At 54.0% G+C, this 57,671-nt stretch carries 55 protein-coding genes and 1 other RNA gene (1 of these 56 only partly in view); 34 read left to right on the forward strand and 22 right to left on the reverse strand.

Going from position 1 to position 57,671, the window contains the following annotated elements; translation table 11 throughout:
- Window positions 1-68 precede the first annotated feature (68 nt).
- Window positions 69-3,797, forward strand: coding sequence for a X2-like carbohydrate binding domain-containing protein (locus tag FE783_RS20115; protein ID WP_158301928.1), 3,729 nt, complete (start codon window positions 69-71; stop codon window positions 3,795-3,797).
- Between the two features lie 88 nt (window positions 3,798-3,885).
- Here FE783_RS20115 and FE783_RS20120 read toward each other — a convergent pair whose 3' ends face one another.
- Window positions 3,886-4,848, reverse strand: a complete 963-nt coding sequence (locus FE783_RS20120; protein ID WP_138881191.1) for a DMT family transporter — start codon at window positions 4,846-4,848, stop codon at window positions 3,886-3,888.
- 150 nt (window positions 4,849-4,998) lie between these two features.
- Between FE783_RS20120 and FE783_RS20125 the strand changes: the two genes are divergently transcribed.
- Complete coding sequence (locus FE783_RS20125) at window positions 4,999-6,351, forward strand: aminotransferase-like domain-containing protein (RefSeq protein ID WP_138881338.1); 1,353 nt, start codon at window positions 4,999-5,001, stop codon at window positions 6,349-6,351.
- A gap of 32 nt (window positions 6,352-6,383) precedes the next feature.
- Here the strand turns inward: FE783_RS20125 and FE783_RS20130 are convergent, their stop codons facing one another.
- The 3 genes from FE783_RS20130 to FE783_RS20140 are packed head-to-tail and all read right to left on the reverse strand — an operon-like array spanning window position 6,384 to window position 10,277.
- Entirely contained in the window at window positions 6,384-7,637 is a 1,254-nt protein-coding gene (locus FE783_RS20130) for an MFS transporter (RefSeq protein ID WP_138881192.1), read from the reverse strand.
- Window positions 7,638-7,660: 23 nt separating this feature from the next.
- Complete coding sequence (locus FE783_RS20135; protein ID WP_238403171.1) at window positions 7,661-8,935, reverse strand: MFS transporter; 1,275 nt, start codon at window positions 8,933-8,935, stop codon at window positions 7,661-7,663.
- Window positions 8,936-8,951: 16 nt separating this feature from the next.
- Window positions 8,952-10,277, reverse strand: coding sequence for a multi antimicrobial extrusion protein MatE (locus FE783_RS20140; RefSeq protein ID WP_138881193.1), 1,326 nt, complete (start codon window positions 10,275-10,277; stop codon window positions 8,952-8,954).
- 222 nt (window positions 10,278-10,499) lie between these two features.
- Here FE783_RS20140 and FE783_RS20145 point away from each other — a divergent pair, with 222 nt between their 5' ends.
- From FE783_RS20145 to FE783_RS20160, 4 genes are all read left to right on the forward strand, one after another.
- A complete protein-coding gene (locus tag FE783_RS20145; RefSeq protein ID WP_138881194.1) occupies window positions 10,500-10,814 on the forward strand; it encodes a hypothetical protein in 315 nt (104 codons plus the stop codon).
- A 65-nt stretch (window positions 10,815-10,879) separates the two neighbouring features.
- Window positions 10,880-11,956, forward strand: a complete 1,077-nt coding sequence (locus FE783_RS20150) for a tetraprenyl-beta-curcumene synthase family protein (protein WP_238403178.1) — start codon at window positions 10,880-10,882, stop codon at window positions 11,954-11,956.
- A gap of 50 nt (window positions 11,957-12,006) precedes the next feature.
- On the forward strand, window positions 12,007-12,972 hold the full coding sequence (pfkA, locus tag FE783_RS20155; protein ID WP_138881195.1) for a 6-phosphofructokinase: 966 nt from the start codon (window positions 12,007-12,009) through the stop codon (window positions 12,970-12,972).
- A 178-nt stretch (window positions 12,973-13,150) separates the two neighbouring features.
- A complete protein-coding gene (locus FE783_RS20160; protein WP_138881196.1) occupies window positions 13,151-14,140 on the forward strand; it encodes an aldose 1-epimerase in 990 nt (329 codons plus the stop codon).
- A 75-nt stretch (window positions 14,141-14,215) separates the two neighbouring features.
- Here FE783_RS20160 and FE783_RS20165 read toward each other — a convergent pair whose 3' ends face one another.
- Window positions 14,216-14,662 (reverse strand): peroxiredoxin, encoded by a 447-nt coding sequence (locus FE783_RS20165; RefSeq protein WP_138881197.1) that lies wholly within the window; start codon window positions 14,660-14,662, stop codon window positions 14,216-14,218.
- A gap of 181 nt (window positions 14,663-14,843) precedes the next feature.
- On the opposite strand from FE783_RS20165, the gene FE783_RS20170 reads away from it, so the two are divergent.
- Both FE783_RS20170 and FE783_RS20175 read left to right on the forward strand, forming a co-directional pair.
- Window positions 14,844-15,056: a DUF3906 family protein gene (locus tag FE783_RS20170; protein WP_138881198.1), complete on the forward strand. Its 213-nt coding sequence runs from the start codon at window positions 14,844-14,846 to the stop codon at window positions 15,054-15,056.
- Between the two features lie 76 nt (window positions 15,057-15,132).
- Complete coding sequence (locus FE783_RS20175; RefSeq protein ID WP_238403172.1) at window positions 15,133-15,675, forward strand: NADPH-dependent FMN reductase; 543 nt, start codon at window positions 15,133-15,135, stop codon at window positions 15,673-15,675.
- A gap of 69 nt (window positions 15,676-15,744) precedes the next feature.
- Here the strand turns inward: FE783_RS20175 and FE783_RS20180 are convergent, their stop codons facing one another.
- From FE783_RS20180 to FE783_RS20200, 5 genes are all read right to left on the reverse strand, one after another.
- Window positions 15,745-16,332, reverse strand: a complete 588-nt coding sequence (locus FE783_RS20180) for a hypothetical protein (protein WP_138881199.1) — start codon at window positions 16,330-16,332, stop codon at window positions 15,745-15,747.
- A gap of 165 nt (window positions 16,333-16,497) precedes the next feature.
- Window positions 16,498-16,686 carry a hypothetical protein gene (locus FE783_RS20185; RefSeq protein ID WP_420799753.1) on the reverse strand — a complete coding sequence of 63 codons (189 nt, stop codon included), beginning with the start codon at window positions 16,684-16,686 and terminating at the stop codon, window positions 16,498-16,500.
- 203 nt (window positions 16,687-16,889) lie between these two features.
- Window positions 16,890-17,717 carry a YitT family protein gene (locus tag FE783_RS20190; protein ID WP_138881201.1) on the reverse strand — a complete coding sequence of 276 codons (828 nt, stop codon included), beginning with the start codon at window positions 17,715-17,717 and terminating at the stop codon, window positions 16,890-16,892.
- Between the two features lie 105 nt (window positions 17,718-17,822).
- Entirely contained in the window at window positions 17,823-18,686 is an 864-nt protein-coding gene (locus FE783_RS20195) for a DUF4247 domain-containing protein (RefSeq protein ID WP_138881202.1), read from the reverse strand.
- A 16-nt stretch (window positions 18,687-18,702) separates the two neighbouring features.
- Window positions 18,703-19,242, reverse strand: a complete 540-nt coding sequence (locus FE783_RS20200) for a DUF4178 domain-containing protein (protein ID WP_138881203.1) — start codon at window positions 19,240-19,242, stop codon at window positions 18,703-18,705.
- Window positions 19,243-19,735: 493 nt separating this feature from the next.
- Between FE783_RS20200 and cshA the strand changes: the two genes are divergently transcribed.
- From cshA to ssrS, 3 genes are all read left to right on the forward strand, one after another.
- On the forward strand, window positions 19,736-21,325 hold the full coding sequence (gene cshA, locus FE783_RS20205; protein ID WP_138881204.1) for a degradosome RNA helicase CshA: 1,590 nt from the start codon (window positions 19,736-19,738) through the stop codon (window positions 21,323-21,325).
- A gap of 165 nt (window positions 21,326-21,490) precedes the next feature.
- Complete coding sequence (locus tag FE783_RS20210; protein WP_138881205.1) at window positions 21,491-22,324, forward strand: YesL family protein; 834 nt, start codon at window positions 21,491-21,493, stop codon at window positions 22,322-22,324.
- 108 nt (window positions 22,325-22,432) lie between these two features.
- Window positions 22,433-22,615: non-coding RNA, 6S RNA (gene ssrS / locus FE783_RS20215), on the forward strand.
- Between the two features lie 88 nt (window positions 22,616-22,703).
- Here the strand turns inward: ssrS and FE783_RS20220 are convergent.
- On the reverse strand, window positions 22,704-23,591 hold the full coding sequence (locus FE783_RS20220) for an AraC family transcriptional regulator (RefSeq protein ID WP_138881206.1): 888 nt from the start codon (window positions 23,589-23,591) through the stop codon (window positions 22,704-22,706).
- A 147-nt stretch (window positions 23,592-23,738) separates the two neighbouring features.
- On the opposite strand from FE783_RS20220, the gene FE783_RS20225 reads away from it, so the two are divergent.
- From FE783_RS20225 to glpX, 6 genes are all read left to right on the forward strand, one after another.
- Complete coding sequence (locus FE783_RS20225; RefSeq protein ID WP_338015883.1) at window positions 23,739-24,641, forward strand: sugar phosphate isomerase/epimerase family protein; 903 nt, start codon at window positions 23,739-23,741, stop codon at window positions 24,639-24,641.
- The gene (locus tag FE783_RS20230; protein WP_138881207.1) at window positions 24,638-25,648 is read left to right on the forward strand and encodes a Gfo/Idh/MocA family protein; all 1,011 of its coding nucleotides are present in this window, start codon (window positions 24,638-24,640) and stop codon (window positions 25,646-25,648) included. Before FE783_RS20225 ends, FE783_RS20230 begins: the two co-directional genes overlap by 4 nt.
- 19 nt (window positions 25,649-25,667) lie before the next feature.
- The gene (locus tag FE783_RS20235; RefSeq protein ID WP_158301929.1) at window positions 25,668-26,378 is read left to right on the forward strand and encodes a PIG-L deacetylase family protein; all 711 of its coding nucleotides are present in this window, start codon (window positions 25,668-25,670) and stop codon (window positions 26,376-26,378) included.
- 304 nt (window positions 26,379-26,682) lie between these two features.
- Window positions 26,683-27,633 carry a sugar phosphate isomerase family gene (locus FE783_RS20240; RefSeq protein WP_138881209.1) on the forward strand — a complete coding sequence of 317 codons (951 nt, stop codon included), beginning with the start codon at window positions 26,683-26,685 and terminating at the stop codon, window positions 27,631-27,633.
- 169 nt (window positions 27,634-27,802) lie between these two features.
- Window positions 27,803-28,510 (forward strand): spore cortex-lytic enzyme, encoded by a 708-nt coding sequence (gene sleB, locus FE783_RS20245; RefSeq protein ID WP_238403179.1) that lies wholly within the window; start codon window positions 27,803-27,805, stop codon window positions 28,508-28,510.
- 121 nt (window positions 28,511-28,631) lie between these two features.
- Window positions 28,632-29,612: a class II fructose-bisphosphatase gene (gene glpX, locus FE783_RS20250; protein ID WP_138881210.1), complete on the forward strand. Its 981-nt coding sequence runs from the start codon at window positions 28,632-28,634 to the stop codon at window positions 29,610-29,612.
- Between the two features lie 103 nt (window positions 29,613-29,715).
- Here glpX and FE783_RS20255 read toward each other — a convergent pair whose 3' ends face one another.
- The 3 genes from FE783_RS20255 to FE783_RS20265 are packed head-to-tail and all read right to left on the reverse strand — an operon-like array spanning window position 29,716 to window position 32,683.
- A complete protein-coding gene (locus tag FE783_RS20255) occupies window positions 29,716-30,645 on the reverse strand; it encodes a glycine betaine ABC transporter substrate-binding protein (RefSeq protein ID WP_138881211.1) in 930 nt (309 codons plus the stop codon).
- Between the two features lie 15 nt (window positions 30,646-30,660).
- Window positions 30,661-31,488: an ABC transporter permease gene (locus FE783_RS20260; RefSeq protein ID WP_138881212.1), complete on the reverse strand. Its 828-nt coding sequence runs from the start codon at window positions 31,486-31,488 to the stop codon at window positions 30,661-30,663.
- Entirely contained in the window at window positions 31,466-32,683 is a 1,218-nt protein-coding gene (locus FE783_RS20265; RefSeq protein ID WP_138881213.1) for a quaternary amine ABC transporter ATP-binding protein, read from the reverse strand. Before FE783_RS20265 ends, FE783_RS20260 begins: the two co-directional genes overlap by 23 nt.
- 243 nt (window positions 32,684-32,926) lie before the next feature.
- On the opposite strand from FE783_RS20265, the gene FE783_RS20270 reads away from it, so the two are divergent.
- The 5 genes from FE783_RS20270 (at window position 32,927) to FE783_RS20290 (ending at window position 37,093) form a co-directional block, all read left to right on the forward strand.
- Window positions 32,927-33,487 carry a GbsR/MarR family transcriptional regulator gene (locus FE783_RS20270; protein ID WP_138881214.1) on the forward strand — a complete coding sequence of 187 codons (561 nt, stop codon included), beginning with the start codon at window positions 32,927-32,929 and terminating at the stop codon, window positions 33,485-33,487.
- 185 nt (window positions 33,488-33,672) lie between these two features.
- Window positions 33,673-34,446 (forward strand): DeoR/GlpR family DNA-binding transcription regulator, encoded by a 774-nt coding sequence (locus tag FE783_RS20275; protein WP_138881215.1) that lies wholly within the window; start codon window positions 33,673-33,675, stop codon window positions 34,444-34,446.
- Between the two features lie 119 nt (window positions 34,447-34,565).
- A complete protein-coding gene (gene fba / locus FE783_RS20280) occupies window positions 34,566-35,432 on the forward strand; it encodes a class II fructose-1,6-bisphosphate aldolase (RefSeq protein ID WP_138881216.1) in 867 nt (288 codons plus the stop codon).
- A 37-nt stretch (window positions 35,433-35,469) separates the two neighbouring features.
- Complete coding sequence (gene pfkB / locus FE783_RS20285) at window positions 35,470-36,408, forward strand: 1-phosphofructokinase (protein WP_138881217.1); 939 nt, start codon at window positions 35,470-35,472, stop codon at window positions 36,406-36,408.
- A gap of 295 nt (window positions 36,409-36,703) precedes the next feature.
- A complete protein-coding gene (locus FE783_RS20290; RefSeq protein WP_138881218.1) occupies window positions 36,704-37,093 on the forward strand; it encodes a DUF1499 domain-containing protein in 390 nt (129 codons plus the stop codon).
- A 70-nt stretch (window positions 37,094-37,163) separates the two neighbouring features.
- Here FE783_RS20290 and tpx read toward each other — a convergent pair whose 3' ends face one another.
- The 3 genes from tpx to FE783_RS20305 form a co-directional block, all read right to left on the reverse strand.
- Window positions 37,164-37,682: a thiol peroxidase gene (gene tpx / locus FE783_RS20295; RefSeq protein WP_138881219.1), complete on the reverse strand. Its 519-nt coding sequence runs from the start codon at window positions 37,680-37,682 to the stop codon at window positions 37,164-37,166.
- A 148-nt stretch (window positions 37,683-37,830) separates the two neighbouring features.
- The gene (locus FE783_RS38360) at window positions 37,831-38,265 is read right to left on the reverse strand and encodes a WGxxGxxG-CTERM domain-containing protein (RefSeq protein ID WP_138881220.1); all 435 of its coding nucleotides are present in this window, start codon (window positions 38,263-38,265) and stop codon (window positions 37,831-37,833) included.
- A gap of 115 nt (window positions 38,266-38,380) precedes the next feature.
- Window positions 38,381-38,581: a YozQ family protein gene (locus FE783_RS20305; RefSeq protein WP_138881221.1), complete on the reverse strand. Its 201-nt coding sequence runs from the start codon at window positions 38,579-38,581 to the stop codon at window positions 38,381-38,383.
- Window positions 38,582-38,729: 148 nt separating this feature from the next.
- On the opposite strand from FE783_RS20305, the gene FE783_RS20310 reads away from it, so the two are divergent.
- Window positions 38,730-39,329 carry a rhomboid family intramembrane serine protease gene (locus tag FE783_RS20310; RefSeq protein ID WP_138881222.1) on the forward strand — a complete coding sequence of 200 codons (600 nt, stop codon included), beginning with the start codon at window positions 38,730-38,732 and terminating at the stop codon, window positions 39,327-39,329.
- A gap of 17 nt (window positions 39,330-39,346) precedes the next feature.
- Window positions 39,347-40,237 (forward strand): glutamate biosynthesis transcriptional regulator GltC, encoded by an 891-nt coding sequence (gltC, locus tag FE783_RS20315; protein ID WP_138881223.1) that lies wholly within the window; start codon window positions 39,347-39,349, stop codon window positions 40,235-40,237.
- 71 nt (window positions 40,238-40,308) lie between these two features.
- On the opposite strand, the gene FE783_RS20320 is transcribed toward gltC, so the two are convergent.
- Both FE783_RS20320 and FE783_RS20325 read right to left on the reverse strand, forming a co-directional pair.
- On the reverse strand, window positions 40,309-40,992 hold the full coding sequence (locus FE783_RS20320; RefSeq protein WP_138881224.1) for a zinc metallopeptidase: 684 nt from the start codon (window positions 40,990-40,992) through the stop codon (window positions 40,309-40,311).
- Between the two features lie 37 nt (window positions 40,993-41,029).
- Window positions 41,030-41,461, reverse strand: coding sequence for a MerR family transcriptional regulator (locus tag FE783_RS20325; protein WP_138881225.1), 432 nt, complete (start codon window positions 41,459-41,461; stop codon window positions 41,030-41,032).
- A gap of 336 nt (window positions 41,462-41,797) precedes the next feature.
- Between FE783_RS20325 and FE783_RS20330 the strand changes: the two genes are divergently transcribed.
- Genes FE783_RS20330 through FE783_RS20340 form a run of 3 tightly spaced genes read left to right on the forward strand, consistent with a single transcriptional unit; the run spans window position 41,798 to window position 45,040 of the window.
- Entirely contained in the window at window positions 41,798-43,189 is a 1,392-nt protein-coding gene (locus FE783_RS20330) for an ammonium transporter (protein WP_138881226.1), read from the forward strand.
- A 34-nt stretch (window positions 43,190-43,223) separates the two neighbouring features.
- Window positions 43,224-44,321 carry a DUF294 nucleotidyltransferase-like domain-containing protein gene (locus FE783_RS20335; protein WP_138881227.1) on the forward strand — a complete coding sequence of 366 codons (1,098 nt, stop codon included), beginning with the start codon at window positions 43,224-43,226 and terminating at the stop codon, window positions 44,319-44,321.
- Window positions 44,318-45,040, forward strand: a complete 723-nt coding sequence (locus FE783_RS20340; RefSeq protein ID WP_138881228.1) for an exonuclease domain-containing protein — start codon at window positions 44,318-44,320, stop codon at window positions 45,038-45,040. Before FE783_RS20335 ends, FE783_RS20340 begins: the two co-directional genes overlap by 4 nt.
- Here the strand turns inward: FE783_RS20340 and FE783_RS20345 are convergent.
- Entirely contained in the window at window positions 45,037-45,468 is a 432-nt protein-coding gene (locus FE783_RS20345) for a M67 family metallopeptidase (RefSeq protein ID WP_138881229.1), read from the reverse strand. The genes FE783_RS20340 and FE783_RS20345 overlap by 4 nt on opposite strands.
- A 104-nt stretch (window positions 45,469-45,572) precedes the next feature.
- Window positions 45,573-46,877, reverse strand: coding sequence for an MFS transporter (locus FE783_RS20350; protein WP_138881230.1), 1,305 nt, complete (start codon window positions 46,875-46,877; stop codon window positions 45,573-45,575).
- Between the two features lie 178 nt (window positions 46,878-47,055).
- On the opposite strand from FE783_RS20350, the gene FE783_RS20355 reads away from it, so the two are divergent.
- Complete coding sequence (locus FE783_RS20355; RefSeq protein ID WP_138881231.1) at window positions 47,056-47,604, forward strand: TlpA family protein disulfide reductase; 549 nt, start codon at window positions 47,056-47,058, stop codon at window positions 47,602-47,604.
- 97 nt (window positions 47,605-47,701) lie between these two features.
- Here FE783_RS20355 and cimA read toward each other — a convergent pair whose 3' ends face one another.
- Window positions 47,702-49,318 carry a citramalate synthase gene (cimA, locus tag FE783_RS20360; RefSeq protein ID WP_138881232.1) on the reverse strand — a complete coding sequence of 539 codons (1,617 nt, stop codon included), beginning with the start codon at window positions 49,316-49,318 and terminating at the stop codon, window positions 47,702-47,704.
- A gap of 174 nt (window positions 49,319-49,492) precedes the next feature.
- Between cimA and FE783_RS20365 the strand changes: the two genes are divergently transcribed.
- The 6 genes from FE783_RS20365 to FE783_RS20390 all read left to right on the forward strand — a co-directional run.
- On the forward strand, window positions 49,493-50,791 hold the full coding sequence (locus FE783_RS20365; protein WP_138881233.1) for a DNA polymerase IV: 1,299 nt from the start codon (window positions 49,493-49,495) through the stop codon (window positions 50,789-50,791).
- Entirely contained in the window at window positions 50,791-51,318 is a 528-nt protein-coding gene (mobB, locus tag FE783_RS20370) for a molybdopterin-guanine dinucleotide biosynthesis protein B (RefSeq protein ID WP_238403180.1), read from the forward strand. Before FE783_RS20365 ends, mobB begins: the two co-directional genes overlap by 1 nt.
- A gap of 158 nt (window positions 51,319-51,476) precedes the next feature.
- On the forward strand, window positions 51,477-51,710 hold the full coding sequence (locus tag FE783_RS20375) for a ferredoxin (protein ID WP_138881235.1): 234 nt from the start codon (window positions 51,477-51,479) through the stop codon (window positions 51,708-51,710).
- 224 nt (window positions 51,711-51,934) lie between these two features.
- On the forward strand, window positions 51,935-53,794 hold the full coding sequence (locus FE783_RS20380) for an adenylate/guanylate cyclase domain-containing protein (RefSeq protein WP_138881236.1): 1,860 nt from the start codon (window positions 51,935-51,937) through the stop codon (window positions 53,792-53,794).
- 41 nt (window positions 53,795-53,835) lie between these two features.
- Entirely contained in the window at window positions 53,836-57,597 is a 3,762-nt protein-coding gene (locus FE783_RS20385) for an Ig-like domain-containing protein (protein ID WP_158301930.1), read from the forward strand.
- Between the two features lie 5 nt (window positions 57,598-57,602).
- Window positions 57,603-57,671 carry the 5' portion of a hypothetical protein gene (locus FE783_RS20390; RefSeq protein WP_138881238.1) on the forward strand. It continues 1,326 nt past the right edge of the window, so 69 of the gene's 1,395 nt are visible here — the first part of the coding sequence; it begins with the start codon at window positions 57,603-57,605; the stop codon falls past the right edge of the window.

A 57,671-nucleotide genomic window follows, 5' to 3' on the forward strand; every position in this document is an offset into this window, starting at 1 on the left:
CTGCTGAAGTTTTTAATAATGCTTTGTACGTGGCATGGACAGAAGGCGTTAATCTACGAGTAAAACGTTTGGGTAACAACGGCTGGGAGTTTGTGGACGGAGGCGTTTTAAGCGGTACTGTGCCGAACGTCACAGCTCCAATCTTGCGCGCGCTTAACAACGAACTTTTTGCAATGTGGCTGGACGGTCCCCAACTTAAAGCCCAAAAATATGACGGATCAGATTGGGTAGCCGTAGAAAACGGGCTGAATCCGGTCATAAATCCGGTCATAATTCCGGTCATGAATCCGGTCATGGTAACCGCAAACGGAACTTTGTATGCCGCATATTATCAAGTGGTGCCCATGCCCAACCGGCTTTTTCCAAGCATAGTCTTGAAGCGATACGATGGCTCCGCATGGGTAACGGAAAGCGATACTTTGGAATCCCTACCCAATCCGTTTGATATGTTCGTGTATAATAACGAACTGTATATCGCTTATAACAATATGTTTTCGCTGCAGGCGCGAATCGTTAAAGCGCCCAACACGCGCACAATCAGTCCGACAACGGCCGAATTCGACAAGAAGGTTCCGGCAAACGTTTCGTTGACGATGTCGGCGTACGGATACGGACTGACGAGCATCACCGACGGTGCCACTCCGCTATCAGGAACCGATTATACTGTGAATGGGACTGCGGTGACGATCAATTCCTCGTACTTGTCTTTGTTGCCGCTCGGACCAAAGACGCTGACGTTCAATTTCGGCGTAGGTACGCCGCAGACGCTGACCGTTACGATTACCGATTCTACCGATCCGCAAATCACGCCGACAACCGGCACGTTTGACAAAAATGTAGCGCAGCAATCACCGTTGAATGTGACGATGGCTACATATGGGAAAACGCTGTCGAACATCGCCGATGGCTCGACGCCTCTTGTGCAAGGAACGCATTACAACGTCAACGGCAACACCGTTACACTGAATAGCTCCTATCTGGCAAGCTTGCCAGTCGGCACGAAAGTATTGACGTTTAACTTCAGCGCTGGCGCGCCGCAGACGAATACGATCACGGTAATCGACACAACGCAAAACAGCATTATCACGCCGACAACCGGCACGTTTGACAAGAACATCGCGCAACAATCATCGTTGAATGTGACGATCGCTACGTACGGCAATACCTTAGCGAACATTTCCGATAGCTCGACGCCGCTTGTGGAAGGAGCGCATTACAACGTCGATGGCAATACCGTTACACTGAATAGCTCCTATCTGGCAAGCTTGCCCGTCGGCACGAAAGCATTGACGTTCAACTTCAGCGCAGGCGCGCCACAAACGTACACGATTACGGTAATCGACACGACGCCAGGCCCGCAAAACAGCATCATCACGCCGACATCCGGCACGTTTGACAAAAATGTAGCACAGCAATCACCGCTGAATGTGACGATGGCTACATACGGGAACACGCTGTCGAACATTACCGATGGCTCGACGCCGCTCGTTCAAGGAACGCATTACAGTGTCAATGGTAATACCGTTACACTGAGTAGCTCCTATCTGGCAAGCTTGCCTGTCGGCACGAAAGCATTGACGTTTAACTTCAGCGCAGGCGCGCCGCAGACCTATACGATCACGGTAATCGACACGACGCCAGGCCCGCAAAACAGCATCATCACGCCGACATCCGGCACGTTTGACAAAAATGTGGCGCAACAATCGCCGTTGAATGTGACGATGGCTGCAAACGGGAACACGCTGTCGAACATTACCGATGGCTCGACGCCGCTCGTTCAAGGAACGCATTACAGTGTCAATGGTAATACGATCACGTTGAACACTTCGTACCTTGCAAGCTTGCCGGTCGGAACAAAGACGTTGACGTTCAATTTCAGCGCAGGCGCGCCGCAGACCTATACGATCACGGTAATCGATACGACGGTAGGCCCGCAAAACAGCATCATCACGCCGACATCCGGCACGTTTGACAAAAATGTGGCGCAACAATCGCCGTTGAATGTGACGATGGCTGCAAACGGGAACACGCTGTCGAACATTACCGATGGCTCGACGCCGCTCGTTCAAGGAACGCATTACAGTGTCAATGGTAATACGATCACGTTGAACACTTCGTACCTTGCAAGCTTGCCGGTCGGAACAAAGACGCTGACGTTCAATTTCAGCGCAGGCGCGCCGCAGACCTATACGATCACCGTAATCGATACAACGGTAAACCCGGTTCCTAATGCGCCTGTGCTGGTATCGGCTGTTGCAGCCAACCGGCAAGTAACGCTATCTTGGACTCCGGTCAACGGAGCGACCGGCTACAAAGTGTACCAAACGGTCACATCGGGAACATACGGCAGCAGTACTCCAATCACAGTTGGAGGATCGGTATACGGCTATACATCAACTGAATTAACGAACGGAATAACGTACTACTACGTCGTGAAAGCAATGAACAACGCCGGCGACAGTGTAGCGTCGAATGAACTGAGCGCCAAGCCGTTTAGCGCAGTCGTGTACCCGTCAGGCAGCGTGACTCCTAACTCGGGCGTCAACGTGCTGGTCAACGGCAAGGCCGAGCAAACCGGCACAGCGACGACAACGACGGTGAACGGTCAGTCGGTGACGACGGTCGCGATTGATCCGGCGAAGCTGCAAGAGCGGTTAGACGCAGCCGGACAAAATGCGGTCATCACGATCCCGATTACCACGACATCGGATGTAGCAGTAGGCGAACTGAACGGACAAATGGTTAACAATATGGAGAAAAAGCAAGCGGTAATCGAGATCAAGACCGATAGCGCGACCTACACTATTCCGGCCGAGCAAATCGACATCAATGCGATTTCGGCGCAACTGGGACAAAACGTAACGCTTTCCGACATCAAAATCCAGATTGAGATCGCCAAGCCGACGGCAGCGGAAACGACCGTTGTGCAAAATGCGGCAAAAGCAGGCGAGTTCAGCCTCGTACTGCCGCCTCTGGAATTTACGGTGCGAGGGGTGTACAATGGCAAAACATTCGAGATCAACAAGTTCGACGCCTATGTAGAACGGACGATTGCGATCCCGGACAATGTAGACGCTTCGAAGATTACGACGGCCATTGTGGTTGATCCGGACGGAACGGTACGCCATGTGCCGACGCAGATCGTCAAGATCGACGGCAAGTATTACGCTAAAGTGAACAGCTTGACGAACAGTATTTATTCGCTCGTATGGCATCCGATTACGTTTAAGGATGCAGAGACGCATTGGGCGAAAGACACCATCAACAACATGGGCTCGCGCATGATTGTAAACGGAGTAAGCAATGGCATGTTTAACCCGGATCAAAACATGACGCGTGCGGAGTTCGCAGCGGTTATCGTACGCGGTTTGGGACTGAAAGCCGAAAGCGCGGCAACGTCGCCGTTTAAAGATGTGAAGAGCAGCGACTGGTTCAGCGGAGCGGTGCAAACGGCGTACGCGAACGGTCTGATCGGCGGATTTGAAGACGGCACGTTCCGTCCGCAGGAGAGCATTACGCGCGAGCAGGCGATGGTCATTATCGCCAAGGCGATGAAGATTACGCAGCTGCAAAGCAAGCAAGGAAAATCTCCGCAAGAGTGGACGCCGTCGACCAGCGACTTCACGGACCGCGCAGCGATTGCGGATTGGGCGACAGCAAGCGTCGAGGACGCCTTGAAAGCCGGACTCGTAACCGGCCGCAACGGCAGCAAGCTAGCGCCGAAAGATACGGTAACCCGTGCGGAGATTACGGTACTTGTACAGCGGCTGCTGCAAAAGTCGCAATTGATTAACTGAAACTAATTTGATAGTGACTAGGGCTATTCCATAGATCGTCAAAGACGGTTTATGGAATAGTCCTTTTTCCAATTTTTGCGCCCGCCGCTTACCCCGCCCTGCCTTCCCGAACAGTGTCCTTACGCTCCGGCGCTTTCACGCCGCGCTTGCCGGTACCGAGCAGGTTCGTCCCGAGAACACCCGCTACGATAAGAACGGCCCCGACGATATGGTATACCTCCAGCCGCTCCTTCAAGACGAACACTCCCGCCATCACCGTAATAAGCGTCGCCAAGTTGTTGAACGCGCTAACCTTATAAGCTTCCAATCTGGACAAGGCATAATTGGACAAAAACGAACTGATCAGCGAAGACATGACCCCCAAGTACACGATGGACATTGCGAACAGCGGACTGCCGAACGGCTCAAAGTAAGTCGACAGCGTCCCCTCCGAGACGTGCCGGGCGAGGGACATCGCATTGAAGGCGATGAAGCCGATCAGCGACATCATGAACGTCATGTCGGTTACCGGGAGTGACTGCGCCATCTTCCGCGCCAGCACGCCGTAGCCGGCCAACGAAAGGGCGGCCAGCGCCATAAGAGCGATTCCTGCAATGGAAGCCGCTTCGAATCGGGTTCCTTTCATAACGAACAGGTAGACGACGCCCGCGATCGACAGCAGCACCGACAGCTTCTGCCACGTGCCGGGACGCTCCTTTAGCAAGATGACGGCCATGATCATCGTAAAGGCGGGTACGATCGCCTGCACGATTCCGGCTTCCGAAGAGGACGTATACGAGAGGCCGAACGTCTGGAGCGTGAAGAATAGGACCGGATAGAACAAGGCGAGCGGCAGAACGGTCAACAGCCGGCGGGGGCGGATCCTCAGCCGAATCCATCCGCAGCAGACGGGAACGGCAGCGGCAATCAGCGAAATCGTAAACCGGTGTGCTAGCGTATCGAGCGGGGATGCCGCCGTCAGCGCGAATTTGACGAAGATGAACGAGAAGCCGATAACGAAAGCGTATAAGACGACAGCCGCATAGGCTGTGCTGTTCCGGTTTGCTGTCATGGTACGAGTCCTCCTCTTTGAATAAGGTAAACATGCCGGCTGTGCACGGGCCGAAGCTATAGCCTTTATAGTATAGGGTCCGCCTATTTGCTACAATATGAAAAAAAGCCGTCTGTATCGATACAGATGGCGGCGAAGCAGGTGAAGCCGGTGCACAAATATATGCGGCTGTTAAACGAATTGGAGCTGCTGATCGACGGCGGCCCTTATCGGGAAGGCGACAAGCTGCCCTCCGTTCGGGTACTCGCCGGGCAATACGGCTGCAATGCCGGTACCGTCGTACGCGCTTTGAACGAGCTGGAGAGAAGGCACTTGATCTACTCGGTGCCGAAGAGCGGCTATTATGTGGTCAAGCGGGGAGCCGGAAGCGGGACCGCGAAGGCGGAGACATTGGATTTTGCCGCATCCTCACCCGATCCGGATGTGTTCCCGTATTTGGATTTCCGGCATTGCATCAATAAGGCGATCGATACGTACCGGAACGAGCTGTTCGTATACGGCACGTCGAAGGGACTTCCTTCCTTGCTGCCGGTTATCCGGAAAGACTTGACGAACCATCAGGTGTTCGCCGCGGAGAGCCGGATCTTCATTACGTCGGGCGTCCAGCAAGCTTTGTCCGTCCTTGTGTCGATGCCCTTCCCGAACGGCAAGACGAAAATCGTGGTCGAACAGCCGGGCTACCATTTGTTCGCGGATCAATTGGAGACGCATCGGATTCCGGCGATCGGCATACGCAGAACGGCGGAAGGCATCGATATGGAGGAGCTGGAGCGGATATTCCGCACGGAGGACGTCAAGTTTTTTTATACGATGTCACGCTTCCACAGTCCTCTGGGATGCTCTTATTCCGAGGCAGAGAAGAAGAGGATCGCGGAGCTGGCGGAGCGGTACGATGCGTTCATCGTGGAGGACGATTACTTGGCCGATCTGGAGACGAACGGCAAGTCCGACCCGATTTACGCTTATGACGCCGCGTCCCGCGTCATTTATTTGAAGAGCTATTCGAAAATCATATTCCCGGGCTTGCGCGTCGGAGTCGCCGTAATTCCCGATCCGATGGCCGAATCGTTCGCCCGGTACAGACGGCTGCTCGATATCGACAGTTCCATGCTGTCGCAGGCGGCGCTGGAAATCTACATGAAAAGCGGAATGTTCGAACGCCACAAGCAGAAAATCCGTGATTCGTGCACGAGCCGGTCCCGCCTTCTCGCATCCGCTCTGCTGCGTCATGCGGGTCAAGGAAGGGAGACGTTCCGTTACACCCCGGCACGATCGCCTGCCGTTCATACGCATATCGTGCTGAGCGGCAACGTATCGGTTCCCCGGCTTGCCGCCCGTCTGAAGAAACGGGTGATTATCGTGGAGCCGATCGACAAGCATTATTTGACGGATTATCCGAAGGAGCCGATCTTGAAGCTGAACGTCTCCAATGTCAAGGAGAGCGATATCGAAGGCGGGATCGATGCGATCATGGAGGAGCTCGCGAAGATGGTGCAGCAGTGAGAGAGGGGCGGCATGGACGAAGGGGAGACGGCTCACGCCGATCCCGCGATATCCGAAGCCGCGCGCCGCTGCCGGCGGGGAATGTGCCACAAGGCGATCGCCGCGAAGATGGCGGCGCTGCCGATGTAGGCGGGCACGAGGCCGCCGGCCCAGCCCGCGAGCGCGTAGGAGGCCGCCGGGCCGATGGCCGAGCCGAGGTCGGTCGCGACCGAGTAAGCCGTCATGACGGCGACGACGGAGGCGGTGCGGGCGGCATCCGAAGCGAGCGCGTCCATGAGCGTGGAGACGGCGGTGCCGGCGATCATGACGAGCAGCACGGCGGCGAGCCACAGCGCGAACGGCAGCGGCCACGGCATGAGCGCGAACCCGGCGGCGGAGGCGAGCAGAGCCGTGACGAAGAGCGGCAAGCGGCCTCTCGGGCCGTCGGACAGCCGCCCGAACCACGAGGCGAGCAGCGGCTCGGACGTCCAGCGTACGGCTTGGAGCACGCCGGCCAGCGCGGTACCGGCCAACGCGATGCCGAACAGCGCCTGCACGCCGGAGTAGTTGGAGTCGATTACGAGACTGAGCGTTGCGGTCAAAATCGACTGCAGCACCGAGAGGACGAGTCCGGTTGCGATCGCTTTCCTTACCGCAGCGGACTTGTACCAGACGCCCGGGGCCGCGCCGGTTTGTGCGGCGGCTGCGGAAGCGGTTGTACGCGGAGATTCCGCGCGGTCGCGCTTCGGCATGAACAATCCGATTGCGGGCAGCCCGGCCAAGGCGAACAAGCCGAATGCGAGAGCGACGGGAGCCAATCCGAAGACGGGGGCCAGCAAGCCGCCGAGCAGCATGCCGAAGAGGCTGCCGATCCGGGATATTCCGTTATACCGCCCCATCCAGCGGCCGCGGTTGGAATTGTCCGAGTAGGCGATGACGGACAGGAATCCGCCCATCCGTAGTAGCGACCACGCAATTCCCCAGACGGAGCGGAGAACGAGCCAAGCGGCGAAGCCGTGGAACAGCCCGTATCCGGCCGTCGTCAGCGCTCCCAGCAGGACGGCGACGACAAGTCCGATGCGCAGCGGCATTTTATTGTACAGCCAGCCGATAAGCGGATTGAGCGGGAGACGGACGAACCGGTTGACGGACAGCAGAATGCCGACCTGCCATAAGGAGTCGAGTCCCGCTTCTTTCCAATAGATCGGCAGCACGACATAAAGCATCGAATCGCCGAGCAGGCAAAATGCCGTCACCACGGCTACAAGCGTGATCGGTCTCTTGGTGTTTCCGTGCGTACTCGTCATCTGCAGCACATCCTGTCGTGAGTTTATGGAAAATGTTTGCCCGCACGGCTTCGCTGATAATAATGCGTAATTAGAAAACCGATGCAGGCGAGCAGCCCGGAGGCCGCCGCGACTCTGTACGTGACCGGCAATCCCCATACGTCCGATACGAAGCCGCCGACGATTCCACTCGATAAACCGGCGAGACACGACCATACGATGTTGAAGATCGCTTGTCCGGTCGCCCGGAAATCGTCCGGAATGAGCTGCTGGATATAACGGAGCGCGGTGACGAGAAAGATGCCGAACGTGATGCTATGCATCAACTGCAGCGGGATGATCCAAATCGGGTCGGAGACGATGCTGACGAGCGCGAAGCGGACCGCATAAAAGAACGATGCGACCATGAGCAGCGGCAGCTCCTTGAACCGGTGTCCGTTTTTGCTCAGCCAAAAAAACATCGGGACTTCGCTTAGCGAGGATGCCATCCACGCCCAGCCGATAACCGTATCGCTCGCCCCCATCCCGCGCATCGTCAGAGCCAGGAAGCCGTCATTCGTCCGATGGGCGAACGACATCGTGAATATGAGCGCCAGAAACAGCAGCAGGCTCGGCTGACGGACGATCGTGAAGAAGCCGGAAAACTTGACGGACCCGCTTCCGCCTCCGACACGGTCTTTCAAGAAGAAAGCGAGAACGAGCGACAGTGTTATCGTCCCGAGCGCAAACAGGATCGTATGCTCCACGCCGACGCTATGCAGGACGCTGCCGAAGACGACCGAAGAAAATGCGAAACCGAGCGAGCCCCAAATCCGGAAGCTTGCGTAGCTTTTGCCGCTGCGACGGATCGACAGCAGGGTGAGACTGTCGTTCAAGCCGTTGATAGGCGTATGGAAAAAGTTATAGGCTGTCATCGCGACATAAATCCAAGCGATTGCATCGATTTGGGTCAGTACGATCGTAGTGAGCAGCTGCCCGCACAGCATGACGATTATCATTTTGCGGATCGTCTGCAGCTTGTCGCTCGCGAATCCCCAGAACAAGTTGGCCGCGATGCCGATGAACGGGCCAATCGAGTAGATCGCCCCGATCTGCAGGTTCGAATAGCCTTTGGAGCTGAAGTAAAGTGGAAAAAAGGAGACCGTCAGCGCCATCGTCATATAGAACGCGAACGAAAACGACCGCATGACCGTCTCGTCCCTCACCGTAGGAACCGCGGCATCCTCCGGGACGAAAGCCGGACCGGTTTCCGGCCCTTGCCGTCGCGTGCGGCGTTCGTTCGCGCTCGGAGCTTGCCGCTCCTTCAATTCCGTAGTCATGATTCCCATCCTTTATTTAAATTGAAGGCTGCGCTCTGCGTCCTACTCCGGGCGATGAGAAACGGATCGCATACAGGACGACGGACAGCTCCGCGGCCAGTCCGAGCGATTGGGCTAGAGCGCCGATCATGCCGTTCCAGCCTGGCGTCGCCGTTATGCATACGAACAGCGAGATCAGCGTCAACGCGACGTTGGCCGACTGGGAGAACATCATTACCTTCGTCTGGCCGCGCAGCATGATGATGCCGTTGCAGAAATCGAGCCAAGGGTACAGCAAGGTCATGATCATGAACACGCGAAGCGTGTGCAGACTCGCCGTCATGAGACGCTCGCTCGTGCCCATTACGTGCTGCATGAACCATGGCCCGACGGGAGTATAGCCCAATATGCCGATAAGGATCGTCGGGATGAATCCGCACGTGAAGGCGAACCGGATGGCGAGCGACGAATCTTTGCGGTAAAAGTTAAGGACGATCTGGTGCATGTACGAGAAGAAGTTTTGAACGAGCTGCGTCAAGCTGGCCGCGATCGCGAACGAAGCGATCGCAAGCTTGATATCGGCCGTCTTGCCGAGCATCGCATTGATGGCCGGGCCGATGATGACGGCGATGAAGGAAGAGAACAGCAGCGGGCGGTAAAATTTTAAAATTTGCCCCGTCTTCTCGATCTCGTGTCCTTCTTTCTTCAGCGGAAGCGTGCGGGCCAGCTTGCTGCCTTCCCAATAGCTGAGCGCCGCCTCGATCGCCATCCCGACGAGGAAAATGATCGCGCCCACTTCTCCGCTCGTCACCCGGTTCGTATGGATGAAATACATCGACACCGCGTACATGGCGGCGAGCCGGAAGGCCATCCCGATCGTCAGCCATTTTGTGCGCATATTGCTTATAATGATGCCGTGGTACAAGCAGCGGATTCCCGAGAAAATGCTGACGAACATGAGAATGCGGTATACGTCGATAATAGCCAGAAGCATCGTGTCATCGACGCCGAACAGATGCGAAAACAGCAGCTTTCCGACCGCCGTATAGGAGATGATCAGACCGGCCGCGAACATGCCGATCAATAGACAAACCGCCACTTTGGCCATCGCCTTGAACGATGTCCGGTCGCGTACGAGCGCGGAGCACGTTTGGCGAAGCAAGATGGCGGGTCTCTCGATAACGGCCAGCATGCTGAGTCCGATCGCGTAGCTGGAAATAATGACTTCGGGATCGGAGGAGCGGGCAAGCGTACTGTTGATAATGACGTGGGATATTGTGACAAGACTGGCGGAAACGCCCAGCGGTACAAAAAAAGCAAAAAGCTGCCCCATGGTCAGCTGTTGTTGTTTCGGATCCGTCATTTTAAGTTCTCTCCAGACTTTCCGCGCGTCGGACTGCACCTGCACGTATGTAGAATTGTAAATGGTTTATGAAGTATAGTATAAAACGGTTCGGCCATATCGCAAAGCAGAAATTGTTGTCATGTCCGCTTTTTTTTCGGGCTTTGCGGCGAATATGGCTTGGCGGATTATCCCGCCGCATGTTAAATTAAAGTTCAAGAGCCGCGTCGGGAGGCTTAAGCCATGAAATTCGAATTTGTATACGACGAGCGCCTCGGCATCGAATTGCCGCTGCTTCACGAGGAGTGGGAAGCGCTGACCGCAGCGGAGCAAGCGGCGCTGCTTCACGATTGGGAGAAGATCCGCGGGCGCATCCCCAATCGGATTCAGCAGCTCGAGCGCACGATCGTAGAGAAGCAAAACCGGTTGAACGCGGAGGATGATTTTCCGCTGTCGTGCAGGCTCAATACGGAGATAGCCGAGCTGGCCAGCTGCATCACCGATCTTCATCTGTGGTTCAGGGCCGATCAAGATATGTCGGACAAAGGCCATCATTAGGAAGTTGGAGCCGTTTGTACTATAATAGGGGAATCAAAGCTTTGGAGGAAAAGCCGCAGGTGAAAATGACGTTGCGACTCGGCCGAACGGTTCCCCGAAATCCGGTTGCTCTGATGCATCGCATGTACAAATACGTGTTTCCAGAAGTAAGAGACGAGTTGAAACGGTGGCGGCATACGGCCGATCTTATACCGGATCCGGAGCTGCGCAGGCAGGCATTGGGCAGCTTGACCCACAAAGAATTCCATTGCAAGGGCGGGGCCGTCTACGCCGCCGCCAATTTGCCGATTCGCCATGTGCTGATTCCGCTTATCGTCGCGTTCCAGACGATAAGCGATTATCTGGATAATTTGTGCGACCGCAGCACCTCGCTCGATCCGGAAGATTTCCGGCTGCTTCATCGGTCGATGCTCGATGCAGTCGATCCCGAGGCGCCGGCAGCCGACTATTACGCCCTGCGCAACGAGCGGGACGACGGCGGATATTTGCGCGAGCTGGTGCAGACATGCAAGTCCTGCATTGCGAAGCTTCCGTCCTACCCGCTTGTCCAAGATGGCGTCAAGGAACTCGTCGGGCTGTACGGCGACCTGCAGGTGTACAAGCATATCCGGCATGATTTGCGCGAACGCGAGCTGCTCGACTGGTGGGAGAAGCACCGGCCGCGGTTTGCGCATTTGCGGTGGAACGAATTTGCCGCCGCAACCGGTTCGACTTTGGGCGTCTTTTATTTGTTCTTGGCCGCCGCGGACAATTCGTTAACCGCCAGTAGGGTGGAAACGATCCGCCAAGCTTATTTTCCGCACGTTTGCGGACTGCACATTTTGCTCGATTACTTGATCGATCAGGAAGAGGATCTTGCCGGCGGGGATTTGAACTTTTGCGGCTACTACGAGGACGGCGAGACGACAGCGCAACAAATCGCGCATATTGCGGAGCTGGCGCGCCGCGACATCGCCCGTCTCGAACATCCGCGGTTTCACCGGATGATCATCGAAGGCTTGCTGGCGCTTTACTTGTCCGATCCGAAAGTAAGGGAACAGGAGCACGTCAGGCATATTTCCAGGAAGCTGATGAAGGGCAGTCCGCTTATGCGCGTCTTCTTCTTCGCGAACAGCATCTGGATACGCAAATCGTCCGATTGACCATCGGTCGCTGCAACAAGTTTTTTTTAATTGGAGAGGGGAATACGATAATGACAGTAAAATCGATAGCGGTATTGACGAGCGGCGGCGACTCCCAGGGGATGAATGCGGCCGTGAGAGCGGTCGTGCGCAGCGCGATTTTTCATGGTCTGGAAGTATACGGAGTACAGCGCGGATATTCCGGCTTGATCAATGACGACATCCGCCCGATGGATCTGCGCAGCGTGGGGGACATTATCCAGCGCGGAGGCACGATTCTGCAGACGGCCAGATGCAAAGAATTCACCACTCCGGAAGGACAGCAGCTCGGAGCGGACAACCTCCGCAAGCGCGGCATCGACGGCCTTGTCGTAATCGGCGGCGACGGCTCCTACCAAGGCGCCAACAAATTGAGCAAGCTCGGCATTCGCGCGATGGGACTTCCGGGCACGATCGACAACGATATTCCGTTTACCGACTGCACGATCGGGTTCGATACGGCGGTCAGCATCGTCGTTGACGCGATCAACAAGCTACGCGATACGATGAGTTCGCACGAGCGTTCCTCCATCGTCGAAGTGATGGGTCGTCATTGCGGCGACATCGCCCTGTACGCGGGCCTCGCGAGCGGAGCCGAGACGATCCTCGTCCCGGAAGTTCCGTTTGACCTCGACGAAGTCGCCAAACGGATGGAAGGCAACTTCCAAGTAGGCAAGCGCCATAGTATCATCGTCGTCGCGGAAGGCGCCGGAAGCGCGCAAAGCGTGGCGGACCGGATCAAGGAGCTCAATGGAATCGACGCGCGCGTCACGGTGCTCGGACATATTCAGCGCGGCGGAACGCCAACGCACAATGATCGTATTCTCGCGAGCCGCTTGGGAGACTTCGCCGTCCGCAGACTGCTCGAAGGCGATTCGGGGAAAGCTTGCGGAGTCATTAAAGGACAGCTGGTTGCTACCGATATCGATACGGTCGTCCATACGAAGAAGCAATTCGACCGCGATTTGTACGATCTGGCCCTGCGCCTTTCGCAGTAAGGAATCGATAGTGAAGCGTGCGCACCTTAACCATAGGCCGCATGCTTTTTGTTTTGTTTAGGACAGGGTTTGATCTATGGCAACATTTGTCGCTTATGATATAATGTCTAGCATAAACCGCAATCGGATTTACAGCCGAATCGTACAAGCGGAGAGTCGGAAAAGGAGACGGTAAACCATGTCTAATGCATTTGAAGGCGCTTACCAAGGGGAAAAGGCGATTTGGCTCCGCCATGGGGCATACGAGGCGGCGATTGTCCCGGACATCGGCGGCAATTTGGTCGCGTTTCGCGACACGGAGAAAGGATTCCGGTTTTTGCGCGAACCGGAAGCGGATGGGATGGAAGCGTTCAAACAGCGGCCGATGGTCCACGGCATCCCGGTGTTGTTTCCCCCGAACCGTTATGAGGACGGGAAGTTTCCATGGAACGGAACTACATACCGGCTGCCTGTCAGCGAACCGGCCAGAGGCAATCATATACACGGATTTTTCTTCGATATTCCTTGGCAGGTCGACGATTTCGGCTCGGACGAGCTGTCGAGCTACGTCGTCGTGGCTCAGCGCGTGGACGAGTCGCATCCCGCGTATGCGTCGTTTCCGCACCGGTTCACGATCAAGATCCGGTATTCGCTCAGCCGTGAAGGATTGAAGCAGGAAGTGGGCGTGCGCAACGACGGAGGCGAGCCGATGCCTTGTGCGATCGGCTTCCATACGACGCTCAATGCGCCTTTTGCGCCGGGAAGCTCTCCGGCGGACTGCGTGCTCCGGATGACGATCGGCGAGCGGGTTGAAATGAACGAACGGATGCTCCCGACCGGAACTTACTTGCCTCTTGACGCCGACGAGCGGCGCATGAAGGAAGAAGGGAAGACGCCTTATTTCGCCAGAATGGACAACCATTATACGGCGGTGCCGCAGGGCGGCCGCAACGCGATGGAGTTGACCGACACCCGCTTGAACGTCAAGCTCGTATACGATGCGGGCACGGCATACCGGTTCTGGATGATCTACAACGCCGACGCGGCCAGCGGCTTCTTCTGTCCGGAACCGCAAACCAATATGGTCAACGCGCCGAACGCTCCTTTCCCGTCCGAGGAAACGGGAATTGTGACGCTTGCTCCGGGAGAAGTGTGGCAGGAAACGAGCAAAATGTACTGCGAAGGTTGACGGAGGCCGTTGCAAAGAGCCCGGGATGCTCAAGATTGAGCCGCCCCGGGCTTTCTTATTCGTTTAATGCGGCGACTACGGCGTACGAGTTCTCAGTATCACTTCGATCAATACTTCCGACGGTGGATTGCCCTTATAAGCGTACGCGATGCGTCCCTGCTTGTCGATGACGTATACAATCCGCTGCTGCAGAAAAAGTCCGAGTATTTTGCCGACATCGTACAGCTTCCGGATACGCTCGTCCTTGTCGACCGCGATCGGGAAATCCAGACCGTGACGCTCCGCGAACTTCAAGTGGTCCTTCATCGTGGCCGGATTGATTCCGATGACGACGGCGCCGAGCGCGTCGTATTCCTTCTTCTTGTCTCTGACGGCGCATAACTGGGCCGTACAGCCGGGCGTATCGTCCATCGGGTAAAATATGAGCACGATCGGCTGCTTGCCGAGCCAGTCCTGAAGCCGGATCGGGCCTTCCGTACTGTCCGCTTCGAAGAGCGGTGCTGGATCGCCGATTTTCAACATGCAATTGTGCCTCCGATCTGCATCAGGCTTATGACCTATCTTTATTATACTACCAGCGTGCGGGCTTAAGCCAATCTGACGGGCCGCGGGAGGGGAAAAGAAGTGGACACGGCTTTCGGAACAGGGTAGAGTCAATAACGGAAACGGTTCGCAAGCATTTATCGTTAGGAGGAAGAAGCCTATGTTTTTGTTCAAGCTCGAAATCGAACTGGAAGACCAAACCGTTTATTTGGTCACGGCCGCAGAGTCGGAGGAGCAAGCGTTCGACGGCGTAGAGGCGCATCTTGTCCGTTACTTTGTCGGCAATCCGGCCATTAAAGATTGCGCTATCGTAGAGAAGAAGCGTCTGGAAAAAGGGGCGGGGTACGTCATCGAAACGGGCAGCCGTCCATGAACTTTGCATTCACATTCGATTGACTTCCATAATATAATTAACTAAAATGTATCTTAATTATGGGAGAGGGGAATCGATGATGAACGTTGCCATTATTGCCGGAAGCAACAAGCAAGCGTCCACGAGTACGAAGCTTTGCCGATATATTGAGAAGCTGCTGATCGAGAGGGAATGCGGCGTAACGCTGTTCGACCTACATAAACGCCCTGTTCCGTTATTCGCTCCCGACAACCGCAATCCGCCCGACGACAACCTGGCGGCGCTCAAGGCAACGATGCTGCGGGCCGATGCGATCGTATTAAGCACCCCTGACTACCACGGTTCCATATCCGGAGTGCTTAAAAACGCGATCGACCATCTCGGCTTCGATCATTTCGACGGCAAGGTCGTGTTAGCGGTTTGCTCGACCGGCGGCGCCGTAGGCATTAGTCCGCTGCAGCAAATCCAGGTCATGGTGCGCGCCGTTCACGGCATCAATTGTCCGGAATGGATTTCGATCGGGGGAGAGAACCGGCAGTTCGATGCCGATGGGGATCCCGTCGTCGTGCAGGTGAAGGAACGGACAACCCGGGCCGTCAACTATTTTCTGAAAATGGCTCATTCGCTCCGCAAATCATAAAGCAGGCAAAGCCGCTTCCAAGCCCGTGGGCACGGAAGCGGCTTTTGTATAATGACGTTTCGAGATCCGTCACGGTTTTTTGCCACGGAATTCCTTGTAGAACAAAAACGCTCCGGCAATCAGCAAGGCGGCTCCCCCGACAGCGGCATTTACCGTAAACAGGCCGTCCCACCAGCCGCCGAAGGCGGACAGCGAGCAGAAGAACACGACCGCGCCGATAAAGCCGAGCAGCAGGCTGCCTCCGTTCGCGTTCGGATAAGTAATGGGGCCCTGGAACGCGTAACCGTGGCGGATCGCCCGATTGACCGCGTCGGTCTGGTGCACCGCATCAAACACGTTGTAGAAGTAAAGCACTGGGATTAGCAGCGACAGCAGCGTCACGGGCAGCACATTGAACTCCACCGGTCCTTCGGCGAAAAACACGATCGACACAATGTTGAGCACGAGCAACAGCATGATCGACATGCCCCGAACGACGGCACCCAAATACATTTGCCCGGTACCGGGAATCATCATGGACAACACCGTTGCAATAAATTTGCTCTTCAGCGGCAGCTTCTCTTCCGGATACGCCATCATCGGTCCCGGATGTTCGCGTCCGTAAGGCGCCGCATGGGGATGATGCGGTGTTCGCACGTCGAAAAAATTGTCTTTCATAAGCGGACCTTCTTTCCGTCGATTCGTATAGCTACAGCTTACCCTTAACGTGATACGGGCGAAAACAGACCGGGGACGGTATTCCTACTAGCCTAAAGTCGGGTGTGCCGGGAAATGGCCCCGGCCAGGCCTATCGTAGATTCCGAGAATTAAAAAAGCGCCGCTTCAATGAAGAAGGGCGCCTTTCGAATATTCGGAAATGCTGTACTTGACGATATCCAAAGCGTCTTCCGCCTCGAGCGCTTCAAGCCCGTATTTCAGGACGATGTCGATGTCGAGCTCGGAAGATTTCAAGCAAGGGTACATGTCTGGCGTTAATTTCATGACAATCCTGGATAATTTGACCGTTTCCATAAGCATCACCTTTCCGCGTTTTTTTTGAATCAATCTTGCGACGATCGTACAAAAAAAAACGAAAAGATCTGAAGTTGTCAAGCCGTTTAAACCAGAACCTATGAAATTACAAGTCCATTATATCACAAGTTCATCCCATTGTATGCGGTTTACAACGATTTCCATCGCCCATTATTTTCAATCCGAAACGGGTAACGGTTCTTTCATACCAGCTTGCGGAATTCCCCGATTACTTCCACAGTCTCGACGATATTGACGAACGCCCGCGGATCGGTTTCCTTGACGATTTTACGCAGCTCCGCGAGCTCGTATCGGGTCGTCACCGTCATGAGCATGTCGTGGGGAAGATGGCTGTAGGCGCCTTCGGTTTTGATGAGCGTGACGCCCCGGGGAAGCTTGAGCAGCCTGTCGATCATCCGGTCTCTGCAGCCGGTTACGATAAATGCGGTCACTTTCACGTGGCGGATATGGATCGTGTCCACTACTTTGCCGGCTATGAAAATCGACAGCATCGACCGCAGCGCCGGATCCCAGCCGAGCACGAGGCCAAGCGCCAATACGACGGCGCCGTTCAGGGCGAACAGCAGCATGCCGAGCGGAAAGTCACGCCTGCGTGTCAAGATGGAGCCGACGATGTCGAGTCCACCCGACGAGCCTCCGGTCCGCAGCGATATCCCGGAGCCTAAACCGATCAGCACGCCTCCGAATACAGCGCCTATGATCGGGTCGGTATTGAGTGATTGATCGGGTACGAGCTGCATAAACCAGGTCGTGAGCAATACCGACAAGATACTGAGCCAGACGAAGCGGCGTCCGATAACGACCCATCCCCATATCAATACGGGCAAATTGATCAGGAAATAAAGCAGCCCGATGTTCCAGCCGGTAAAATAACCGATCATCATCGATATGCCGGACAAGCCGCCGCTCAGCAGCTGATGCGGAATCAAGAATAGGTTGAAGCCCACGGCGATCAGCATCGCGGCGAGCGCTATACGGAGCAAGTCGAATATATCGCGAAATCGGATCATGATCGTCCCTCCAATGCTATCATTATTCCCCAAAATGTCAGCTGTTAAGGACGACGACAAAAAAACAGCCTCAGGATGGACCCGGGGCTGCCGTTATGATGCCGATTATCGTTTCTTGCCGACGCTGCTCTTCGAGCTGAAGCTCCCCGTCCGGTTGGACGTAGTCGGTTTGCTCGTCGATTTGGTCGACGGAGAGGAGCCGTCGTTTTTGCGGACGCTGCCGGAGCTGGTGGACGACCAGCTTCCGGTGCTCGAGCTGCTCGATTTGCTCGAACTGCTTGAACTGCTTGAACTGGAGCCGCTTGAGCCAGTACTGCTCGAGCCAGTGCTTCCTTTAGCCGCCGAAGAGCTGCTGGAACCGGAGCTTCCCGTAGCCGGAGTAGAGCTGCCGGCAGGCGTGGAGCCTTTGGACGTAAACGAACCGGTGCGATCGCTGGTAGTCGGTTTTTTGTCGTCGTTTGATGAAGCGGATGAGGACGAGGTCGTGCTTTTGGCCGGAACGGAAGTCGAATAGCCTTTATACGGCGTTGAATATTTTTTGTAACTGGAATCGTACCAGCTATTGCCGAAAATCGACTGGATCAGAGAAGCCGCGATATAACCTTCGAGAAAGGACGAATCGTAATTTTGCTTGGCATACTCGATCGTGTCGATTTCGATTAATGTATTGCTCGGATTATCCGGACTTTTCTGCAGGTTGACGACCCGGTTGTCGTATAGCAGAAACATTTGGTCCGGGTCTTCCTTGCTCATTTCCGCCGGTTTATCCTGGTCGGATAATTCTTTAGCAACCTCGGGAACGGTCTTGCCTTCCGCTTCGTATACTTTGGCCGCCGATTTCCCTTTGCCGGCCATATCGACGAGCGGGTACGTATCTTTGACGTAGTTGGCCGCGTTCGCGCAACCGGACAAAAGGGCGACGACGAGCAGCATGGTGACCCACGTCGTCCAGCGGTACCAACGCTTCATGTTCAATCACCCCGCATTATTTTTTGGATTTCATAATCTTTACTTCGCCGGAGGGGATGCGTGTTCCTACCATGCCGACAAAATTGCCGTCCTGCCATTGCAGGAAGAAATGCTCGTTCTCATCGGCAAAATATCGCCACACCATAACTTCGTCGTTGCTGCGAAAATCGGTGTTTCCTTGCGTCTGCGTTCTGTCCGTACGCTGATGCTCGAGCGTATAGGTAGTTTCGCCGTCCAGCTCCAGCCTGGTGGGCACATCGTTCGGATCGTCGAGGCCGCCTTCCAGAAAACGGCACATAAAGCAATCGTAGCTCCGTCCTTTTTCCACAATCAGACAGTGAATGTCTCGGCCGCTTTGCAAATAATAAGCATATCGGTGAGGCGCGAAACCTCTGTCGGAGTAAGTGACTTTGCCGGAGATGACGTATTCCTCCAAATCGACGTTCATGATGTCGCCGACGGAAGCGCCTTCCAGCGGCGGTATCGTCGACTGGGGAGCAGGTTGCGGTTCTTTATGACTGCGGAATATGTTGACGATTCGTTTCATAATGGACATGGGGGTTCGCTCCTTTAGCTGCGATCGTTTCTTCGCGACGGTCGCTGTTCACTAAGATGTTATACGGCGCTGACGACAATAGGTTTCGCGCTGGAAAAACAATTCTCGACAAACGCCAAACGTCTCCGCTAAAAAACTGGAAATGAGGTCTTGAACTATGATATGATATACAAGATATTCTTAAGTTCGGCTGCGAATGGCATGAGTTGGCGATGGTACCCAAACTCACACCTTTTCTTGAACCATAAAGAAAGTTTAAGATCCGCAACGCTTTCTTTAACCAAGAAAAACTATATCTAAATCCGCGCTCGCTCATCTGTTTGAGTGGACGTCGATTTACGTTTTTCTTTTAACGAGATCGGATCCGCAAATGATCCCCGTATGAAACGGGTTTAAGGAAAGAGATACTAAACCATCGGATAGAAAAGTCGCGCTTAAGGGTAAATCACACATTAAGGGATCCAGATACCCTAAGTAAAAGGAGTAGAAACATTTGAAATTATTCAGCGAGTTCGGCTTGGACTCGAAAGTAGTCCGGGCTATTACGGAAATGGGATTCGAGGAATCGACGCCGATCCAGGAAAAAACGATACCGCTCGCCCTCGAGGGTAAAGACTTGATCGGTCAGGCGCAGACCGGTACGGGGAAAACGGCGGCATTCGGCATTCCGCTCATTAACCGGATTGAAGTTACGGAAGAACGGATCGTTGCGTTAATCATGTGCCCGACGCGGGAGCTGGCGATTCAAGTCGCGGAAGAAATCGGCAAGCTAGGCCGGTTCAAAGGAATCCGTTCGCTGCCGATCTACGGCGGCCAAGATATCGTGAAGCAAATTCGCGCTTTGAAGAAAAAGCCGCAAATCATTATTGGAACGCCGGGACGTCTGCTCGATCATATCAACCGCAAAACGATCAAGCTCGATCACGTCAATACGGTCGTTCTGGACGAAGCGGACGAAATGCTCGATATGGGCTTCATGGACGATATCCAGTCGATCCTGCAGCTCGTTCCGTCCGAGCGCCATACGATGCTGTTCTCGGCTACGATGCCGGAAAACATCAAACGTCTTGCGAAGCAGTTCCTGAACGAGCCGGAGCACGTTTCGGTTATTCCGAAGCAAGTAAGCGCGCCGCTCATCGCCCAATCGTATATCGAAGTGCACGAGAAGCAAAAGTTCGAGGCTTTGTCCCGTCTGCTCGATATGGAATCGCCCGAACTGGCCATCGTCTTCGGCCGTACGAAGCGCCGCGTAGACGAATTGTCCGAGGCGCTGCAGAAGCGCGGTTACTCGGCGGAAGGACTGCACGGCGACCTGTCGCAAAACCAACGCGACAACGTCATGCGGAAGTTCCGTGACGGCAGCATCGACGTTCTCGTCGCTACCGACGTTGCCGCACGCGGACTCGACGTATCCGGCGTAACGCACGTCATCAACTTCGACTTGCCGCAAGATCCGGAAAGCTACGTTCACCGGATCGGCCGTACCGGCCGCGCGGGACGCGAAGGCGCAGCCTGGACGTTCGTAACGCCTCGCGAAATCGACCATCTGCACTTCATCGAGCGGGTAACGCGCCACCGCATTCCCCGCAAACCTTTGCCAAGCATGGCGGAAGCGATCGAAGGCAAGCAGCGCGTGACGGCAGAGCGCGTGCTCGAGATCGTGAATGACGAAGGATTGGTCGAATTCAAAGGAATCGCGATTCAACTGCTGGAGCAGTACGATTCGGTCCAGCTTCTTGCCGCGGCGCTTAAGCTTCTGACCGGCGACAAGAAGGAAGTGGAAATCGAGCTCACGCCTGAAGATCCGCTTCGCGCGAAGAAACGCCGTCCAGACGTACGGAGCTCCGGCCGCAAAATGCCGGGCTCGTATGTCCGCGACGGGCAAGGTCAAGGCGGCGGCGGTTATCGCCGTAGCGGCGACCGTCCTTACTCCTCCGGTTCCGGCGATCGGGGCCGTCGCGACGGCGGCAGCCGTGGCGGCTACGGCGGACGCGACGATCGCGGCTATCGCGACGGCGACCGCGGCGGACGGAAAACCGACGACCGCAAGCCGAAGAGCAACTCCGAGTTTGTCAATATTTGATCGATAAATAAGATGAGGCCTGCCGGCAGCGGCGGGCCTTTTCTTTTTCGGCTGCATAGTTTCCTTCCGTGGTACGGAGCGGGGCTCGCTTTTCTTTTGCAGGATATAATAGTATATTAGAGGTAAGTTAAAGTCAGACAAGGCTTCTCGGAGGAGGATTTCAGCTTGGAATTTCGCGGACTCATGGGCGGTTTATACCGGATATCGGAATGGATCATGCGGCTATCCGTCATCAATGTGCTTTGGGTGATCTGTTCGTTTCCTTTTTTTTATTTGGTGTTGGCCGGTCTGATCGCGGCTTCGCAATCGATTGACTTTTGGAAGCAATCCGCGGTTATGATCGGGATTGTGACACCGTTTACGCTTTTTCCGGCTACGGCCGCCATGTTCACGGTCGCCAGGAAATGGGTTACCGGCGACGAGGACGTACCGTTGTTCAAGACTTACTTCCGCGGCTATAAGGAAAACTACAGGCAAAGCATGTTCGGCGGCCTTGTGTTCGTGCTGTTCGGCGCGATCATCTACATCAACTATACGTTCTATATAGGGCAATCCGGCACGCTCAGCCTGCTGTCCATTTTATTTATCGTGCTCACGTTCGTCATGTTCGCGGCGATGTTCCATTTCTTCTCGATCATGGTTCACTTCCATATGAAGTTTTGGCAAATCATCAAAAACTGCTTATTGATCACGATCGGCAATCCGGTTATGACGATTTTCTTGATTACGGTTAACGGCATCGTCATCTACGTCAGCGTTACTTATTTCACGTTTTTGATCCCGTTTTTTATGGGAAGCATTATGGCGACCGTATCCTTCTTCACGTTTCACCGCATTTTCGACCGGATGAAGATGTTGAACGAGAGCAAGCAGGAAGAGGAACAGGAAGAGAATGCGGAGGAGTCCGGAGAGGCGCTGGAGAGCACCGAGCGTACGGCCGTAAAAACGGACGACCCGAAGACGAATTCCGAGGCGGACGGCAGGAAGTCTTTGGACTGAATGGGTTATTGCGACAGAGCAGCCACAATAATTTGGCGGACTTCAGTTTACTTTTCCGATCGTTCCGCCTATAATAAACATAACGCAACAGACAGTTACAACAACAAAATCATCCTGCGATGTACGTCTCGATTTTCTACTGTTTTGAACCAATGGATGTTTCTAGGGAGTCCTATCATTGCACGCCAGGCTGTCATGCCCTCAAAAGGGACTTCAAATCGGCGGCTGCGGACACCCACCTGCGAGAGCGGGTTTGAAACATGAGAATCGGACGGCATATGCGGGTTTTTTGTTGTTTTTTCGATGACCGATCAAGGCAATTTAAGAAATAGAACCGGCTTCCCGAGGGAGGCCGGTTTTTTGCCGATTAGGAGATCCGCTACAATACTCTCGCTTTGACCGTCTTGGCGTATTCCGTCGGCGTCATGCCGACCGCCGTCTTGAAATGGCGCGAAAACGTATGGATGCTGTTATAGCCGAGCTGTTCGGCGATTTCGGTGAAGTTGCATCGTTCCTCGCGGATCATCAGCTTAACTCTTTCGATTTTCAAATTTTTGTACGTTTTCATTACGCTCTGACCGAGCCGCTCCTTGAACAGGGCGCTTAGCCGGGATTGTCCGACATGGAACCTCGCGCACAGCTCCTCCAGCGTCAAATTGGAGTATACTTGCTCCTCCATGAAAGCGACCGTTCGCTTCAGCAGCTCGTCTTCGCTGCGTTCCGCCGCCGCCAGAGACAGCCGGTTCGATTGCGGCAATGCTTCGCCTCTGGCGGCGAGGCTGAGTAGCAGAAGCTCCAAATGGATCCGCAGCAGCTGCTCGGAGCCGAACGGAGCATCGTCCCGCTTGATCAGATCGTGAATTCTCGGCAGGTCGAACGGCGGGCGGTACGAAGCGAAGCCGTGCTTCATAATGCCGGCCATCCAGTTCCGTTCCTGATCGTTTAAGCAGAACAGTTTATTTTCGAAAAGCTTCATTGCCTCCGAGCGGCTTTCGAAGCATACGACGATGACGTTGGGGCCGATTTTACGGTTGGCCCAGACGGAATGGAATTCGTTCGGTTTATGGAAAATGACGTCTCCTTGCTTCAGTACGAAGCCGTCCGAATCGGCGGTCACTTCGATTTCCCCTTTATCTACATACAGCAGCTCCCAGAAGTCGTGCGCTTCCCCTTCGAAAATAAAATCTTTGGCGAATTCGAAATAATGAAGCGAGATCAGGTGCGTAATGCTGATCGCAGTTTCCAACGGAGTTTTAATAAAATCCATGCCCGCCTCCTCCGCAATTGTTCATGAAGTCCGATTGGTCTTACGTCCATCTTAGTGGATAACGGTTGCCGAGGGAAGTGCGCTCCGGTAAAAATGTTAAATATTATGGCAGTTTCGGTAAAGATTTCGGAACGGGGAATCGTTACGATGGGAATAAGCAGGCAATGGAAGGGAGAGGAAGCCGATATGAAGAAAGGAATCAACCAATGGTCGTTTCCGGCCGATATGTCCGCGGCGGCATGCATCCGGCTGGCGAGACGTGCGGGCTTCGACGGCATTGAGCTGGCGCTGGCCGAGACTGGCGAGCTGAGCGTGCAGAGCAGCGCGGAACAAATAGCGGAGCTTGCCCGAATCGCCGACGGCGAAGGAATCGAGATTTCGAGTCTGGCCTCCGGTCTCGGCTGGTCTTACGGCTTGACAAGCCCGTCCAAGACGAACCGGGACAAAGCGATCGATATCGTGAAACGGCAGTTGGACGTCGCCGCGCAATTGAAAGCGGATACGATTCTGGTCGTACCGGGCGCCGTCGGCGTCGATTTCATTCCGGACTATGAAGTGACCGAGTACGACGTTGCCTATGACAATGCGCTCGAGGCGCTGAAAGGATTGGCCGGCGAGGCGGAAGCGTGCCGGGTGTCGATCGGCGTGGAGAACGTTTGGAACAAATTTTTGCTTTCCCCGCTCGAGATGCGCGGCTTTATCGACAGCATCGGTTCCGATTATGTGGGGGCGTATCTGGATATAGGCAACACCGTATTGACCGGTTATCCGGAGCATTGGATTAAAATATTGAACAAACGCATCAAAAAGGTGCATTTCAAAGATTATCGCCGAAACGGGGCCGGGCTGTCCGCATTCGTCGATCTGCTCGCAGGCGATGTCGACTATCCGCTCGTCATGTCGAAGCTGGAACAAATCGGTTATGCAGGCTACGTTATCGCGGAAATGATCCCGCCTTATAAGCATTATCCGGAACAAATCGTCTACAACACCTCGGGTGCAATGGATGCGATACTCGGCAGAACAACGGAAAGGGCGGAATCGGTATGATCAAGATCGGTTTGATCGGTGCGGGGTTTATGGGCTCGATGCATGCCGCCTGCTATGAGGCGCTTGCGGGCCGCGGAGATTTCAAGGTGACGGCCGTTGCGGATGACGATCCGGACAAGGCGGCCAAGCTCGCAGCCAAGTTCGGAGCGGCCGTCTATCCTTCGGCCGAAGCGCTTATTCAAGAAGGCGACGTGAATACGATCGATATTTGCTTGCCTACGTTTATGCATTTCGAAACAGCGTCGGCGGCCATGAGGAAAGGCTGCAACGTCTTTGTGGAAAAGCCCGCATGTCTGAACGAGCGCGAAGCGGAGCAGCTGCTGGCGCTGCAGCGCGAGACGAAGACGCAAGTGATGGTAGGGCAATGCATCCGGTTCTGGCCCGAATATATGGAGCTGAAACGGCTAGCATCCGATAACGTATACGGTCGTCTGCTGATGGGCGTATTCAAGCGGGTCAGCCCGAGGCCGGGCTGGGCATGGAACGGCTGGCTGCACGATCCGGAGAAGAGCGGTTCGGCGGCTCTCGATCTGCATGTGCATGACGTCGATTTCGTCCGTTCGCTGCTCGGCGGCGATCCCGACCGGCTAACGGCGGAAACGGTGGCAAGACAAGGTGCCAACGGGCATATATTCAGCTTATACCGGTATGGGGATGCGGTCATTTCCCTCGAAGGAGGCTGGGACTACCCCGAGACGTTCCCGTTCGAGATGGCGTACCGGGTCAGCTTTGAGAAAGCGACGGTCGTGTTCAGCTCCGCTGCGACTCCGGCGCTTCGCATCTACGAGAACGACGGCAACATCATCGAGCCGAAGCTGGATGAGCTATCGATATCGGCGGGCGACGGGGGCGGCAACATTTCGAGCTTGGGCGGCTACTACAACGAGCTGCATTATTTTCTGGAATGCTTGTCCGCGGGACGGGAGATCGCCAACTCGACGCTGCAGGACGGTTGCGATTCGCTCCGCTTGACACTGCGGGAAATCGCATCCGCCTCGCGGCCATAGGATGAGGGAGGGAATACCGATGAACGTGCTGGCTGTCGCTTGCCATCCGGACGATCTGGAGATCGGCTGCGGAGGCACGCTTGCGAAATACGCCTCGCTTGGACACAACGTGACGATGGTTCATGTGGCCAACGGGAACAAAGGACATAAAGTGATTCAGCCGGACGAGCTGCGGCTCATCCGGGCGAAGGAAGCGCAAAATGCGGGGGCGCTGATCGGGGCGACCGTCATCAGTCTCGATGTCCCGGACTTGCTTGTGAAGTCCGATCAGGACGAGCTCATTTCCAAGCTCGTAGACGTAATCCGTCAGACGGAGCCGGATGTCATTATTACGCATCCGCCTGAAGATTATATGAAAGACCATATGGAAGTGTCCAAGGCGGTGTTCGACGCAAGCTTCGCCGCATCGGTGCCGCATTACGAATCGAAAGTTCCGGCGCCGGCGAGTGCCAAAGTCCCGCCGATCTATTACATGGATACGCTTGCGGGCGTCGGGTTTTTGCCGACGGAGTATGTGGACATTACGGATCAAATCGAGACGAAAATCAAGATGAACGCGGCTCACGAGAGTCAAATCAAATGGCTCTATGAGCACGACGGTATCGACTTCCTCGATTTCGTGCGGACCGTATCGAAATTCCGCGGGCTGCAATGCGGCGCCGCTTATGCCGAAGGGTTCGTGCAGTGCAAAGCGTGGCCGAGGCTGACTACCGTCCGGCTTCTGCCTTGATCATTGAATCGTCGAGAAAATCAATAAGAGAGAGTTGGAATGCAAAAAGGGTCGGGGAGATGCATGGAAAGCGAAGCGGCTGACTTTAAAATCGAGTTTTAACCCTTTATTTTCAAATAAAAAACTCGATTTTAACGGACGTGGAGTGCATTCCCCGACCCTTTGCCTTCGTCGCTTCCTCTTTTTGCAGACTTTTTCAGCCGCTACGAAGGAAAACTTCACTTTTGGGGGACTCTTTTCGGGGGCTCCCCCGAAAGTATTCGGAATAAGCTACAAAGGACAACTTCACTTTTGGGGGTGCAAAATGGATTTTAATTCTACAGTCAAAGGTTCGCTGCTGGAGCGCTTTTATCCGGCAGGATGGGATATGGCGAAAATCGACCGCTGCTGCGATCATCCGGCGGAAGCGGCAACCGAGCGCCAGCCGTTCTGGAATCGCGATTTTACGCCGGTCGTCTGCGAGAACGTATACGACTTCGATATGATGATGGGACACGAGATCGCCCAGAACATCCGCAGGACGAAAGAAGCGGGGAAAAAGCTGGCGATGATTTTGCCGGTCGGGCCGATGGGAATGTACAAGTGGGCCGTCTATTTTTTGCGGGAGTGGAACGTCGGCTGCTCGCACGTATACGGCTTCAATATGGACGAATGGAGTGATGCGGACGGTAATACGCTGGAGTCGTCGAATCCCGGCGCGTTTCAATATGCGATGGAACAGGCGTTTTACGGCCCGCTTGGCGAATTGACCGTTCCTGCGCAGCAGCGTAACTTCGCGACGAAGGACAATTTGCCGACCTATGCCGATAAAATCGCTTCGTTGAAAGCCGAGGGAGCCGAGCTAATCACCGTATTCGGCATCGGACGCATGCTGCATATCGCCTTCTGGGAGCCGCATTTTGCCGAAGAATACGACAGCGTGGAGCAATGGCGCAGTGAGACGCACCGAATCGGCGCACAACTGCACCCGCTGACGATCGAGCAGAACGCGATCACCAGCTTCAAAAGCCGGACGACGCTTGTCCCTTGCCGGGCCAACACGATCGGTCCCGGTCTGTTCCTGCAATCCGACCGGATCATCGGGGGCTGCGACGGAGCTCTCGGCCGGGGCATGCAGTGGCAAGGCATGTCGCTCTGGATTACGCTCAGGCACGGACCGGACATGTGGCTGCCTTCGACGTTTATGCCGACGCTGCCGGGCAAGCTGTTCTTCCTGTGGGAATTGGCCGGGCCGTTAGTCGCGGAAGTGAACTGACCTGCAGAGACAGCCGAATTACCCGATATCGGCTGCACGAATGCCCGAATAGAAAATATGGAACACCTTCATACTAACAAGAAATGCTGCCCTAAACAGCTATAGTTGGATGGAGGTGTTCGTTTTGTCGAAAAACGTATGGAAGCGGATGGCCGCCATTCTCGTCGCGATGGCGCTAATTGCAACGATTGTTTTCTCGGTCGCGCCCAAGGTCGGCTCGACGTTCAGCAACGTAACGTTCGGCTACGGGGCAAGCGGCTCGGACGTATACGAGCTTCAGGGCCGTCTCGCTTATCTGGATTACTACAGAGGACCGATCGACGGCAGCTTCGGCTGGCAGACGGACCGCGCGGTTCGCGATTTCCAGTACAAATTCGGCATGAAGGTCGATGGGGTCGTCGGACCGAAGACGAAGCTCATGCTATGGAATGCGACCAAAAACTGGAGTCCGGGTACCGCAGGCGGTGCTGCGGGCGGCGGCGCCGGAGGCGGAAACGTATCTTCCGGTCCGGTATCGCAGTTCAGCAGTGCGGATATCAGTTTGATGGCAAAGGCCGTATACGGGGAAGCGAGAGGCGAGTCGTACACGGGACAAGTGGCGGTTGCGGCCGTCATTTTGAATCGGGTCAGAAGCGCTTCGTTTCCGAATACCGTATCGGGCGTCATTTTTCAGTCGGGAGCTTTCACGGCCGTAGCCGACGGACAAATATGGCTGACACCGAACGACAGCGCATATAATGCCGTACGCGATGCCATCAACGGCTGGGATCCTTCCGGTGAAGCCTTGTATTATTTCAATCCGGACACTGCTACTTCCGCCTGGATCTGGTCCCGGCCTCAAATCAAACGGATCGGCAAACATATTTTCTGCAAATAAAGACGTCATGAAGTTGATTTAATGCATCATATAAGCTTGTTTTTTTCTTATATTGACACACTAATGCGGGTTGATGATAAAATAAAGGGAGAGGAGAGTACGTAACAGAGGGGGAGACGGCGTGGAAAGAGAGCTTGCTCTGGAGGTTGTCCGCGTAACCGAGATGGCTGCACTGTCGGCTGCGCAATGGATGGGAAGAGGGAAGAAAAACGAAGCGGATGCGGCCGCGACGACCGCCATGCGCATGATGTTCGATACCGTATCGATTAAAGGAACGGTCGTCATCGGCGAAGGGGAGATGGACGAAGCCCCGATGCTGTACATCGGAGAACAAGTCGGCAGCCTGCAAGGTCCCGAGGTCGACGTTGCGGTCGATCCGCTCGAAGGTACGAATATCGTTGCCCGCGGGCTGGATAATGCCATCTCTGTACTGGCGATAGCGAACAAAGGGAATTTGCTGCATGCGCCGGATATGTATATGGAGAAGCTGGCGGTCGGTCCCGAGCTCGTCGGCAAGGTCGATATTAATGCTCCCCTGGAAGAAACGGTACGAATCGTTGCCGCGACGCTCGGCAAAAATTTAAGCGAGCTGACCGTCATGATGCTCGACCGCGACCGTCACGAGCAGATCGTCAAGACGCTTCGCAAGGTGGGAGTCCGAATCAAGTTTATTACGGACGGGGACGTTGCCGGGGCGATCGCTCCCGCTATGCCGGAAAGCGGAATCGACTTGTTCGTCGGATCCGGTGGAGCGCCGGAAGGCGTTCTCGCCGCCGCTGCGCTGAAATGTTTGGGCGGGGAGCTTCAGGGCAGACTAATGCCCGGAAATGCGGTGGAATACCAGCGGTGCGTGGATATGGGGCTGCAGGACCCGTATAAAGTATTGAGCATGGACGATATGATCGGCAAGGACGATGTTATATTCGCGGCTACCGGGGTTACTTCGGGCAGCTTCCTGCAGGGTGTCCGGTATATGCCGGGCGATCGCGCCGAGACGCACTCGCTCGTCATGCGGGCCAAGACGCGGACGATCCGTCACATCCGCACGCTGCACTATTTGCCCAACAAGCATATCGTGAAGGTGGCTGCGGAAGGGAAATAACGATAGCTGAATGAAACGGATGAGCAAGAACAAGCCTTCGAGCGTATGAGGACGCTCGAAGGCTTGTTTCGTGCTGCAATCCGAATCGAATCGGCAGCAAGCATTACTTGTTCAAATCTTCAATCGAATCGATGTCCATGTACTTGGGCACGACGAGGCCGGTTTTGGTCCCGTTCAAGTTCGGACCGAGATCTTCGACCTTGTCCTTGTATTTGTTCAGGTAATCCTCGTGCGTCGTCGGCAGCCAAGCGGCAACCATCGCGTCCGTATCGCCGCCGGCGACTCCCGCCCACATCGGCCCGGCTTCTACTTGCAGAGCGGTAACCTTGTAGCCGAGCTTGCTTTCCAGCACGTATTTCATGACGTTCGTGCTCGCGATTTCCGAATCCCAGGCGACATAGCCGAGCTTAAGCGGTTTGCCTTCCGCTTTTTCTACCCCTTCGACCCATTTGCCGACTTTGTCCGCGTTGGCGTCCACCCAATCTTTGGCGGCCTGCTCCGGCTTCTTGCCGTCTTGAACCGCTCCCATCACGACCGCCATATCGTCCGGCGTCCATTCGAACCGGTCCAATACCGCATAAGCGGAAGGATGCTCCGTCTTTAATCCGAGGCGCGCTATCGTATGAATTTGTTCATCTCCGCCGAACGCGTTTTTCGGATCTTTCAAATATTTCAGCTCATATTTGGCGAACATCCAGTGAGGAGTCCAGCCGGTTACGATAATGGGCTTTTTGTCCTTCATCGCTTTGTCCAGCGCGGCGGTCATGGCGGCTCCGGACCCTTCCACGAGCTTCCAGTCCTTCAATCCGTATGTTTCCATCGCCTTATTCGTTGATTTCATAATGCCGGCCCCGGGATCAATCCCGATAATTTGCCGGTTGACTTGCTCCGCCGCCGATTTAGAGCCGGAGGACGGGGCTTTGCCGCCGGCCGTACCGCCTTCGTCGGAAGAGCCTTGGTTGGAGCAGCCCGTCATAACGGCCGCCAGCGTAAGAGCGGCGAGTACGAAACGTTTCGTTGTAATTGCACCCATCTATTATCGTCTCCTTTATCGCTTGGATTTCATCATGCGTTGTGTAAAACGATCCAAAATAATCGCCACGATGACGACGGCCAGACCCGCCTCGAAGCCTTCGCCGATTTTGAGCTGCGTTACGGCGCGGTAGACGGATGCTCCGACGCCTTGCGCCCCGATCATCGAAGCGATGACTACCATCGACAGCGACAGCATGATCGTCTGGTTGATCCCGGCCATAATCGTCGGCCAAGCAAGCGGCAGCTCGACCTTCAGCAGCTTCTGGGCCGGCGTCGAGCCAAAAGCGTCGGCGGCTTCTCCCAGCTCCGAAGGTACTTGACGTATGCCCAGATGAGTCAAACGGATGGTGGGAGGCACGGCGAAAATGACCGAAGCGATGACGCCGGGGACGACTCCCAACCCGAAAAACATGACCGCCGGTATCAAGTAAACGAAGGCGGGCATCGTCTGCATAAAGTCCAGCACCGGCGTCACCGTTTGCGCGGCCGCCTTGCTTCTGGAGCATAAAATGCCGAGCGGGATCCCGAATACGACGGATATGAAGGCCGACGAAAGCACGAGAGCGAGCGTATCCATCGTTTCGTTCCAAAAGCCCAAATTGACGATCAACAGAAGCCCGATTACGGTTAAGGCGGCCATCCGCCACTTCCCCAGCTTGAATGCTATCGCCGCGAATATCGCAACCAGCAGCAGCGCGGGAATAGCGTGTAGAGCGGTCGAGAAGCTTTCGACCAAACCGTTAATGACGAATGAGAGGAAATCGAACACGCCCGACAAATTCGCGGAGAGCCAGTCGACGAAGCTTTCCACCCAGTGGTCAAGAGGTAATTTCGGGAACATCGGCGTTCACCTCCCTCCCGGGTATTTGACCCGCTAGCGCTCCCAGAACGGCCCCGCGAACGATAACTCCCATAAGCCGATTGCTTTCGTTAACGACGGCAACGGGAAACTTGGATGTGCCGCATATTTCAAACAGATCGTTCAGCAGCGTCTGGGGAGCTACTTGCGGGCCGTCGTGGTTGACGATATCCGCGATTGTTTTGTTCGTTCGAATCGCTTCAACCGCATCCTCCGCCGAAATGACGCCGAGCAGCGTTTTGGACCGGTCCACCACGAATAAGTTGGAAATGCCCCTCTCCCGCATCAATTGAAGAGCGACACGGGGACCGCGGTCCGGGCCGATCGTCTCCGGCCTCCTCATCACATGCTCGGCCGTCAGTACTTTGGATAAGTCCGCATCCTCCACGAACCGCTCCACGTATTCGTTGGCCGGATGAATCATAATTTCCTCCGGAGTTCCGACCTGCACGACGGCGCCGTCTCGCATCAGGGCGATCTTGTCCCCGATGCGCAGTGCTTCGTCCAGATCGTGAGTAATAAACACGATCGTTTTCTTCATTTTCATCTGCAGCTCGAGCAGCTCATCCTGCATGCTGCGGCGTATGAGCGGGTCCAAAGCGCTGAACGCTTCGTCCATCAGCAGCACGTCCGGCTCGCTCGCCAGCGCCCTGGCCAGACCGACCCGCTGCTGCATCCCGCCGCTCAGCTCATCCGGCATTTTATCCGCCCAGTTGTCGAGACCGACGAGCCTCAGTGCCTTCTCCGCCTTTTCTTTGCGCTCTTTCTTCGGAATCCCTTGAATTTCCAGCCCGAATTCTACATTGGACACGACGCTGCGGTGGGGAAGCAGAGCGAATTTCTGGAAGACCATCCCGATCGTCTTGCGGCGTACTTCGCGCAATTCGTTGGCGTTCATATGCATAATGCTTTTATCCCGCACGATAATGTCGCCGGAAGAAGGCTCGATGAGTCTGTTCAGCATGCGTACGAGCGTCGACTTCCCGCTGCCTGACAAACCCATGATGACGAATATTTCCCCTTCCCCGATTTGCAAGCTGACCCGGTTGACGGCGAGAACGAGCTGCTTTTCTTTGGCCAGCCGTTCTTTCGTCCAGCCCTCCTCCAGCAGCTTGGCCGCATGATGCGGAGACGACACGAACAGCTTGCTGACTTCTTTGAGCTCGATGATTGCCATTTCGCAACACCCCTTTTCCAAATTACCGAGTAAAGCTACCGGTATATTGTATACCTAAACCGGACAAAATTACAACAATAAAAACTTTATATATAGAACGTACAGAGAATACTGTACAAACAATTCTGCCGAATGCTCCGGAATGCTCCCGCATTCTCCCGGACACGTTTCTTTACATTCCGAAACGGTTCTCATAAAATAACAGGTAGGCAGTATGCGCTTGGAACTAGGAGGACGAAAACGATGCAGCCGTTTGACGGGTTGTCCGAACAACATATAGAGAAGATTGTAAAAGCCCGGAAGCGTGTAATCGAGGCGATCGGCAAAAATATGGATTTGTACGGCGTCACGCAGTCTGTCGGCCATTTATACGGTATGTTATTTTTTTCGGAGAAACCGATGACGCTCGATGAAATGGGCAAAGAGATGGAAATGAGCAAGACGAGCATGAGCACGGGCGTACGCATGCTGCTTGATTTGAAGATGGTTCACAAGGTGTGGGAGAAGGGTGCGCGCAAAGATTTGTACGAGGTCGAGCCGGACTGGCATCAGACGTTTACCGACTATTTCGGAATCGAATGGCGCAAGGCTGTCGAAGCGAACGTGATTGCGCTGAAACGTTCGGCTCAGGAGCTGCGACTCCTGCAGCAGACGGAGGAAGGGAACGAGAAGCTGAACGAGCTGCTGTCCCGCGACTTGGACAAAATCGAGGGCGCCTTAAGCTACTATGATTGGCTGGACCGATTGATCGATACGCTGGATTCCGGGAAAATTTATGAGCTTGTTCCGAAAGAAAAGCCTTAAAGTCTGTAGCGGCACTCTTCTCGTATGAAGGGATGCCGTTGTTTTTTTTGTACGCCAAAAAATGCGGAACCATTGTGGCATTTATTCGTCCGCACTGGTAAACTGGAATGGAAACGATCAGAAACGAAATCGAACAATCTCAATCGACCCATAGTAAAAGGTATAAATAAGGCAGGAGGACGCGGATGTTTGCGGAGGAACGATACTTGCGGATTATGGAGCTGGTAAACCGGGAAGGCAAAGCGACGGTTGCCGAGCTTAGCGACGCGCTGGGGGTATCTCCGGTGACGGTTAGAAGGGATTTGGAGAAGCTGGAGGAGAAGGAGCTGCTGATCCGAACGCATGGCGGAGCGATGGCGCTGCATTCCCGGGTAAGCGAGGTGGCCCACGAGAAGTCCTTCTCCGAGAAGGAGGAGGCGCTGGCCGCCGAGAAAGAGCGTATCGCCGAAGCCGCGGCCAAGCTTGTGGGCGACGAAGATGCGATATTGCTGACGGCGGGTACGACCAATATGATGCTGGCCAAAAAGCTTGCGGGCAAAAAAGGACTGAAGGTCGTCACGAATGCCGCCAACATCGCGGTGCAGATCGGCAATTACGCCGACTTCGAGATCATTCTGATCGGCGGGAAGCTGCGCCCCAAATCTTATGCCCTCGTCGGGCCGCTTGCCGAAAGCGCGCTCTCCCACATCCGGGTGGATAAATTGTTTTTGGGGGTAGACGGTTTCGATATGGCGGAAGGGCTGACGACGCCGAATTTGTCCGAAGCGAATATGGACCGCAATATGATTTCCATCGCTAAGGAAGTCATCGTTGTAGCCGATCACAGCAAGTTCGGAAAGGTGTTTTTCTCGCATGTCGCCCCGCTGTCGGTCGTCCATACGGTCGTTACGGATCGGGAGCTTGACAGTAGAACGTGCGATCAAATCCGCGATCTCGGCATTCAGCTGATCGTCACTTGATAGTCGGCTAAAGCTTGCAAAAAAAGATTTGTCACGCGAATAAGGATCAGTTACAATAGAAAAAGAAACGAAACGAAACCAAATACTCAAAAAAGTAAGCCATCCGGGAGGAATTATTCATGCCATTAGTCTCTTCTACACCGATGCTTCAAGCAGCGCGCGCCGGCGGATATTGTATCGGCGCCTTCAACGTGCATACACTGGAAATGCTCCAGGCGGTCGTGGAAGCCGCCGTCGAGACGGATTCCCCGCTCATCATTCAGTCGACGGTAGGCACGGTTAAGCATTTGGGGCCGGAATATATCGCGGCGGCGGCGACGGTGGCTTCGAATATGAATCGGATTCCGATCGCCCTGCATCTGGATCACTGTACCGAGTTCGATCTTATCGTACGCTGTATCCGTGCGGGCTATACGTCGGTCATGATCGACGCCTCGCATTCCCCGTTTGAAGAAAACGTCCGCCAGACGCTGCGAGTCGTCGAAGTGGCCAAGCCGGCAGGCGTGAACATCGAAGCCGAGCTCGGCAAAGTAGGCGGCGTGGAGGACGAAATCGTCGTTGCCGATAACGAAGCTTTGATGGCGGACCCGGACGAATGCGCTAAATTCGTCGAACTGACAGGAGTGCCGACGCTCGCGCCGGCGATCGGAACCGCGCATGGCATCTACAAAGGCGAGCCGAAGATCGATTTCGACCGGATCGGCAAAATTGCAAGTCTCGTGGATGTTCCGCTCGTTCTGCACGGCGGCTCGGGTATTCCGGAAGAGCAGGTGCGCCGCGCCGTTTCGCTCGGTATGGCGAAAATGAACGTCGCTACGGAGCTTAGAATCGTGTTCTCCGATGCAATCAAAGCGATCTTCGCCAAAAATCCGGAAGAAAACGATCCGCGCAAATATATGGTGCCCGCCAAACAGGCGCTCAAGGAAGCGGCTATCGAGAAAATGCGGCTGTGCGGCAGCTTCGGCAAAGCAAAAGATTTCCGTTAATAGCGGCACAAACAACGGAAAGGAAGCGTCGGCGAAAATGGCACTCATTACAACGGTTACATTAAATGCGGCGATCGATAAGACGTATGTGCTGGACTCCTTCCCGCTCGGCAAAGTATCGCGGGTTTCCGAGATGATCAGCGTACCCGGAGGTAAAGGCATCAACGTGGCACGCGTCGTAAGTCAGCTTGGCGGATCGGTAAAAGCGACCGGTTTCGTGGGAGGGAGCAACGGCGATTATATCGTCAAGGAGCTCGTCAAATCGGACATCGACAACGATTTTGTACAGGTTGAAGGAGAGTCCCGGCTTTGCTTGAACATGATCGACAAAACGACCGGAACTTCGACCGAGCTGTTGGAACCCGGACCGGTTATTAGGGAACGGCATATCGAGGCGATGAAGCAAAAAGTGAAACATCTTGCCGCCGGTTCTTCCATCGTTGCTTTTTCGGGAAGCCTCCCGAAAGGGGCTCCATCCACGCTGTATGCGGAATTAGTCGCAGCGGCGAAGGCGCAAGGAGCGAAAGCGTTCCTCGATACGAGCGGAGAGGCGCTTGTTGAAGGAGTTAAAGCGAAGCCGTATTTCATCAAGCCGAACGAGGATGAGATCGATAAGCTGCTGGGCAGCAAGCCGGACGGCGAATCGAATCTGCATGCCGGGATTAGACGGCTGATGGATGAAGGCATCGAATGCGTCGTCGTCACGCTCGGAGCAAGCGGCTCCATAGCCGGATTCGGCGGACGGTTATATCGAATCCGGGCGCCGCGCATCGAGGCGATTAACCCCGTCGGGAGCGGCGATTCGTTCGTGGCCGGGATGGCGTTCGCGGTTGCCGCCGGCGAGCCGGTCGAGCAGGCGCTTCGGCTTGCCACCGCTTCCGGAACGGCGAACGCGCTGAACGCTCAAGCGGGAGACGTCCGTCTCGAGGACGTCCGACGACTGCTCGCGGAAGTGCAAATAGAGCCGATCGTTTGAATACTCCGCCGGTCAATTTGGGACCGGCTTTTTTCTCTGTTTAGGAATAACCACTTTTGGGGGATGCTTTTGAGGGGGCGCCCTCGAAAGTACTCGGAATATGCTGCGGAGATTTGCTCCACTTTCGGGGGAATGTTTTTTGGGGGTTCCCCCAAAAGTACTCGGAATAAGCTTCGGAGATTTTCTTCACTTTTGGGGGATGAACTAATATTTCTTTTTCTTGCGTGAAAACCGTGTTAATATGGAATATAGTGCGAGAACGAGAAATACGTATCGAACCAGGGGGGATTCGCTTTTGTTGAAGAGAATGTTAGTCGGCCTCATCCGCAGTCATGAAGTAACAGGCGACAAAGCTAGAGATCCGGCGCTCAAGACGAGATACTATAAGCTTCCGAAGGACAAGCTTTGGGAGGAAGTCATATCGCTCTTGAAAAAGCTGCCGAAATACACCCTTCTGCACGAAGTGAAAAACGTCGGGGAAATTGTCGTCACCAAACGGACGATAACGGGCCGGACTCAGGATATAACGATAACTTTGTTCTCCATGAACCCGGTCAAATCGGCGATCGATATTTATTCGGCGTCCCGGGGCTCGCTCGGGGATCTCGGATCCAATTACAGAACGATAATCGAGCTGTTCAATTTATTCGATCAGAAGCTCAGCAACTATAAAACGGACAAATAATCGGCCTGAATAAAACAGCGGCGAGGAATCGGGATTCCTGCCGCTGTTATTCATTTCGGCGACTTTGCGCTTATTTCAAGCCTTTAACGGCTTCCAGAGCCGCTTCGTAATTCGGATGCTCGGTCATTTCGCCCAAGTATTGAACGTATTGAACCGTATCGTTTGCGTCCACGACGAAGATGGAGCGCATCAGCAGCTGCAATTCCTTGATCAGGACACCGTATGCTTGTCCGAACGATTTGGACTTATAGTCGGAGAGCGTTTCGACTTTATCGACGCCGGCGGCGCCGCACCAGCGGGATTGCGCGAAAGGCAAATCGACGCTGATCGTCAAAATGACGACGTTGTCGCCCAAGCTGGCCGCTTCTTCGTTAAAGCGACGGGTTTGTTGATCGCAAACGCCCGTGTCGAGCGATGGCACGACGCTGATCAGCTTGATTTTGCCCGCATAATCGGCAAGCGTCGCTTCCGTCACCAAATTTTTATTAACCGTAAAGTTCGGAGCTTTGTCGCCGACTTTGATTTCCGGACCGACCAGCGTGATCGGATTTCCTTTAAATGTAGCGGCTCCAGCACGTTCTTGTGTCATGGAATAATCGTCCTCCTACCGAATGAGAAAGTTTGGCAATCACCATCTCTCATTATATCGGAACGGCGTAACCATTGTCCAATGAATTGGGGTACGAATTGGAATATGCGGCATGAAAAAGCGCCCCTTGAAGCGGGGCGCATATCGATTATTTCACATCGTCGCGTTCGCGATTGCGGCCGAACAACCCGGCCAACCCGACCAAACCGAGCAAGCCGAGCCAGCTCCAGTTCGTATTATTGGCGTTAGTCGCGTAAGAACGATAATTTTTGACAGTATAGCCGTCCGTACCGGTTCGATGGGTGCCGTAAGGAGAGTAACGGTGTGTTCCGTCGGTACGGGTCGTTCCATCCGTGCGGTTGCCGATTGGAGCTGTATTCGTATCTGTGGTGCCGACGGCATTGGTCATACTGTTCGAATCGGTCGTATGGGTCGCGCCATAAGCGCCTGGCGTAGTTGCGGTTGTACCCGTTGTGGTCGTACCTGTTGCTGTGCCATCAGCTGCAGTACCCATTCCCATTGCCGGAACTGCCGATAAAGTCAAAGCTGCGGCCAATGCAAGAGAAGCTGCTGTTTTTTTCAAGTCGTCAACTCCTGTTCGAAAGTGTAGTAGTTGATTACGTCATTAGGATGAGCAATTAAGCCGCATGTATGAGTTCCTCATGTTGAGCATAACGGGACAACTTACCGGTATCGGTTCATTGCCCCTGAATTCGGGATCGGCTGCGGACATAGACGCCGTCGCTCGTACCGGCCGCATAAACATCGGCGAGCTGTTCGCGGGTTTCCGCGAGACCTTGGGATAATTCGGACGACCCGTTGTAGTCCGAAGCGTCGAAGGAGTGTCCGGCTACTTCCTCGGCATGCTCGGCCAAGCTTTCCTTTGCTTCATTTGCCATTAGAGATTCCCCCTTTCCGTCATCAGTTTTCCCGCGGGGGCATACGCTTTATACGAAATAAGCCCAATGTATTTGGCTTACCGGTGCGCTTGTTGTATGATAATTAGGGTAAGGGAATAAGACTCGATGTTTGTCCGGAGGAGACAAGATGCTTTTTTTGCGGTACGAAAATTTCAGGCAATATTTACGTTGGTACCCGATAACGTCTATTATATTGTCCATACAACTGATCATGTACGTCTGGATGGAGATCGATGGCAGTACGAGGGATAACTTGACATTGATCCGATTCGGAGCGCTGGAGAACGAATTGCCTTACTCGGGGGAATATTGGCGGTATTTCGCCTCCGTCTTTCTTCATAGCGGATTCGATCATTTGTTGTTCAACAGCTTCTCGCTGTTCGTATTCGCTCCGCCGTTGGAACGGATGCTCGGGAAATGGAAATATTGCCTTTTTTATTTGGGCAGCGGGTTTATCGGCAATTTGGCTACCGTTTTGTTTTTCAGAGGACCGGAAACGGTCGTATCCGTCGGGGCGTCGGGAGCGATTTACGGTATATTCGCCGCATATTTGTTCATTGCCCTCTTCTTCAAGAAGGCGCTTGACAAGCAATCGTCCTCGACGATCATGACGGTCGTCGTAGTCGGGTTTATTTACTCGTTTCTCATTCCGCAAGTCAACTATTTCGCGCATATCGGCGGCTTCATCGGCGGATTTTTGTTGTTCGCCCCGCTCTTGCGCAGGTAATGCTGGAGGATGACAACTTGGAGCTAAGACAGCTGCAATATTTCGTTAAAGTGGCGCGGAAGCAGCACGTGACTCAAGCGGCAGAAGAACTGCATGTCGCCCAATCGGCCGTCAGCAGGCAAATTCATCAGCTGGAGGAAGAGCTCGGCTTGCAGTTGTTTGCGCAGAAAGGCCGGAATTTGCAGCTTACGCCGGTCGGCAAGCTGTTTCTGAGCCGCGTGGAGGAGCTGCTGACGGGGCTCGATAGAGCGGTTGGGGAAATCAAGGAGTTTCTGGACCCGGAGCTTGGCGAAATATGTCTCGGATTCCCGCACAGTCTAGGGATCTCGCTTGTGCCATCCGTCGTAGCGGACTTCCGCAAAGATCATCCGAACGTCAAGTTCCGACTGAAGATGGGGACATTCTCCAGCTTGATCCGCGATGTCGTGCGGGGCGAAGTCGATATGGCGTTCATATCGCCATTTCCCGAGAACAACGACCAAGTATCGGGCGAAATCGTGCTCACCGAAGAGCTGTATGCCATTTTGCCGAGCAGTCACGTGCTGGCGGATTACCACTCGATCCGGCTGGAGCAGCTGAAGGACGATTCGTTCGTCCTGTTCAACGAAAATTATTCGCTGCGCACGATCGTATGGGAAGCTTGCCGGAAGGCCGGATTTTCGCCCATTATCGGCTTCGAGGGCGAAGAGACGGATACGATCAGGGGACTCGTCGCAGCCGGTATGGGTGTCAGCCTGCTTCCCGAGATGGCGCTGACCGAGATCAGTCCGTTAATGCCGGTCAAAGTAAAGGTAACGGAGCCTCATGTCACGAGGACGATCGGGCTTATCCGGAAATCGGGGCAGAAGCTGCCGATTGTTGCGGAAATGTTCCAGCAATTTTTGTTCGACTATTTTCATTTACGGTAAATGGTACAAAAAAAGCTTCCGGACCGGGACGAACCCGTCAGGAAGCTTTTCTTGTTTGACCCCGGATCCCATTATTCCTCGCGCCGGCTGTTGAAAATCATAATATATTTCAACAATTCGAGCAAAGAAATGAGAGCTGCGGCCACGTAGGTCAGTGCGGCGGCATTCAGTACTTTGGCGACTCCGCCTTCCTCTTCGTTCGTAATGTATCCTTCAGACACCATAACTTCCCGTGCCCGGTTGCTGGCATTGAATTCGACAGGCAGCGTAATCAGCTGGAACGTAACGGCTGCGGAGAAGAATAGGATGCCCAGCAGCAGCAGCCCCGACATGTGGAAGAAAAATCCGGCAAGCAGCAGCAATGGCGCGATACCCGAAGTAATGTTGACCAGCGGGAATATGCGATGACGAGCGACAAGCATTGGATAATGCACTTTATGCTGGATCGCGTGCCCGACTTCATGGCAGGCAACCGCTACGGCGGAAATCGATCGTTCATAGTAAACCGGTTCGGACAATCTTACGACCCGATGAACGGGATCGTAATGGTCGGACAGCGCTCCCGGCACCGGTTCGATCGGGACGTCGTGCAAACCGTTGCTGTCCAGCATGCGCCGCGCGGCGTCATAGCCGGTCATCCCGCTCGAGATCGGCACTTGGGCCCAACGGTTGAAAGTGCCCTTCACGCGGAACTGAGCCCAAATGGATATACCGAAAGCTATAAAGATGAGGATGTCCATAGGGTGAAATAACATGCGGCTTTACCTCCTTATACGGATTGTTGCAGATGTCTTACATAAAGGGGCCTTTACCGAGAAGAAGGAGAAGCGCTTCGATGCAAGCCGCGCTTTGCGTAGCCAGCGTGTTGAACGCGTATTTCGCCTGCCGCGGTTTCATCTCGTCCAGCAGCGGGCCGAGCTCCTTCACTTCGCGCTCGAGCTGGCGAAGATGCAGCTGCAAGGATGTGAGTTTTTCTGCCACTACCTCGTCTTGACTTACTTTATTCCATTGATCCAGGCTTGCCTTTATTTCATCTAATGTGTATTTTTCCTTCTTCATCGTTTCTATACGTTTCAAACGAGCCAAGGTTTCATCCGTATACAGGCGATAATTCGTTTTTGTTCGTATTTCCGGAAAGATGAGACCAAGCTTCGTGTAATAATCGATCGTCCTCGCGCTCGTCTCCGATAGACGGGCCAGCTCCCCGATTCGATACAGCTTCATAACCCCATTTGCATTCACCTCTATTATGGACGGATTTTGAGAAAAATGAACATTTGAACGTGTCTAGCCTCATCATAAACTAAACGAAACCGTACAGTCAAACGTCATACTTTTGAACAAACGTACTTACGAGTGTTGAAGATAAATTTAGTTATTGGAGGCAGGAAACATAACATTGTTCCGCTAAAAACGAACATTATAGGCTTGTTCAAACTATAACGTTTGGATATATCACATTAAATACAAAAAAACGTTGTCATTTTTGGAGCATGCGCGTATAATGGCACTAAAGCATTCGTAAAATGTTATATAAACTAACACAAAGGTGGTTTTGCAATGAAGAAGGTCCTTTTTCTATGCATGACGATGCTGCTCGCTTTTCCGGCTATGGCGCTTGCGGCCGATGAGCCGTCGTCCGGACAGCTGCACTTGGCCGTTGACTCCGTCTGGGTCATGCTCGCGGCTATTCTGGTCATTTTCATGCAAGCCGGTTTCGCTTTGCTGGAGGCCGGGTCGACCCGGATGAAAAACGCCGGGCACGTGGCCGGCAAAACGATTTTGACGTTCGGCATCGCCGGTCTCGCGTTCTGGGCTTTCGGCTTCGGGCTTGCGTTCGGAGACGGCGGCAGTTTGAACAAATGGATCGGATTCGGGGGCTTCTTCTTTAACGGTACCGAGGAGCAGGCGGCCGAATCGTTCGCTTCGTTGTCCGCTTCGATCGTGCCGGGCGCGATCAAGTTTTTGTTCCAGCTGGCGTTTGTCGGCGTAGCGCTCGCGATCGCTTGGGGCGGCTTCGCGGAACGGGCCAAATTATCCGTATACTTCGTCTTCGGCGTATTGTTCACCGTCGTCATCTATCCGTTCGTGGCGCACTGGATTTGGGGCGGAGGCTGGCTTGCCGAGCATGGCAAGCAGGATTTCGCGGGCTCGACAGTCGTCCACCTGCAGGGCGCGACGGCGGCTTTGGCTGCAACGCTGTTGTTGAAACCTCGCCTGGGCAAATATAATAAAGACGGCAAGCCTAACCTCATTCCGGGTCACAACCAAGTATTGTCCGTACTCGGCGTCATCATCCTCTGGATCGGCTGGTTCGGATTCAACCCGGGCAGCACGCTCACAGCTGTAAACGACGGTTTCTTCGGCTTCATCGCGATGAATACGAATTTGGCGGCTGCGGCCGGCGCGGTAGCGGCTCTGCTCGTCTCTTGGCTTTATTTCGGCAAGGCGGATATTCCGAGCATGCTGAACGGCGTCTTGGCTGCGCTCGTCGCCATCACGGCCTCGTGCGCATTCGTGGAAACTTGGGCCGCCGTCATTATCGGTCTCGTGGCAGGTACTCTAACCTTTTTCACTGCTCAATGGTTTGAGAAAGCGGGTATTGATGATCCGGTGTTCGCCTTCTCTGTTCACGGTATCGCAGGGATTTGGGGCTCGCTGTCAAACGGGTTTTTCGCTTCCCCGCGTCTGGTCGAGATCGTGGGCGTCGGCAAGGAAGGGCTGTTCTATGGAGGCGGCTTTCACCAATTGGGCGTTCAGGCGTTAGGCGTCGCGGTATCGTTCGTTTTCGTCTTCATTCTTTCGTACGCAATTTTATGGGTCATGAAAAAAACGATGGGACTTCGAGTCACCGAGGAAGAAGAAATCATGGGTCTCGACATCAGCGAGCACGGATCGTACGGTTATCCGGAACAAATGAAAAAATCCGGCAACGAAACGATAGTCGTGTAGCGTTGATCGAATCCCGGGGGTGGGATCGGACAACATGGAGCATTCTTGGATGGAACGATTCGACGTATCGATCTATAACGCCGTCAGCACCGAGCAGCTGCGCGGCTTGAGGGACCGGATGCATTTCGAGCTCCGGCCCTCCTTGTTTGACGACGTCACCCAGTGGAACCAAAGCGTCAATGCGGCTCATGACCGGTTGATCGCCGGGACGATTGCGCTGGCGGAACAAACGCTCAGGCTGGAAGGATTCGGCGTTCCTCCGGTCCCATACGCCTTCGTGGCGGTCGGCAGTGCGGGCCGCATGGAGCAGACGCTGTGGAGCGATCAGGACAACGGGATCGTGTACGCGGAGCCGCCTGACGGCAAGGCCGAAGAAGCGGCTGATTATTTCCGCCTTTTCTCCGATCGGGTGCACGGTTGGCTTCAATCGGCGGGCTACCCGCCTTGCCCGGGCAACGTATTATGCACCAACCCCGCCTGGCGCAAGCCGAAATCGGCGTGGAACGATATGATCCAGGGGTGGCTGGATGACCCGCAATGGGAGAATGTCCGATACTTGCTGATGATCGCGGATATGCGGTGCCTATATGGAGACGAGGAGCTCGTCCGGCAGCTCCGTTCGGCTTACATGCTGTCTGTTGCGGAGAATCCGGCGATGCTGGACCATATGCTTCAAAATACGCTGTATCACAAAATTACGATCGGCGTGCTGGGCAACATTATTACGGAGCGGTACGGGGAAGATGCCGGTGCGTTCGACGTGAAATACGGTGCGTACATTCCGCTCGTGAACGGAATTCGTCTTCTCGCTTTGGCGGACGGGATTTCAGAATGTTCCACGCTGAATCGTCTGAAGGCGCTGCAAGAAGGCGGCAGCTATGCGGAAGCGGAGATCGACCGCTGGCGCGAAGCTTTCGAAACGGCGCTGGAGCTTCGTTCCCTCGCTCAGCACGAGAAGGAAGGCGTTCTTTACACGAGCAGGGGGATGGTCGATCCCGAATCATTGACGAAACAAAACAAACGGCGCCTGAAGCAGTGTTTGCGGACGGGAATCGAGCTGCAGCAGACCGTCCGGAGAACCGTCGAGAAAATCGCGGACGGAACGCCGAGGAAGCGGGGCGGTTCCGGATGAGAAGCATGTCCAAGCTGTGGAGTTTATACAAGCTGGGAGGCATCACCCCGGCTGTCACCTCAATGTTTGATCCGCAAAGCGCGCAGCAAATGGCATTTATCCGTTCCGTCATGAAGGAGCAGCGTAAAAACAGCATGTACGATATCCCGCTGCAGAAGCTGGATACGGTCGTCTTCGATTTGGAAACGACCGGATTTTCCCCATACAGCGGCGATGAGATTATATCCGTCGGGGCGATCGGGATGACCGGCGATCAAGTGCTCGTCCAACAATCGTATTACAGCCTGGTGAAGCCGGAGAAAACGATTCCCGATGAAGTCGTGCGTCTGACCGGCATATACAATGAAGAAGCGGCAAATGCCCCGGACCTGATTACGGTGCTGAAAGAATTTTTGGAATTTGTCAACCATCGCGTGCTCGTCGTGCACGGCAGCGGCCATGACAAACATTTTCTGAATTCCGCATTGTGGAAAACGTCGAAGGTTAACTTGTCCCACCGGTTCATCGATTGTCTCATTTTGGCTCAAAGGCTCGAACCGAAGCGCGGCAGCTACGATTTGGATACGCTCCTTAACTATTACGGCATAGAAGTGAACGGCAGGCATCATGCGCTCGGCGACGCGGGGATGACGGCGCAGCTGTGGAAATGTTTGCTGAACGAGACGATGCGCAGAGACGTGAATACGCTGGGGGATTTATACGACTTCCTGAGTCGTTAATCGAAAGAGTAAGCTATCGGGCATAAGATAATGACGCCTCGCCGCGGATCGACGGTACGCCGGTAAGCCCGAATATCCGGCCGATCCGGACCGGCGAAGGAGACGATCCAATAGCTGATTTCTCCGGGCAAAGAACCGGCAATGTCTTGTGCGGAAGGGTGGCCCGATGTCCGGGGATGCGAGTGGAAGACGCCGACCAGCTTCAGCTGCTTCCGTTCGGCTTCATAGAGAGAATAAATCCATTCCCGGGCATCGAACGCGAATTCCGTTGCGGGGCTGGCGGCCGCATTGCCGATAGGGGTAAAGCACGTAATGATGTCGTTGTCGGCGCCGGCCGGGCCGAATAGGGCGCCGCACGCTTCCTCGGGCAGCCGGGTACGGCAGTAGTCGGCCATCCGCTCCCATACGGATCGATCGATACGGATCAAGCGAAACCGCTCCTTTTCATGATTCCAATTCTTTCATTATAATGGCAGCGTGATCCGCAGCGCCACCGACACGCGAAAAGCCCGCAATTGCGGGCTTTTCGGCATTAATTCACTTGCCGGTCCGGTTTGATCAAGAAGAACACAAGGCCAAGCGCGACGAGCGACAAAGCTGCGACGGAAATGAATACAATCCGGTCCGATACCCCCATCATCCATCCGAAAAGCGGCGGCCCTGCCGCAACACCAAGAAAACGCAGGCAGCTGTACAGCGAAGTGATCATGCCGCGCTCTTCTTTCGTGACGGAGCCGGTAATCATCGTATTCAAGCAAGGAAGCAGCAGGCCGGTTCCGATACTGCTTATCGTCAGCAGGGCGATGAAGACGTACAAGTTTTTGAAGAAAAAGATCGTCAGGGCGAGCGAAACGGTCATGCATATTAATCCGATATTCATCAGCCATCGCATCAAAATGCCGTTTTTCTTAATGACGCTGCCCGTTATATAAGAAGTCGTAACCATGCCGAGTAGCGGGATGGCAAGCACGAAGCCTTTGATGACGCCGTCGATGTTGTAGGGCTCCTTCTCCAGTACGTTGGACAAATAAAACAACACGCCGAACAAAATAAAAAGTCCGAGCGAGCCGGCGAAAAAAGATGTAATGAGCCAGCGGCCCTTCTTCTTCAAGGTCGAGCCTACTCCTTGTATATAAGCCTTGAGCTTTTGCGGCTCCTTGTCTTTCTTGGGCTCCTTGATCAGCCATATGACGGCTGCAAGCGAAAGGCCGCAAAATACGGGGAAGGCGAAAAAAGCGGCGTACCAGACGATCAAGGCAAGCAAGGAGCCGATAATCGGGCTTAGCACTTTACCCGCCCCGTTAGACGCTTCCGTTAGTCCCAGCGCTTTGCTCTCCGTAGCCCCTTTGTACATATCGCCGACGAGCGCCATCGCAATCGGTGCGGTACCCGCTGCGGCGAGCCCTTGAATCGTGCGGGCGATAATGATGACCGTGTACGATTTCCACACCGCTCCGAAACCCGCCAGTATGCCGGCTGCCCCGTATACGATCAATGACGGGATAATGATCGGCTTCCGCCCGAACCGGTCGGACAAATACCCGAGTACCGGTATGAATAATCCGGCTGCGAGCGAAAATAAAGTAATAACAAGGCTGCTCTGAAATTTGCTGATGCCAAGCAGCTGCTGCATGTCGGGAAGTACCGGCACAAGCATCGAGTTTCCCAACACGAGCACCATCGGAACCGTCGCGATCGCGATAAATTCCCATATTCGGCCTTTCGAGCCCGAATCGTCCTCCGCTTTTTCTTTAGTCCCGTTTTTGCCCGGATCGTCATAAACGTCGATGTCGCTTTCGAACGAAATCGTCAGCTTTCTCGATTTTGTTTTTTCCATCGTAGTCTCCTCTTGCCTGCATGTTGTAACGTTAATATGACCGACCGGATTCGCAGGCATACGATCGCCTTTTGCCAAAATGTACTGAGGAAGGAACAAGGGAATGGAAATTGCTACGAAAAGACGATAATATAGAGGTAAAGCGCAATCGAATATCAGTCGGAGAAGGGAACAACCTATGAAGGGCATAATCATGAAACGCAACGTATTGGTCATCTTGGCTATAGTGGTGCTGGCCGGATTTGCCGTATATCAAAACTTCGTTATGAAGGACCGTCAGGCATCTGCGCATAAGGAAGCGGCGCCGAAGCCGAACTATATGGCCCCCGGCTTCAAGCTGACGGCGTTGGACGGCAATGTGTACGAGGTAGGGGGAACGAGGGATAAGCCGCTGCTGGTCAATTTCTGGGCGTCCTGGTGCGGCCCTTGCGAGCTGGAAGCTCCTGATTTGAAGCAAATGTACGATAAATACAAAGACAAAATCGATTTTTATGCGGTCAATATGACGGCAAGCGACCGGATGGACAATATCAAGTCGTTTGTGAAGCATTTCGACTTCAAATTTCCGATTTTGCTCGACTCGGAAGGCAAGGTCGGCGAGCTTTACCGGATCAGCGGCATCCCGATGACGTATTTGGTCGACAAAAACGGCGTGATCAAAGAAGGCTTCAGCATTCTCCACCCCGACGAACTGGAGAAAAGAATCAAGCAGCTGATCGAGTCGTAAAGGGTCCCCCTAAGAACCCCCTAAACACCCAATTAAAAAAGCTGCTCTGAACTCGTACAAGTTCAAAGCAGCTTTTTTACGCTGTGCTAATTCGCCCTTAATGGTTGACTAATCCGAGTCTTTCGGAAAGACCCGCTTGCTGTTCCACGCGGGTTTTGCCGATCAGCGCATACCGGATGCTGTCCAGCATCGCTTCCCAGCTTGCCTCGATGACGTTCTCGGAAACGCCGACGGTGCTCCACGAATTGTCGAAGTTGGTGGATTCGATCAGCACGCGCACTTTGGCGGCTGTAGCGTCCTTCTCGTTGATGACCCGGACTTTGTAATCGGACAAATGCATTTGTTGAATGTCGGGATAATATTGGACGAGCGCTTTGCGGAGCGCGTTGTCAAGCGCATTGACCGGTCCGTTGCCTTCCGCCGCCGTATAAACCGTTTCGTCGTGCACCTTCAGCTTGACGATCGCTTCGGATGAGATGGCGTCGCCTCCGTTCTTGCCTACGATCAGCTTGAACGATTCCACCGTAAAAATGTTGTCGATCCCGCCGAACGCTTGGCGCAGCAGCAGCTCCAGCGAAGCGTCCGCTCCTTCGAACTGGTACCCTTGGTGCTCCAGCTCCTTGATTTTCTCGATAATGTGTTTCGTCTGGTTCGTTTCGTTGCTCATGTCGAGACCCAGCTCCTGCGCCTTCGCGAGCAGATTGCTTTGTCCGGCCAGCTCCGAGACGAGTACTCGCTGCTTGTTGCCGACGAGCTCCGGCACGATATGCTCGTACGTCTTCGCATGGCGCATAATGGCGGATACGTGAATGCCGCCTTTATGGGCGAAAGCGGCCGCGCCGACGAACGGCTGGTTGACCGGCATGTTAACGTTGGCGATTTCGCTGACATAGCGGGCTACGGACGATAAGCTTTGCAGCTGCTCATCCGAAACGCAGCTATAGTCCAGCTTCAATTGAAGATTCGGAATGACGGAGCACAGGTTGGCGTTGCCGCACCGTTCGCCGAAACCGTTGATCGTGCCTTGTACTTGGCGGGCTCCGGCTTGAACGGCCGCCAAGCTGTTGGCTACGCCAAGCTCGCAATCGTTATGGGCATGAATGCCTACCGGCGTCTTCAGCTTGCTGCATACGACTTTCACGATGTCGGAAATTTCGTTCGGCAGCGAGCCGCCGTTCGTATCGCACAGCACGACCCAGTCGGCACCGGCTTCCTCCGCCTTTTGGATCGTGGACAGGGCGTATTCGGTATTGTTCTTGTAGCCGTCGAAGAAATGCTCCGCATCGTATATGACTTCCAGTCCTTGGCTTTTGAGGTAACGGACCGAATCGTAGATCATGTTCAGGTTTTCTTCGAGCGTCGTTTGGATCGCGGTATGAACGTGGAAGTCCCACGATTTCCCGAAAATAGTCGCTACCCGAACGCCGGACTCGACGAGACGGTTCAAATTCGGATCGGTTTCCGCTTTCGAATCTTTGCGGCGGGTGCTGCCGAAAGCGGTAATTTTGGCGTGGGACAAATTCAGCTCATTCGACCGGTGAAAAAACTCGATGTCTTTGCCGTTGCTGCCCGGCCAGCCGCCTTCGATATAATGAACGCCCAGCTGGTCCAGCTTTTGGGCGATTTTCAACTTATCCTCTACGGAAAGACTGATTCCTTCTCCTTGAGTACCGTCGCGCAAGGTCGTATCGAAAATGATTACAGGGGTTGCCATCAAACGTCCTCCTCACATTCATAAAGCGTAAGCCGCGTTGCATTCTTATCATTATAACATCAATATGAACGGATGTTGAAGTGTTTTCGCAAAAGTCGTATGCTTGGAATGAATACGCGCATGGAGGTATTAGGTCATGGCCGTGAACAAACGAACGGATAGGTTATTCCCGTCATGAATGCCGGATCGAGTCGCGACGACCATTACCCGCGGAACGGCCGGGTCATTTTGCACATTGATATGAACGCGTTCTACTGCTCGGTGCACGAGGCGGTCGAGCCGGATAAATATAAAGGCAAGGCGCTGGCGGTAGGGGGCAACATCGAGCTGCGCAAAGGCATAATCGTCACGTCGTCCTACGCGGCAAGGGCCAAGGGCGTCAAAACGGGGATGCATATACGCCAAGCGCTCAAGTCGTGCCCGGAGTTGATCGTGCTGCAGCCGGATTTCGATTTGTACCGGCAGTTTTCCCGCCGGTTTATGCAAATCGCCTATAATTATTCGCCGCTGGTCGAGGCGATGTCGATTGACGAATGCTATATGGACATTACCGGCTCCAAGCAATTCGGCACCCCGCTTGAGATTGCGTCGCTGATCCAGAGGCGCATTCTTGAAGAGCTGCATTTGCCCTGCTCGATCGGGGTCGCGCCGAACAAGCTGCTCGCCAAGATGGCGTCGGATATGAAGAAGCCGAACGGCATATCGGTGCTCCGCAAGCGCGACGTACAGACGCTGCTCTGGGGCAAGCCATGCTCGCACATGTTCGGAATCGGAACGCGTACGGGGGATAGGCTGCGCAAGCTGAATATTCATACGATCGGCGACTTGGCAAGTACCGACGAATCGGTTCTGACTAAAAATTTCGGCGTGTACGGAACGTGGCTGAAGCTGGCCGCGAACGGCATCGACGATTCTCCGGTCAATCCGGAGCGGGAGCAGAGCAAATCGATCGGACACACGACGACGCTGCCGAAAAATTTGACCGAAGCGGCGGATATTTCACGCGTTTTTCTCAACTTGTCCGATCAGGTCGCGCGAAGAATGCGCAGGCAGAAGCTGATCGCCGGCACGATCCAGATCACGATCCGCGACCCGGATATGAAGACGATCACGAGGTCGTATACGCTGCCTAGGCCTACGGAGAATGCGGACGAAATCCATCGGGTATCGGTCAGGCTTTTCAACGAGCATTGGGGAGTGGGTAAGCCCGTCCGTTTACTCGGCGTAACGCTGCAAAGCTTGCAGCCCAAGCAGTCCGCGGCCATCCAGCTCGACTTGTTCGATTATGAGCAGCACCCGAAGAAGGAGCAGCTGAACGTCGCGATGGACCGCATCCGCGATAAATACGGGGAAGATGCGATACTTACCGCAGGCATGGTCGGTACCGACCCGTCCACGTGGATTCGCAACCATAAGCGAAGGGGAACGTCACTGCAAATGGATCATCTCCGCGAAAGGGGATTGGACGATTGATGGAACGGAAGACGCCGGTCATCGGATTTGCCGGCTTTTCGGACAGCGGGAAGACGACTCTGGCCGTTCAAGTGGTCGGGATACTCCGCCGCGAAGGCTACAGGGTGGCGGTGATCAAGCACGATGCCCACGGTCATTACCGGGAAGTACCCGGAACGGATTCGAGCCGATACGCGGAAGCGGGGGCGGATGCCGTAGTGGTCGTTTCGCAAGGCAGGACGATCAAGTACGAGAACCTTGAGGGCGCAGGATTAGACGATGCGATAGCCGGCTTGACCGGATACGATCTGATCATCGCGGAAGGATTCAAATCGGAGTCCCATCCGAAAATCGTCGTATTCCGCAACGCGGAGCAGGCGGAGGCGATCCAGATGATAAGGCCCGATATTGTGGCATTTGCAGTGAAAAGAAATGCGGAAACGTCCGCAATTGCCATGAATCCGGCATCGCCTGTTCCGGTTCTGGACATCGACGATCCCGAAGCCGTCGCGGCATTCGTGCTGCGTCATTTTTCGTATATCCCATAAGGAAAGAGCTTACGTAACCCCCAAAAGTGAAGAAGGCCTACGAAGCCTATTCCGGGTACTTTTGGGAGAGCCCCCGAAACGCAGGCAAAACGTTTGAACTTTATAAGGTTTTGTATTATAGTGGACAATAGAGCTATTACATTGAGGAGGAATTATTCATGGCAAAGTACACCTGGGTAGATAAAGATACATGTATCGCATGCGGAGCGTGCGGCGCAACTGCCCCTGATATTTACGACTACGATGACGAAGGTCTCGCTGAAGTCATATACGAAGGCGACAATAACACCGGCGTAACGGAAATCCCAGAAGATTTGTACGATGATCTGCAAGACGCCTCCGACGGCTGCCCGACCGATTCGATCAAAATTGCCGACGCTCCGTTCAATTAAGAATAGATCGACAAAACGAACCTTTTCCGGCAGCGGGAAAGGTTTTTTTGTTGTTCTAGGATTTTGGGGGGATAAGAAATGTTAATTATTTCACGGTTGACAATTCTATCGTTGCTATAAATCGACATGCGGCATACAATAGATTCAGGGGTAGGGGAAAGTGTGTCTTTTTTGCGTTTTTCTAGTGTTTTCAGGACAAGAAAGTCCTGCAGGGGAGGAAACGGATGAGCAAAAAGAACTGGAAAACATCGGTCATCGCAGCTCTGGCCATCTTTTTATTCGCGGTACTTACATACACGACCGGGACGGGAGGAACGTTCCATTACATCGAGAACCCGCTGCGGGACGCGCTCGGAGCAAAGTTTGTATGGCAGCGCGAGCCGGATACGAAAATCAAGATCATCAAGATCGATTCCAAATCGCTCGACGCCATCGGTCAATTTCCATGGGACCGTTCCGTTTATGCGAAATTGATCGACAAGCTCGAACAAGGCAAAGTAAAGGCGGTCGGGCTGGACGTCATGATCCCCGAGCCGAGCAAAGATCCGAAGCAGGATCAAGCTTTGGCCGAAGTGATGGCCAAATACAAAAACGTAGTGCTTCCCGTCAATTTCAATTTCCCCGCGAAGCAGAAGGCAAACGATATGCTGGAGTACGACCGCATTGAAGTTCCTACCGCAGCAATCAACGCTCCGCAAAGCCAGCTTGCTCACGTTAACGTATTCTCAGACAATGATGACAAAGTAAGAAGGCTGATCGTCGGACTTCCCCAGAAGGACGGAAAGGTTATAGAGGCGTTTAGCGTCAAGCTTGCAAATTTCGCTCTGGGCGATTCCGAAAAAGTAAGATGGGACGAGAACGAACGGAAATGGTACCGCGGTTCAAAAGTCATCCCTGTCAACGGGAGAAATCAGGTCATCACGCAATATTACACTTCGCCGCGGCAAGAAAAAGATTTGTTGACAGGCTACGATTCGTTTTCATTCAGCGATGTGCTGAACGGCAAAATCGACGCGAACGTGTTCGAGAACGACATCGTGCTGATCGGTCCGTATACGACCGGCCTGCAGGATGAATATATGACGCCGATGAGCAATGCGATCAAAATGTTCGGGGTCGAAATCCATGCCAATATGGTTCAATCCATATTGGAGAACAAGTTTTGGAGCGAGCTTGAGAAGCCGTACGGAATCTTCATTCTCGCGCTAATCATTTTGCTCGGGGCGTATTTGTTCGAGCGCTACAAGGGAAAAACGTCTTTATTCCTTTTCCTGGGCTTGATGGTCTTTTATATGCTTGTTTTTGTCGTCGCCAACGAAGCCTTACATACTTATTTACCGATCTTCTATCCATTGCTGGCCATCATTCTGATGTACGTATGGTCCATTGTAAGCCATTACTTGGCGGAGCGCAGGGAGCGCAGCCGCGTTACGGGTATTTTCGGCCGTTTCGTGCCGAAGGCGGTCGTCGACCAAATGCTCGCTACTGGCGAGGAAGTGAAGCTGGGCGGCGAACGAATGGATATATCATTAATATTCGTAGACATCCGTGGTTTTACGACGCTTTCGGAGAAATTGGAGCCGGAGCAAGTTATTCAGTTTCTGAACGAGTATTTGGACGTCTGTACGAAAGCGATATTCAAATTCAACGGCACGCTCGACAAGTTTATCGGAGACGGCGTCATGGCCATATTCGGGGCTCCGATCCGGTTCGACAATCACGCCGAGATGGCCGTGCGCGCAGCGCTCGAGATGAAGAAGCAGACGGCGATGCTGGAAGCCCGTTTGATGGAGAAGCTCGGCTTTACCGTAAGATTCGGCGTCGGCATCAATTGCGGACCGGCTATCGTAGGCAACATCGGCTCGGAGGAGCTTCGTCTCGACTATACGGCAATCGGCGATACGGTCAATTTGACCGCCAGACTCGAATCCAACGCGAAGCCCGGACAAATATTGATCAGCGACAACATTTACGAGCGTGTCAGCCATTTGTTCGAGATCGAAAGCATGGGCGAGATCAAAGTAAAAGGGAAGGAATTGCCGGTAACGATCTACCAGGTTCACGCCGAGAAATCGGATTCATGATAGAAATAGAGATTCCAATTGTGCGAGGGAGAAATGGGAGAATGAAGAAGCGTTCCTTATTGTCATTAACGTTATGCCTGACGCTCCTGTTCAGCCTGATGTCGAATATGCTGGCCGGCGCCGCGTTTGCGAAGGAAAGCCGGGCGGCGATCGTCGTCAGCGTCAAGGGAGAAGTTATGGTAACGAAAGCCGGGGGTTCGGCGGAATACCGCGCTTTCGAAGAGATGAGCTTGAGCCAGGGCGACCATATCCGCACTCAGGACGGCTCGAGCATTGTTCTTCAAGTGGTCGATCAAGAGGATGAAGTGACGATCGGCCCCAATACCGAAATGTACATATCTTCGTTGATCGAATCCGACGAAGGAAGCAAGAAGTCGAAGCTGAAAATGTGGGCGGGATCGCTTTGGTTCAAAGTGAAAAAACTCGTGAACGCCGACGATGAATTCGAGCTCGAGACGCCTACAGCGGTTATGAGCGTACGCGGATCCAACGGGTATATCGAATCGATGTATGGCCAGCTTTTCGCGCTCATGACTTCCGGCGTATTGGAAACGACTCCGACGAGCGGCGACGGTTCATCCGGCTCGACCAACATAAGCCCGGGGCAGCAATACCAGCAGTCGGACGATCAATCGGGCGATCCGTCGGATAATGTTACTCCGCTCGATATTAAATCGTTTGTAGCGAACGCGACCCCCGAAATTATTTTAGCCCTGTTGCAATCGATCCAAGATATTCGGGAAGAAAACGAACAGTTTGTGCAGCAGTTGGGCGACGGATCGAAGCAGGTCGATTCGAGAACCGGTTTGAAGCTCGACACACCCGAGAAACAGCAGCAGTTCGGCAGCAACTTAACCAACTTGCTCGCCAATATCGCGAAGGAAGCGATGGATTCGAATAAGCTCCCGGCGAGTGAAATCAACGAGCTTATCTCGAAGGCGAATGAGAATACAACGGGCGAGCGGATCGACTTGAACAATGTGAAACCGTTCGATACGTCCGTCGGTCTTGATCCGGATGTACAGAAGGCGAAGCAGGAGCAAATGCAGAAGCAGCAGGAAAGCCGGGATGCCGCGAAAGAACGGGATAAGCAAGAGCAGCAAGACAAAGCGAGTCAAAACCCGGGACTTGCCGATCGGTTGGCATCAGAGCGTGAGCGGCAAGAACAAGGCAACAACAACGCGCGGACCGAAGAACAGCAGCGAACGAATCAAACGTTCCAAGAACAGCAGCAGCAAACCAACACCGGCAACACCGGAGGCAATACGACGACACCGGGCGGCGGAAGCAATACCGGTACGGGCGGATCGACCGGAGGCGGCAACGATGGCGGCATAGGCGGCGGCGGTGGCGGCGGAGGAGAGGAAACGGACACGACACCTCCGTCACTCGTAGTCGCACATCCGACAGTTGATCTTACGGTAAACTCGGCTTCGCAAGACATTTCCGTATACGCCGAGCAGAACGCTTCCGTCAAATTATTTAAAGATGGTGCGACAACACCGATCGAAACGAAAACGGGTCTGGGCGCAAGTACGCTGGTTACCTTTACGGTTACCCTCGTCGAAGGTGCCAATACGTTCACCGTGACGGCGACGGACGCCGCAGGCAATGCCACTACGAGATCGGTGAAATTCCAGCTGGATACCGTGAGCCCGTCGCTTACGATCAGCTCTCCGGCGAACGAAGTAACGGTTGTAAACACGAAGCCGCAAAGCATCGTGCTGCAAGCCGAGCAAGGCGCGCTGGTAAGCTTGTTTAAAGGGGAGGCGGTTACGCCGGTTGAAACGGCAACAGGCCTTGGAGCGACGAACATCACCTTTACCTTGAACGACTTGGCCGAAGGCGAGAACAGCTACAAGGTGACGGCAACGGACGCCGCCGGCAACGTGACGGCGAGAAGCTTGAAATATGTATTGAATACGTCGGCACCGTCGCTTGCGATCAAGCATCCGACCAAAGAAATGAATGTAGTTCGCACGAAACCTCAAACGATCGAGGTAGAAGTCGCACAAGGGATCACGGTAAGCTTGTATAAAGACGACTCCGCAACACCTTTGGACACGAAGCAGGGCAGCGGAACGTCCAACGTCGTATTCACGATCGCCGATCTTGCGGAAGGAACGAATACGTTCAAAGTAACGGCCCAAAATACGGCGGGCAATACGGCGTCTCTGACCGTGAAGTACGTGTTGGATACGCTCGCGCCTGCTCTCGAAGTGAGTCATCCGGCAAACGAAGTAACCTATGTAAACAGCAATCAGCAAACGATCGTCGTGCAGGCCGAAGAAGGCTCCGTCGTGAAACTGTTTAAAGGAACATCCGCCGTCCCGGTCGAGACGACGACGGGCAAAGGCGCAACCGGTATTACTTTCACGTTGAACGATCTGATTGAAGGAACGAATATGTACAACATTACCGCTACAGACGAGGCAGGCAATGAAACGACCAAGCATGTGGCGTATGTATTGATGACGGGAGGGCCGTCGCTTGCGATCGTTCATCCTTTCTCGACCGAATCGGATAAGACGTTCTACACCAGCGTGAGCACGGAGAAGATAAGAGCACAAGTGGCTCAAGGAATTACTGTGAGGCTCTATAAGGGCGCGGATCTGAATCCTATCGACACAAAGACGGGCAATGTTTCGGAGCCGGTCGAGTTCATGAACTTGGGTCTTACGGAGGGGCTGAATACTTACAGAGTTACAGCGACTGACGGCCTCGGGAACGTATCGGAGAAAACGGTGAAGTACTATTTGGATACGGCGGCACCGGCATTGCAAATAAGTCCTAGCGGATCCATCCAGGTAAATTCCAAGCAACAGAGTATCGTTGTTCAGGCGGAGACTGGCGCAGCCGTAAGCTTGTATAGAAGCGGTTCTATGACAAGTCCGCTCGCGTCCGCTACCGGTCAGGGAATGGCAACCAGTATCACGTTCACGTTGAATGATTTGGTGGAAGGAATTAACAATTACGTCGTAACGGCAATGGATGCAGCTTTCAATATATCTTCGCATCCGATCACGTTCGAAGTTGATACTATTGCACCGGCCGTTCCGACTGTGACGGCACCGGCAAGCGGCCCGACGAATATGAAAAAACCGACGTTTAAAGGAACGGCGGAACCGGGCTGCCTTATATCGATTACGTTGGACGGCGGCACTTCTTCGCCGATCACCACCTATACTAACGCCTCCGGCGAATGGAGCTTTACATCGCCGTTCGACTTCAATTTGGGCAATCATACTTTGACGGTGAAAGCTACTGATGCTGCGGGCAACACTAGTCCGGCTTCGAGTCAGATTGGTTTTGAGATCGTGCTTCCGCAAGTGAGTTTGGTAGTATCTTCGGACAGTGTAGAATATGGTCATGATTTTCAAGTCGAGTTCCGGTTGAACAAGTTTATCGATAAGACGTTCTATGCAATTGAAGTTCAGCTGGAGTATGACAACATGAGCACAATTGGTGACATAGTTAATCCTGAAGAGTTCATTTTCGATTCGACGAACAGCGTTTCCTCAAGCTCGCAAATAGGAGAAGGGCCTTACACCTTCACTTATGTGGCAACGAAATATTCGGATTCAGCCGATACTACTAATTTGGATCCGATCCTTTCAAATACTGCACTCTTTAGGCTTTTCATGACGACTGAAGGTTCCGGAGAGGCGACAGTCAGAATCAAACGCGTGATAATTGTCGACAAGGCTGCCCAAATAGTTGCTAGCTACGATAACGATATTGCCGGCTCTCTTGAACTTATTGATTCGAATAAAACAATTCCGATTATTGGCGGCGGGGTATAACAGCCATGAATGTTATGAGAATTTTCAGATCACAATTGTTAAGCTTACTGATGCTGACCGTGGGGCTTACGCTC

It is taken from the genome of Paenibacillus mesophilus (genome assembly GCF_005938385.1).
In the GTDB taxonomy this organism is placed as follows: Bacteria; Bacillota; Bacilli; order Paenibacillales; family NBRC-103111; genus Paenibacillus_AB; species Paenibacillus_AB mesophilus.

Coding starts and splice junctions, on each gene's coding strand:
- sleB (WP_238403179.1), top strand. CDS start 27,803: ATGGCGCTAATTGCAACGATTGTTTTCTCGGTCGCGCCCAAGGTCGGC.
- FE783_RS20275 (WP_138881215.1), top strand. CDS start 33,673: ATGTTTGCGGAGGAACGATACTTGCGGATTATGGAGCTGGTAAACCGG.
- FE783_RS20325 (WP_138881225.1), bottom strand. CDS start 41,461: ATGAAGCTGTATCGAATCGGGGAGCTGGCCCGTCTATCGGAGACGAGC.
- FE783_RS20165 (WP_138881197.1), bottom strand. CDS start 14,662: ATGTTGAAAATCGGCGATCCAGCACCGCTCTTCGAAGCGGACAGTACG.
- FE783_RS20380 (WP_138881236.1), top strand. CDS start 51,935: ATGAGCAAAAAGAACTGGAAAACATCGGTCATCGCAGCTCTGGCCATC.
- FE783_RS20355 (WP_138881231.1), top strand. CDS start 47,056: ATGAAGGGCATAATCATGAAACGCAACGTATTGGTCATCTTGGCTATA.
- FE783_RS20265 (WP_138881213.1), bottom strand. CDS start 32,683: ATGGCAATCATCGAGCTCAAAGAAGTCAGCAAGCTGTTCGTGTCGTCT.
- FE783_RS20240 (WP_138881209.1), top strand. CDS start 26,683: ATGGATTTTAATTCTACAGTCAAAGGTTCGCTGCTGGAGCGCTTTTAT.
- FE783_RS20225 (WP_338015883.1), top strand. CDS start 23,739: ATGGGAATAAGCAGGCAATGGAAGGGAGAGGAAGCCGATATGAAGAAA.
- FE783_RS20255 (WP_138881211.1), bottom strand. CDS start 30,645: ATGGGTGCAATTACAACGAAACGTTTCGTACTCGCCGCTCTTACGCTG.
- FE783_RS20270 (WP_138881214.1), top strand. CDS start 32,927: ATGCAGCCGTTTGACGGGTTGTCCGAACAACATATAGAGAAGATTGTA.
- FE783_RS20180 (WP_138881199.1), bottom strand. CDS start 16,332: ATGAAAGACAATTTTTTCGACGTGCGAACACCGCATCATCCCCATGCG.
- FE783_RS20260 (WP_138881212.1), bottom strand. CDS start 31,488: ATGTTCCCGAAATTACCTCTTGACCACTGGGTGGAAAGCTTCGTCGAC.
- FE783_RS20140 (WP_138881193.1), bottom strand. CDS start 10,277: ATGACGGATCCGAAACAACAACAGCTGACCATGGGGCAGCTTTTTGCT.
- FE783_RS20320 (WP_138881224.1), bottom strand. CDS start 40,992: ATGTTATTTCACCCTATGGACATCCTCATCTTTATAGCTTTCGGTATA.
- pfkA (WP_138881195.1), top strand. CDS start 12,007: ATGACAGTAAAATCGATAGCGGTATTGACGAGCGGCGGCGACTCCCAG.
- FE783_RS20175 (WP_238403172.1), top strand. CDS start 15,133: ATGATGAACGTTGCCATTATTGCCGGAAGCAACAAGCAAGCGTCCACG.
- pfkB (WP_138881217.1), top strand. CDS start 35,470: ATGGCACTCATTACAACGGTTACATTAAATGCGGCGATCGATAAGACG.
- FE783_RS20200 (WP_138881203.1), bottom strand. CDS start 19,242: ATGTCCATTATGAAACGAATCGTCAACATATTCCGCAGTCATAAAGAA.
- FE783_RS20160 (WP_138881196.1), top strand. CDS start 13,151: ATGTCTAATGCATTTGAAGGCGCTTACCAAGGGGAAAAGGCGATTTGG.
- tpx (WP_138881219.1), bottom strand. CDS start 37,682: ATGACACAAGAACGTGCTGGAGCCGCTACATTTAAAGGAAATCCGATC.
- mobB (WP_238403180.1), top strand. CDS start 50,791: ATGGAACGGAAGACGCCGGTCATCGGATTTGCCGGCTTTTCGGACAGC.
- FE783_RS20350 (WP_138881230.1), bottom strand. CDS start 46,877: ATGGAAAAAACAAAATCGAGAAAGCTGACGATTTCGTTCGAAAGCGAC.
- FE783_RS20120 (WP_138881191.1), bottom strand. CDS start 4,848: ATGACAGCAAACCGGAACAGCACAGCCTATGCGGCTGTCGTCTTATAC.
- FE783_RS20185 (WP_420799753.1), bottom strand. CDS start 16,686: ATGGAAACGGTCAAATTATCCAGGATTGTCATGAAATTAACGCCAGAC.
- FE783_RS20340 (WP_138881228.1), top strand. CDS start 44,318: ATGAGAAGCATGTCCAAGCTGTGGAGTTTATACAAGCTGGGAGGCATC.
- FE783_RS20145 (WP_138881194.1), top strand. CDS start 10,500: ATGAAATTCGAATTTGTATACGACGAGCGCCTCGGCATCGAATTGCCG.
- FE783_RS20375 (WP_138881235.1), top strand. CDS start 51,477: ATGGCAAAGTACACCTGGGTAGATAAAGATACATGTATCGCATGCGGA.
- FE783_RS20235 (WP_158301929.1), top strand. CDS start 25,668: ATGAACGTGCTGGCTGTCGCTTGCCATCCGGACGATCTGGAGATCGGC.
- FE783_RS20385 (WP_158301930.1), top strand. CDS start 53,836: ATGAAGAAGCGTTCCTTATTGTCATTAACGTTATGCCTGACGCTCCTG.
- fba (WP_138881216.1), top strand. CDS start 34,566: ATGCCATTAGTCTCTTCTACACCGATGCTTCAAGCAGCGCGCGCCGGC.
- FE783_RS20195 (WP_138881202.1), bottom strand. CDS start 18,686: ATGAAGCGTTGGTACCGCTGGACGACGTGGGTCACCATGCTGCTCGTC.
- FE783_RS20135 (WP_238403171.1), bottom strand. CDS start 8,935: ATGACTACGGAATTGAAGGAGCGGCAAGCTCCGAGCGCGAACGAACGC.
- FE783_RS20310 (WP_138881222.1), top strand. CDS start 38,730: ATGCTTTTTTTGCGGTACGAAAATTTCAGGCAATATTTACGTTGGTAC.
- FE783_RS20305 (WP_138881221.1), bottom strand. CDS start 38,581: ATGGCAAATGAAGCAAAGGAAAGCTTGGCCGAGCATGCCGAGGAAGTA.
- FE783_RS20330 (WP_138881226.1), top strand. CDS start 41,798: ATGAAGAAGGTCCTTTTTCTATGCATGACGATGCTGCTCGCTTTTCCG.
- FE783_RS20190 (WP_138881201.1), bottom strand. CDS start 17,717: ATGATCCGATTTCGCGATATATTCGACTTGCTCCGTATAGCGCTCGCC.
- FE783_RS20220 (WP_138881206.1), bottom strand. CDS start 23,591: ATGGATTTTATTAAAACTCCGTTGGAAACTGCGATCAGCATTACGCAC.
- cimA (WP_138881232.1), bottom strand. CDS start 49,318: ATGGCAACCCCTGTAATCATTTTCGATACGACCTTGCGCGACGGTACT.
- FE783_RS20365 (WP_138881233.1), top strand. CDS start 49,493: ATGAATGCCGGATCGAGTCGCGACGACCATTACCCGCGGAACGGCCGG.
- FE783_RS20150 (WP_238403178.1), top strand. CDS start 10,880: ATGACGTTGCGACTCGGCCGAACGGTTCCCCGAAATCCGGTTGCTCTG.
- FE783_RS20230 (WP_138881207.1), top strand. CDS start 24,638: ATGATCAAGATCGGTTTGATCGGTGCGGGGTTTATGGGCTCGATGCAT.
- FE783_RS20335 (WP_138881227.1), top strand. CDS start 43,224: ATGGAGCATTCTTGGATGGAACGATTCGACGTATCGATCTATAACGCC.
- FE783_RS20170 (WP_138881198.1), top strand. CDS start 14,844: ATGTTTTTGTTCAAGCTCGAAATCGAACTGGAAGACCAAACCGTTTAT.
- FE783_RS20130 (WP_138881192.1), bottom strand. CDS start 7,637: ATGACGAGTACGCACGGAAACACCAAGAGACCGATCACGCTTGTAGCC.